The sequence below is a fragment of the Stenotrophomonas sp. Steno-Z4 genome (genome assembly GCF_056393145.1).
The window spans coordinates 1-56706 of sequence record NZ_JBWJPC010000005.1 but is presented as its reverse complement, the minus strand read 5'-3'; the positions used below and the strand labels follow the sequence as shown (position 1 = coordinate 56706).

Here is a 56706-nt window from a genome sequence, read left to right as displayed (position 1 = left end):
GGCATAAGGCGATTATGCATGGGGCCGCACGCGGCACCCGAATGGCACGGTGCGTGTGGGGGTCCGTGTATGCGGCGCGTTGCGCGTGGGTGGCGGCTGCGGCGCGGGCGTAGGGTCGGTTCCCAAACGACCGCCGATAACGGGTCTACGCCCGGTGACGCATTACCGTTGGACAACGTCAACGCCTTCCCCGACCGAGGTCATGCCCCATCGAACGCGGGCGGTGCCACGGCAGTCGATTGGGATGCGACCCTACCGCAAGGCGCCACACCGTGGTGTCCCCGTGAGTGAACAGGGCACCTGCCAAATTCTGGACATAAAAAAGCCCGCTTGCAGCGAACTGCCAGCGGGCTCTGCTCCCTCCCCCACGTCGGGATGCAGGGCGATCTTCTAGGCTCCGCGAACAAGTTGCACGCTGCACTGCAAAACAATACTGGCGGGTACAGATGCCCTCATTTAACTGAATAGGACCTCATATACCGGGAGAACACCATTCCACCTTGGTCGCACCCGGGACGGTGGTGCGATGGCGGATAATGAATATCCCCCACAAAACGTAGTCGTCATGTCCGTTGATCGCATTGCCGACGCGCGCCTGCGCGCTCGCGTTGTATCTGCCGAAGCCGCCGCCGCGCTGATCCAGCCGGGCGAAACGGTGGCCATGAGTGGTTTCACCGGCTCGGGCTACCCCAAGGCGGTGCCGGTGGCGCTGGCCCAGCGCATCGAGGCCTTCCACGCCGACAACCTGCCCTTCCAGATCAGCCTGATGACCGGCGCCTCCACCGCGCCGGAACTGGACGGCGCGCTGGCCAAGGCCGATGGCATCGCCATGCGGATGCCGTTCCAGAGCGACCCGGACGCGCGCAACCGCATCAACGCCGGCCTGCTGGACTACATCGACATCCACCTCAGCCACGTGGCCCAGCATGTGTGGTTCGGGTTCTATGGCGAGATCGATACGGCGGTGATCGAGGTCTCGGCGATCCGCGAAGACGGTTCGCTGGTGCCTTCCACTTCGGTGGGCAACAACAAGACCTGGCTGGACCTGGCCAGGAAGGTGATCGTCGAGGTCAACGAATGGCAGCCGGCCGGCGTGGACGGCATGCACGACATCTACTACGGCACGGCGCTGCCGCCCCACCGCAAGCCGATTCCGCTGGTGCACGGCAACGACCGCATCGGTGAAACGGCGCTGCGCTGCGACCCGGACAAGATCGTGGCGGTGGTGCGCACCAACGGCCCGGACCGCAACAGCCCGTTCAGCCCGATCGATGCGACCAGCGAGCAGATTGCGGCGTACCTGATCGAGTTCCTGCAGCACGAAGTGGCGCGCGGGCGCCTGCCAGCCAACCTGCTGCCGCTGCAGAGCGGCGTGGGCAATATTCCCAATGCAGTGCTGGCAGGGCTGGGCAAGAGCGGCTTCCGCGACCTCAGCGCGTTCACCGAGGTGATCCAGGACGGCATGCTGGACCTGCTGCGCGACGGGGTGCTGAGCTATGCCTCGTGCACCGGGTTCGCGCTGAGCCCGCAGGCCAATGAGACGTTCAAGGAGAACATCGATTTCTACCGCGAGCGCATCATCATGCGCACGCAGGAGATTTCGAACCATCCGGAGCTGGTGCGCCGCCTGGGCTGCATCGGCATGAACGGGATGATCGAGGTGGATCTGTACGGCAACGTCAATTCCACGCATGTGATGGGCACGCGGATCATGAACGGCATTGGCGGTTCGGGTGATTTCGCGCGCAACGGGTTCCTGTCGGCGTTCCTGAGCCCGTCGACGGCCAAGAACGGCACCATTTCGGCGATCGTGCCGATGGTGAGCCATGTGGACCACACCGAGCACGATGTGTCGGTGATCGTGACCGAGCAGGGGTTGGCGGATCTGCGTGGGTTGCCGCCGCGCAAGCGTGCGCGGGTGGTGATCGATAATTGCGCGCATCCGGATTTCCGCGACCAGCTCAATGATTATTTCGAGCGGGCCAGCCGCGATAGTTACGGCAAGCACACTCCGCACCTGTTGCCGGAAGCGTTGTCGTGGCACCAGCGGTGGTTGGATACGGGGACGATGAAGGCCTGAGTGGTTGCAACAAAAAACGCCGGGATTTCCCGGCGTTTTTTTATTTTCTTTGCACGTTTTTGATGCTGTCGAACGTGTGAGGCATGTACCGACCAACGGTCGGTACCTACCGGGATTGGTCATGTACCGACCAACGGTCGGTACCCACCGGGATTGGTCATGTACCGACCAACGGTCGGTACCCACCGGGATTGGTCATGTACCGAACAACGGTCGGTACCTACCGGGGTTGGTGCGGTAGGCCACGACCGTTGGTCGTGGCGCAGGTACGCGATCAACTGCGCAGGCTGTCCAGCGATTCCTGCTGCAGGCGTTCGTAAATCACGAACTCGTCCTCGACCTTCACGCCCAATGCCTGCTCGAACGCATCGCGGTTGGCATGGGCGGCATAGGCGCGCTGTTCTTCGCCCCCGAGGTTGGACTGGAAGATGCCCGCGGCACTGACCGGCAGGAAATCTTCGTAGACGATGGGGTCGGCACTGGCCAGCCCTGCCGCTACCAGCGCTTCGGCCGGCAGGTCGCCCACGGCGGCCGGGTTGGCGCGGCCGGCATCGGTGAGGGCGTAGCGGTAGTAGCCCAGCCCTTCGCGGCGCAGGGTGTCGTGGTCGTCCGGGAAGGCGGTGAAGGCTGCGGCCAGGCGCGTGGGGTAATCCTGCCCGGTGCTGCCGGCGCCGCCGGCATCGCGGGCCTGGGCCAGCAGCTGGTCGTACAGCGCGCGGCCCTTGGGCGTGAGGGCCAGGCCGCGCTGTTCGATCTCGCCGAAGCGCGCGGTGTGGGTGCCGGCATCGGCGCCTTCGCCATCGGGGAAGTTCACCGTTTCCTCCAGCGCCTTGAAGCTGGTCTGGCGCAGCAGGATCGGGCAGCGGCGCGGCGGCGGGCCTTCGACCACGGCCTTGGCATCGATGCCACGGGCGAGCATGCCGGCCTGCGCGGCGTCGATGTCCAGCGTGCGCGGGGTGAGGTGGTTGATGTGCGGGCCACGGAAGCTGACCACGTCGGCCACCAGGCGGTGGGCGTTGCTCAATGCCTCGTAGGTGGCCAGCGAGACGGTGGCATCGCTGTGCCAGCGGAAGGTTTCCAGTGCGGCCAGCACGAAACGGCGGGCATCGTTCTGGTCCAGGCCGCCTTCGCGTTCGGCCTGCTCGATCAGCGCCAGCGCGTCATCGGTGAAGATGCGGCGGCGCGCGAGGATTCGCGCGGATTCGTCGCGCAGGGCGTCGTCTTCGATCAGTTCCAGGCGCAGCAGCGAGGTGAACACGCGGAACGGGTTGGCGGCCAGCGCCGATGCGGCGCGCGGGCGGAAGGCGGTGGAATGCACCGGCACGCCGGCCACGGAGAGGTCGTAGTAGCCGATGGGGTACATGCCCATGACGGCGAACAGACGGCCCAGGGTGGCCAGCTCCGCGGCAGTGCCGACGCGGATGGCGCCGTGGCGCTCCTGCGCCAGGCGGCCGCGTTCGTCATTGCGTTCGAGCTGCTCGGCCAGTGCCGGGTTGTCGGTGAGCACGGCATCGTTGATCTCGGCCACCAGGTCGACCAGGGTGCCGTACAGCGGCACTTCGGTGCGGTACATGGTGGACATGGCCTGGGCGAACAGGCTGCGGATATCGTCGGGTGAAACGAAACGGTCGGCGCTCATTACGTACTCGGCAACGGATCACGGGGAACAGCAGGTGCCCATTGTCGCCGAGGTGGGCCGTACCGGGCGAGGTGCACAGCAGCATTGGGGGAGTGCCCCACGCGATGCATGGATGGGTAGGGTTGGTTCCCAAACGACCGCCGATAACGGGTCAACACCCGGTAACGCATGACCGACGAGCGGAGCAGGAGCCGTCCCCGCCGAAGTTCATGTAGTCCGGCGCAGATGGGGCCTGGAGGGTCAGCGGGTGCGTTTGGTTTCGGCGTCTGCAGCGGCTTTGTCGCGCTGGGCGCGGTCGCCGAGCTGGCGTTTGAGGGTGGCGTCGAGGGTGACCGGGCGGTCCCAGTGGTCGTGGCTGGCCACGATGGCGTGGCGCAGGGTGCGCCAATGCGTGTTGCTGGGGGTGACCGGCATCCTGGTCACCACGTCGGCCCAGCGCTTGTCTTCGCCTTCGTCGGGCACGAAGCGCGACCAGGCCTGCACGGCGTCGCGGCAGGAGCGCTCGGTGGCCTTGGCCCAGAAGCAGGCGAAGTAGATGTCGCCGGCCTGCCAGCCATGGGTGTAGAACAGCGCGGCGATGTAATCGCGCGGGACACTGGCGTAGCGCGCGACCTCGTCGAGGAAGCTCTCCGGGTAGCGCTCGGCGTAGTGGTTGATGTCCTGCAGCTGGTCATCAACCCAGGCGTCACCGGTGTGGACTTGGTAAGCCTGGGATTTTTCCGGGGTCTGCTGCGCGGCCGCCAGCAACGGCAGCCACAGCAGCAGGGCAACCAGCAGCAGGCGTATGCGCTTCACCGGTTCAGCCGCCCGCCGCCTTGGCTTCAATGGCGCGCAGGGCCTGCGGCCAGTCGAACGCGGTGGCCGCTTCGACCATGCGCGGCTCATCGGCGGCCACGCCATGCTGGGTTTCATGCGCCCAGGTCACTGCATACGGGGTGTGGATGCCCCAACCGCCCAGGGTGACCACCGGTTCGATATCCGAGCGCAGCGAATTGCCGACCATGACGAAACGCTCCATCGGCAGGTCGAACTCTTCGAGCACGCGCGCGTAGGTTTCCGGATCCTTCTCGGACACGATCTCGATGCGCGGGAACAGGTCACGCAGGTTGGCGACCTTGATCTTGGCTTCCTGGTGGAACAGGTCGCCCTTGGTGATCAGCACCACTGGATAGTTGCGGGCGATTTCGGCGACGGATTCGCGCACGCCATCGATCAGCTCCACCGGGTGGCGCAGGGTGTCATGGCCGATGTCGAGGATCAGCTGCAGGTCGCGGGCGGCAATGGTTTTTTCGGTAATCTCGATGGCCGCTTCCAGCATCGACAGGGTCATGCCCTTGACGCCGTAGCCGAACACGCCGAGGTTGCGCTGCTGCACTTCGAGCAGGTGGCGCGCGGTGGCGGTGTCGTGCACGTCGATGTAGCGCGACAGGATGTCGAGGTAATCCTGCTCGGCCTTGCGGTAATAGTCCTCGCTCTTCCACAGCGTGTCGTCACCGTCAAAACCGACCAGACCGATGGCGCCGGTGGGCGCGGGCATGGAGGTCATCATCGGGCAAGGATACCAAGCGCAAAAGAAGGAAGGGCGGCCCAAGCCGCCCTTCCAGGCCATTCACCGTTGTCCAGCGGTTTCAGGCAGTTGCGTGATTACCGGCCCGGGGCGGCGTTGCCGCCGGCTGCGGCGCCCTGCTGGGCGGCGACGTAGGCTTTGTACTCGTCCGGGGTGAGCTTGCCGTCTTTGTTGGTGTCGGCCTGGTCGAACACCTGGGCAAGGCCTGCGTTCACCTGGGCCTCGGTCTTGCTGATGGCGCCGTCACCGTCGGTATCGACGCTGGCCCAGGTCTGGCCGCCACCGCCGCCGGCCTGCGCCGAGGCCTGGGCGGCCGCGCCGGTGGCCGCATCTGCCGCCTGGTCTGCCTGGGCCGCCGACTGCTGGGCCTGCGCGGCCTGGGTCTGGGCCTGCGCGGCACTCTGCTGTGCGGTCTGTGCCATCGCCGGAATGGCCAGAACACTGCCGGCGGCGACGATCAGGGCGATCAGGGGCTTGCGGTTGCGAATAGTCATTGGGTGGTCTCCTTGTGGGATGTTGCGCGGCTCGTTGTTTTCCGCACGGCCCCACACTGACACCCCGTTTGTGAATCGACCTTGCCCTGCAACCGGCCTGCGCACGCGGTCTTAACCACACGCGCGCAGCGCTCCGTTACCCCTGCGGTTACGCGCAGGTGAGCGGTTGGTAAGACGATCATTCAATGGGCCCGAATTTAACCGGATGCGAACGAAAACTCAGGGGTTGCTGGCGTTTTTTTCGCCTGAGCGGGAACTGAATATCAGCCAGCCCAGCGCAACACCGCCCAGCGCACCAGCCACTTCAATCACCACGCGCGAGCCCAGTTCGTTCGGATCGTGGATGGTGGCCAGGAACAGGCGTGCATACAGCGGCGACTCCAGCCGCATCATGCCCATGTAGAACAGGTTCCAGGCATCGATGCCGGCGGATGCGACCACGGACATCACGCAGGCCCAGCCAATGGCATGCCCGTCGGACCACCCCGCCCAACGGCACACCCGGTGCCACAGTGCGTACACCAGCAGGCCGACCAGCAGGGCGATGAGCCCGGCTTCCAGCGTGCCCAGCAATCCAAAGTGCAGCGGCAGGTTCATCGTGGTCCGGGCGTTGGGGGAGCGCGCATTGTAGCGGCGCGCCGCCCGGACGCAGGGGCTCAGCGCACCGGCACGTCGAAGGCGGTGGTCGGGCTGGGCTCGGGGGTGAGGGTGAAGTGCCACCATTCCTGCGGATAGTTGGCAAAGCCCTGGCGCTGCATGGCCTGCAGCAGGGTCTGGCGGTTGCGGTACTGGGTGGGGGTGATATCGGGCGCGTTGGTATGCGCGCGCGGGCCGAAGAAGTCAAAGTCGGTGCCCATGTCGACCACGCTGCAGGGGTCGCTGCGGCAGTCGAGCAGGCCCAGGTCGACGGTGGCGCCACGGCTGTGGCCGGAGGTTTCCGCGATATAGCCGCCCAGCAGGGCGGGTTTGTCGAGGCTGGGGTACTGCTGCGCCTTGCGCGACTGCTCCAGCGGGTCGTTGGCCCAGGCCACGAACGCCCGCACCGATTGTGCGGGGCGGTAGCAGTCGAACAGCTGCAGGCCATAGCCGTTGGCGCGCAGGTCGGCTTCCACCTCGGCCAGCGCCTTGGCGGCCGGTCGCAGCAGGAAGCATTTGGGCGCTTCGTAGCCCGGCACCGGGCGGCCGGTGAAGTTGTTGGCGCCGGCGTAACGCATGTCGAGTTTGATATCCGGCGCCAGCGTGGTGATGTCGACCAGGCCGGCCTGCTCGGCGGTGCGCACCAGGGCGATGTGGACCGGCTGGGCCGACACCACCGCAGGCGCGGCCAGGGCGAGCAGCAGGCTAAGGGCAATCGCCGATGCGGGTGAAGTGCAGGTCCTGGTAGTCATAGCTGAAGTCGATATCCGGATCGATCGCGCTCAGGCGGAGCGTGGGCGGGGTACCCGGCTCCACCTGCAGCCAGGGTTCTGCATCCGCCCCGAGGGTATCCCACTGCACCATCCAGCGGGAATCGAGCTGCATCACGGATCCGCGCAGTGTGGGCGATTTGTCCACGCTGAAGCGCAGGATGTTGTTTTCAGGGCACAGGCGGGCCTGGCCCAGCCAAGGGTCGCGATAGAGGCCTTTCACGGCTGCGGGATGGTCGCCACCGCGTAGAGCCACGCCCTGCGTGGCTGCGGGATGGTCGGCGCTGCTCAGCCACGCATGGCGTGGCTCTACGGGTTTGCGCGCGCTCGTATCGGGGCGCACATGGCCCGCCGCATGGCGGCTGGCTGTTTCGGCCTGCAACTGCGCGGCGTAGCTGGCTACGGTCTGCTTCTGCGCCGGGGCGGTGTAGTGCTTCAGCGCGGCCTGCATCAGCACGGTGCGCGCATCCTCGCCTTCGCCGTTGATCAGGATCACCACGCCCACCTTGCGGTCCGGCAGCAGCGCGAGCGAGGAATACATGCCCGACAGCGTGCCGGTGTGGGCGACCTTCCACTGCCCGTCCATGTCCGACAGGCGCCAGCCGTAGCCATAGGCAGAGAAGTGCGCGTTGTCCCAGCGGCGCTGGCGTTCGCCGAGCGGCATGGGCATGTGCGCGGTCCACAGCGCGCGGCGCTGGGGTTCACTGAGCCAGCCGGGCACCCGCGTGGGATCCAGCAGCACCTGCATCCAGCGCGTCATGTCGCGCAGGCTGCAGCGGATGCCGCCGGCCGCCATCGAGGTCAGGTCCGGGGCGATGTCGGTGTCGGCGTTGACGACCACGTTGCCACTCCCGCGCCGGGCATGCGGTTGCGCCACGTTGCCCACCTTCGCCACCGACCACGTGCCCGCCTGGCAGCGGGTCATGCCGAGCGGGATGAACACTTCCTCGCGCAGCAGCTGGTCATAGGGTTTGCCACCGGCGGCGGCGGCTACTTCACCAGCCACCACGTACATCAGGTTGTCGTAGGCGTAGCCGCTGCGGAAGCTGGTGACCGGCTTGAGATGCTCCAGGCCGGCGATGATGTCGGTGCGGGTGAACGCATTGGGTTCGGGCCACAGCATCAGGTCGCCCGCGCCCAGGCCGAGCCCGCTGTTGTGGATGAGCAGGTCGCGGACCTGCATGTGTTGGGTGACCCACGGGTCGTGCATGCGGAACTGCGGCAGGAACTTCGTCACCGGGTCGTCCCAGGCGAGCAGGCCACGGTCGACCAGCCGCGCCAGGACCGCGGCGGTCATCGCCTTGCTGTTGGAGGCGATCTTGAACAGGGTGTCGGCGTCGATGGGCTCGCCGCTGCCGGCGCGGCGTTCGCCGGCCGTGTGGATGTAGACCACGCGGCCGTCGTCCACTACGGCCATGGCCAGGCCCGGCAGCGCGTAGTGCTGCCGGGCCTGGTCGAACATCGCCTGGAAGCCTGGCTCGGCGGTTGCGGCGCTGGCTGAAAAGACCAGCCCCGCCGTCGCACACACCATCCACCGTCTCAAGGCGTTCATGCCCTCAATAGTTCCACGTCACCGTGAGCTGGGCATAGCGCGGCGACTGGAACCCGGTGCCGTAGCCGTACAGCGGGTTCGGCGTGCCGATGCTGTCCTGCGGCTCGTAGTCCTGGTCCACCGACACGATGCGCTGCTGGTTGAGCACGTTGTACACGGCCAGCTTCAGGCTGATGTCCAGAGGCACCGGCACCTTGTAGGCGATGCTCATGTCCAGGTCGTAGGTCCACGGCGTACGGCCATCGCCGGCACGCGGCGAATGCACGAACACACGTTCGGACGGTACGCTGGACTGGCAGTTGGACACGCACACGAAGTAGCTGTGGAAGTCGGTGGCGTCATACGGGTTGCCGGCGCCAAAGCGGGTGATCGGGCTGCCGGACTGGATGCCCAGCGTGGCGGCCACGGTCAGGTTTTCGGTCACCGCGTAGCTGCCACGGAACTTGAACTGGTGGCGGCGATCGTTGGCGAGGTAGCCGTAGCCACGGTAGTTCACCCACGGATTGTCGAAGTTTTCGGTACGGCCCGAATCGGCGAAGTCGGTATCGGAATTGACCGGGCCTTCGGCGTTGCCCTTGCCGTAGGCCAGGGTGTAGGACGCGTTGAAGCCCCACTTGCCATCCCACGCGCGGTCGACCTGCAGTTCCAGCGCCTTGTAATCGCGCTTCGGCTTGACCCAGCCGCGCTGGCCAACATAGTTGCCATCATCGTCATACAGCGCCCAGCCCTCACGGGAAGTGTCGATGTTGATCCAGCCGTCATTGCTGCCATCGCAATCGGTGTCGCCCCACACGGTGTTGGTGCGGCCCGGGTTGCCCATGATCCACACGCTGTCGACCGCACCGCACTGGCCGGTGGCGGTGATGTTCATGTCGTCAATCGCGTTGTTCAGGCGGCGATAGGTGACGCTGGCGCCGACCGACCACGATTCGCTGAGCATGTGCTGGAAGCCCAGGATCGCTTCATCCTGGTACACCGGGTCCATGTCGCGGTTCACCTCGGCGCGCAGGTCCGGCACGCTGCCGTCGCCCTGCGAGTTGTCCACCGGGCCGATCTGGCCGCCCAGCACCGGGATGTTGTTTTCGCCACCGGAGTAGCCGAGGAACTCGTACCAGGTACGCTCGTCCAGGAAGCCGCCCGCCTGCTTGATGTTGATGACGTTGGCCACCGGCAGGAAGTAGCGGCCCAGGTTGCCGAACACCTTGGTGGTGCCATCGCCCTTGACGTCCCAGGAGAAGCCGAGGCGCGGGGCGAACATGTTGTCGATCTTGATGTAGCTGTCGCCGTCGCCGCCCTTGTTGTCGAAACCTTCCACGCGCGCGCCGATGTTCAGCAGCAGGTTGGGCGTGACCTGCCAGTTGTCTTCGAGGTAGTACGCCGAGTTGATGGTTTCGAACGAGCCGGCCACTTCATAGCGGCGGGTGCGCGCGACCAGGCCGCTGGCCGGCACGGTACCGCCATTGAGCGAGCTGCCGGGAGTACGGTAGTAGATGTCGTAGCGCAACCCACCCGGACCCGGGTACGAGCGCTCGTAATCGGAGGTGTTCTCTTCGCGATCAAGGCCGAAGCGCAGCAGGTGGTCACCCAGGGCCCACTCGAAGTCGGCGCGGGCCGCCTTGCGGGTATCCAGTGCCGCTTCCACCTGCGAGCTGCTGGTGCAGCTGCGGTCGCCTTGAAGGTCGGTGGGAACGCCCTGGCTGGCGGTGCGATTATCGAACACGCGGTTGCAGTTCTGGTCCATCAGGCTGCTCTGCGAGCGGTTGCGCTTGTTCTCGCCATACATGAGCTTCATGGTCAGGTCGTTGTTGACCTGCCAGCTGTAGGTGCCGGACCAGTTCTTGCCGCCTACGGTGTTGTAGATCTGGTTGGTGCGGTCGCCGACGATGTCGCCAGTGGCATAGTCGTACTTGTAGACGTCGGTGATGGTGTCGCTCTTGTCGGAGAAGCCGAACAGCGACAGCATCTGGTTGTCGGTGATCTGCCAGTCCAGCTTGCCGCCCCAGAACGGGTCGTCAGCCTTTCCGCGGTTGAATACGGTGCCGGCGTCGTTGGTGGAGTTGGGCTCGTAGTCGCGCGCCTCGTACATGCCGAAGAAGAACAGCTTGTCCTGCACCAGCGCGCCGGAGGCGAACACGTTCAGGGCGCTGCGCGAGTAGTCATCCTGGCTGGCGGTGATGTAGCGGCTGCCGTTGCTGTCGTAGCGGTCGCGTGCCTGCGACTGCCAGGCACGTGGTTCCACCACCAGCTGGGCGCCGGTCTGGAACTCATTGGTGCCCGAGCGGGTCACGGCGTTGATGACGCCGCCGGTGCTGCGCCCGAACTCCACCGAGTAGCCGCCGGTCTTGACCTGGAATTCCTGGTAGAAGCCGAACGGCACCGATGAGAAACCGACCCGGTTGTAGAAGTCGGTGACGTTCAGGCCGTTGACGTAGACGGTGTTTTCCGCGACCGACGAGCCGCCGAAGGAAATGCCCTGCCCGCCCAGCGAGCCCTTGCCTTTCACCGCGCCCGGGGCAAGCAGCGCCACGGCGGTGATGTCACGGTCCACCGGCAGCCGCAGCAGTTCTTCGCGGGTGATGTTCGTGGCCGATTCGGTGGAGCGCACGTCCACCATGTTCACCACCTGCGGGGCACGCACCTGCACCGCGCCCAGGGTACTCACGCCGCTGACCGGCACGTTCACCGTGGTGGCGTTGCCCAGGGTCACATTGACCTGGCCCACGCGAGCCGGGGCGCCGCCGGCCACAGCCACTTCCAGGTCATAGGTGCCCACCGGCAGCAGGGGAATGCGGTAGCTGCCGTTGGCATCGGCGCGCACCGAGCGCACGAAGCCGGTGGCAGGATTGCGCACCGTGACGGTGGCACCTTCCAGTTGCTGGCCCGGTTCGCTCAACAGCCTGCCGGCCACCGAACCGTCCTGCGCCATCGCTGCCGGTGCAACGACACCCAGGCACGCGCCCAACGCGACGCATAGCGCCGCCCGCTTCAAACCGTTCGCTTTCATTCCCTGCTCTCTCCTTCAAGGGTGAAAAATTAATGTTGATCACCCCACCAGCGGTGGGGTGCTACCGCGGTGTGGCAGGCACCACGTGCGACTGGAAGTCGTAATTCCATTGATCGAAGTACAGGTTGCCGCCGGACCATTCGACTTCGCCGCGCTGCGAATCCACGGTGTCCGAGCGCGGGTGCTGCTTGGCCGGCTGGAACGGCTGCTGGAAATCGTCGTTGAAGGCGATGCGGTAGGCATCGAGCCCGCCGAAGTAGAAGTCGCGCAGCGCCGGGTCCGCGCTTTGCAGGCGGCCGGTAGTGACATCCATCGGCACCCAGCCATACGGGGCCAGGTACAGCGCGCCCCAGTCGTGCAGGTTGTTGTAGCCCACGGCGTCGTCCGAATAGACCATGCCGGACTGCCAGCGCGCGGGAATGCCGTTGAGGCGCAGCAGCGCGATCAGCAGCAGCGTCTGCTGGCCGCAGTCGGCATGGCCGGCGTGCAGGGCGTAATCGCTGATGTTGGAGATGGTGGAGTATTCGCGGGCGCCGGCCCACGGGATCTGGTCCACCGCGTCGAACAGCTTCTGGGCGATGCGGTATGGGTTGGTTTCATTGCCGACCACGCGCTGCGAGAACGCGCGCAACGCCGGGGTGAACACCACGTGCGGTGGCTGTTCGGCCAGGTAGGGCTGCAATGCGGGATCGGCCGGCGTGGGCAGCACCTTGGCCGGATCGATCTCGATGTGGCGGGCGTAGACGGTGACGGCGTAGCGGATCTCGAAGCGGGTCGGCTTGCCGGCCACGGCCTTCTGCTGCAGGTGGACGGTGCGCTGCTGGGCTGCTTCGGGCGCGATCACTGCGCCACTTTTGGGGCCGATCCAGCTGATGTCTTCCTGCTGGCCGGGAATGGCGCGCGGGTATGGAATCCATGCCTGCAGCAGTTCGCCGGCGGGCACGGCATCGGGTTTGACGGTGATCGACTGGGTGACTTCCACACGGCGCGGCACCACGCTGCGGGTGCCGCTGGCCTTGGCCGCCGCGATTACTTCTTCATGGTGCGGGGCGAGATTCTCGTACGGGCCATCCACCGGCAGTGGGACGTTGGGCGCGCGGCGTGCCTTGGCTTCGGCGCTGACCCGGAACAGGTTGGCCGGCGCGCGCTTGAAGTAGCGGCGTTCACCGTCGATATCCAGGTGTTCGATCAGGCCGGCGGCATCCCAGCGCGCGAATTCGTCATCGCGCAGGTCGGGGATCTGCTTGCGCACCAGGGCCTTCGCGGCGGCCTCGTCCAGAGTGAAGTCCAGCCGCATGCGGCGCATCCGCTCACGCTGGAACGCATAGGCGGCACGTGCCTCTGCGCTGAGCGCGGGGTCGTTGATGGCCGCGGCGATGCGGGCATCGGCAGCGGCAAAGTCGCCGTGGTCGATCTGCGCCACCACCGCATCCAGCGCCGGCCCCTGTGCCCCGGCCGAGGCAATGCCCAGCAGCAGGCACGCCGTTGCGGCGCGCCGGGCGAAGGTCGAGGCAGGAGAACGCGGTTTGCGTACGGGCAGATCCACGGCGACACTTCCCAAGGTGCAGGTGGTAATCGCTGTGTAACACGGGCCTGACAGGTGGTCAATAATTTATTCTTGCTTTCGCTGGAAAAAGGAATAAATATTCCTGACGCTTTCGAGGAGGGTGACCGCTCCATGATCCAGGCTTCCCCCCGCCGCCCCGTGCGGCCTGCGTGGCTGGCGCGCGCCCTGCTGGTGGCGCTGACGCTGCTGCCCGCCGGCGCGAGCTGGGCCGACGCGCCGTTTGCGCCGCCGGCGGCATTCGGCGGCGTGACCGGGTTGCGCGAGGCCTACCTCGACCCGGCGTTCTGGGCGTCCCGGTTGCCCGATGCAGACCGGGTGATCCTGGATCGCGCCGGCATTGCCGCGCAGAACACGCGGATGCGCGCTGAAGACGACTCCATCCATGACCTGCGCGCGCTCCCGGCCCAGCTGACGCGTGCGCGGGTGCTGGCCGACATCGAGGCGCTGTCGCGCTGGCCGACGAAGCCGTTGTTCGGCGAAGACGAGCAGCCGATTCCCGCCACTGCACGTACCGCCATCGAGGCGAACCTTGCCCTGGCGGCCATTCCCGCCGAGCGCCCGCTGCAGTACGGGCTGGTGACCCACCGCGCGGCGCTGCGTGCGTTCCCGACCGCGCTGCGGGTGTTCACCGCGCAGGGCGACACCGACATCGATCGCTTCCAGGAATCGGCGCTGTTCCCCGGCGACGCGGTGGCGGTGCTGCATGAAAGCGCCGACGGCCAGTGGTTGTTCGTCACCAGCGAGCGCTATTCGGCGTGGATTGAGAAGCGCTTCGTTGGCATTGGCAGCGCGGACACCGTGTTCGGCTACGGCCAGCACGGTCCTTACCGGGTGGTGACCGGCGCCACCGCCTTCACGGCGTTCACCCCGGAAGAGCCGCGCGTGTCGCGGCTGCAGCTGGAGATGGGCGTGCGCGTGCCGGTGCTGGCCGACTGGCCGCTCAACCAGACCGTGAACGGCCAGCAGGCGCACGCCGCGCACGTGGTGCAGCTGCCGGTGCGCAATGCCGATGGCACGCTGGCGCTGGTGCCGGCGCTGCTGCCGCGTTCGCAGGACACCGCCAGCGATTACCTGCCGTTGACGCCGCGCAACGTGCTCACCCAGGCGTTCAAGTTCCTGGGCGAGCGCTACGGCTGGGGCCATTCGTACGACACGCGTGACTGCAGCGGCTTCGTGTCCGAGATCTACCGCAGCTTCGGCGTGCTGGTGCCGCGCAATACCAGCGCGCAGGCAGTCAGCCCGGCGCTGGACCGCATCGCCTTCAGCGACAAGGACGGCAAGGCCAGGCGCAACGCGGCCGTGCAGCAGCTGCAGGTGGGCGACCTGGTCTACATTCCCGGCCACGTGATGGTCACCATCGGCCAGCTCGACGGGCAGACGTGGATGATCCACGACACCGCCGGCGGCAGCTGGTTCGCCCCCGACGGCAATCGCGTGCAGGCCCACCTCAACGGCGTTTCGGTGACTCCGCTGCAGCCGATGATGGCCAGCGACACCGTGAGCTACATCGATCGCATCACCAACATCCAGCGCATCCGGCCCCAGACTCCTTGATGAAAATCACCGACATTGAACTTGGCATGCTGCGCGTGCCGCTGAAAACCCCGTTCAAGACCGCACTGCGCACCGTGGATACGGTGGAAGACGTGGTGGTGCTGGTGCGCACCGACACCGGCCACACTGGGTATGGCGAAGCGCCGGCCACGGCGGTGATCACCGGCGATACCCACGGTTCGATCATCGAGGCGATCAACACCTTCATCAAGCCGCGCCTGGTCGGCCAGGACGTGGCCGAACTCAACCGCAACTGCGCGCTGATCCAGTCGTCGATGGAGCGCAACACCAGCGCCAAGGCGGCGGTGGAAATCGCGGTGTACGACCTGTGGGCGCAGCTGCACAAGGCGCCGCTGTACCAGATGCTGGGTGGTGGCGACCCGGTGATCACCACCGACATCACCATCAGCGTGGATTACATCGACAAGATGGTGGCCGATTCGCTGTCGGCGATCGACCGCGGCTTCGAGTCGCTGAAGATCAAGGTCGGCAAGGACATCGGACTGGATATCGAGCGGGTGAAGGCGATCCACGCCGCCGTGCAGGGCCGCGCCCTGCTGCGGCTGGATGCCAACCAGGGCTGGACCGCCAAGCAGGCGGTGCACGCCATGCGCACGCTGGAAGAGGCCGGAGTGGTGCTCGAACTGCTGGAGCAGCCGGTGAAGGCGGCGGACATCAGCGGGCTGAAGTACGTGACCGACCGGGTCAACACGCCGGTGATGGCCGATGAGAGCGTGTTCAACCCGGGCCAGGTGTTCGACCTGATCCAGCAGCGCGCGGCCGACATCATCAACATCAAGCTGATGAAGACCGGCGGGCTGTCCAACGCGATCCGGATTGCCGACATCGCCGCCATCTACGGGGTGCCGTGCATGATCGGCTGCATGATCGAATCGAGCATCAGCGTGGCGGCGGCCGTGCACCTGGCGGTGGCCAAGAGCGAGATCATCACCAAGGTGGACCTGGACGGCCCGTCGCTGGGGCAGTTCAATCCGGTCACCGGCGGGGTACATTTCAACGAGTCGGAGATCACCATCAGCGATGCGCCCGGCCTGGGCATCACCGAGGTGCGCGGGTTGGAGATGATCAAGCCGCCGCGCTGGTAACGTCCCCCCGTCCCCTTTTTGATGACCCCATGCCGCCTCTGGTGAAAATCCGCTCCGAGCGTGACCACATGTCGGCGATCGAACGCCGCATCGCCGATTTCATCCTCGACAATGCCCACCTGCTGCGCGATTACTCGTCGCAGCAGCTGGCCAGCGCGCTGGGCATCAGCCAGTCCAGCGTGGTCAAGTTCAGCCAGAAGCTGGGCTTCAAGGGCTACCCGGACCTGAAGTATTCCATCGGCCAGGCCGTGGCCCGCGCCGGCAACGATCCGGCCGCCGGCCCGCCGGCCGCCGCGCCGGGCAACGATTACGACCAGCTGGCCGAGCGCCTGCGCCTGAGCCGCACCGCGGCCGACGAGGAAACCCGGCTGGCCAACCCGCAGGCGGACGTGGAAGCGATCGTGCAGCTGATCGACGGCGCGCCCAAGCTGTTCGTGTACGGGCTGGGCGACGATGGCCTGTATGCGCGCGAGTTCGCGATGCGGCTGTCGCTGCTGGGCATGCTCACGGTGCACCACGCCGACCCGATCCTGATGATGGCCAACCTCTCGGCGGCGCGGCCGGGCGATGTGCTGCTGGTGTTTTCCGAATTCGGCAAGCTGCCGCAGCTGTTCCAGCTCTCGCGCCAGTTCCAGGACGTGGGTGGCAAGGTGGTGTCGATCACCCGGCACAGCGCCAACCCGCTGCGCGCGCACGCCGACGGCGCACTGGTGGTGTGCGCGCACGATCCGGCGCCGCACGTGGCGCAACTGTTGTACCGTTCTGCCTTGCAGTCGCTGCTGGACTTCGTGTTCGTGCTGCTCTGCCACGCCAACCCGGACCGCCACCGCCAGCTCGGGGTGAACCTGGAACGGATCGAACACCTGATCGACACCTGATTCCCGGAGTGCACCCGATGCTGTCGCTGCTGCGTACCGCCTTTGCCACCGTGCTGGTTGCCAGCGCCCTGCCCGCGTCGGCACTCACCCCCGTGGCCACGCCGCTGCTGGACAACGGCCAGATGATCGTGGTCACCACCGACGGCTGGGATGCCACCCAGGGCCGCCTGCAGGCCTATGCCCGCACCGCGCAGGGCTGGCAGCCGCACGGCGCCGCCTTCGATGTGGCGGTGGGCCGCAACGGCAGCGCCTGGGGCGTGGGCGTAGCGCCCGCGCCGGACGGCAGTGGGCCGCAGCAGCCGGGCGAGCCGGTGAAGCAGGAAGGCGACGGCCGCAGCCCGGCCGGGATGTTCAGGATCGGCCCGGCGTTCGGCTATGCGCCGAAGCTGGCCAGCGCGATGCCCTACCAGCCGATGCTGGAGAGCAGCTACTGCATGGATGTACCGGATTCGAAGTACTACAACCGCATTGTGGATGCCGACGTCGTGGGTGCCGATGCGGTGGAAGGCTCCACCGAACCGATGCGGCTGGACCTGCACAACAAGGGCGACGTGCGCTACCGCGAGGGCTTCGTGATCGAGCACAACCCGAACGCGGAACCGCGCCGGGGCAGCTGCATCTTCGCGCACCTGTGGCGCACGCCGGGTGAGGCCACCGCCGGTTGCACGGCGATGCAGCCCGAACACATGCGCGGCCTGCTGGCCTGGCTGGACCCGGCCCAGCGCCCGGTGTTCGTGCTGCTGCCGCGCGCGCAGTACCAGCGGCTGCAGCAGGACTGGCAGCTGCCGCCGCTGCCGAAGGCTGCACGATGAGCGCCGCGCCCGAACCGCAACTGGAACGCGCGGTCAGCCGCTGGCAGATCGTGGGGTTGTCGATCAACGATGTGATCGGCAGCGGGATCTACCTGCTGCCGGCCGCGACGGTGTTGTTGCTGGGGCCGTTCAGCCTGTGGGGCGTGGTGGCAGCGGGCATCGTGGTGGCACTGCTGGTGCTGTGCTACGCGCAGGCGGCCAGTTACTTCGATGAACCCGGCGGCAGCTATCTGTATGCGCGCGAGGCGTTCGGGCGCTTTGCCGGGTTCGAGATCGGCTGGATGATCTGGCTGACCCGGATCAGTTCGGCGGCCGCGTTGAGCAACGCGCTGGCCGATGCGGTGGCACGGTTCTGGCCCTGGGCCGGGCACGATGTGGGCCGGGTGCTGGTGATCGTGGCCTCGCTGGGGTTCCTGACTGCGGTGAACGTCGCCGGTGTGCGCTCGGCGGCGCGGACAGGGATCGTGCTGGTGATCGGCAAGATCCTGCCGCTGCTGCTGTTCGTGGCGATCGGCGCGTTCTACGTGGATACCGACCTGGCCTTCTCCGGCACCCGCCCGGACCCGCACGACCTGCAGCGCATGGGCGAGGCGGCGTTGCTGCTGCTGTATGCGTATGCGGGCTTCGAGAACATCCCGGCCGCGGCCGGTGAGTACCGCAATCCGCGCCGCGATATTCCGTTCGCGCTGATCACCATGATCATCACGGTGACGGTGATCTACGGCGCGGTGCAGTTCATCGCGCAGGGCACGCTGCCGGGCCTGGCCGATTCGGCCACGCCGCTGGCCGATGCTGCCGCCGGCTTTGGCGGCGAGGCGCTGGCCCTGATCCTCACGGTGGGCGCGACGATCTCCATCCTGGGCACCAACAGCAACACGATGATGATGGGCCCGCGCTTCCTGTTCGCCCTGGCGCGCGATGGCTACGGGCCCAAGCTGCTGGCGCAGGTGCACCCGCGCTTCCGCACGCCGGCGGCGGCGATCATCACCCAGGGGCTGATCGCGCTGGTGCTGGCGTTGTCCGGCTCGTTCGTGCAGCTGGCGCTGCTGTCGATGACCACGCGCCTGTTTGCGTACATCGGCACGGCGGCAGCCGTCATCGTGCTGGCCCGCCGCTTCCGCGACCGCCCCGGCGCATTGAAGCTGCCCGGCGGCCCGCTGATTCCGATCCTGGCGCTGGTGCTGTGCCTGGCGCTGTTTGCCAGCGCAAGTTGGCAGAACATCGCCGCCGCACTGATCGCGTTCGCGGTGGGCGGGGTGATCTACCTGTTGCCGCGCAAACAGGAAGGGTGACGGGCGGCCGGGCACCGCGCTCAGACACGCATGGCGTGTCTCTACGGCTGCCCGCGTGCGCGTAGTGACACGCCATGCGTGTCAACGCCATCCGTGCCAGCTGACCCTGATAAACGCCAGCACGAAACCTTGATGCAGCATTCACCCCACGCGCCCGCCGCGTTAACCGGCCCTTGGGTAGGTTGAAGCCTCACCCAACCGGAGCCCCACATGAGCCCTGACTACCAGATTCCCGGCCGGGTGCCGGAAGACGGCGTGCCGCGCGAAGCGGTCTCGGATTACTGGCGCGAGCGCTTCAGCGCCGAGCCGTACTACGACAGTGACCTGGCGTTCGAGGATTACGAGCCGGCCTACTACCTCGGCTACAGCTCCCGCCACGCCCGCACCCGCGCCGATGAAATGATCGACGCCTACGAGCAGGTGGAAGCCGAACTCGAATCGCGCTGGGCACGGGAACAGGCCACCAGCAAGTTGACCTGGGCGCAGGCGCGCAACGCGGTCCGTCGCGGCTGGGACGAGTCCACCGCCCTGCACCAGTCCCACTTGGACAAAGGCGTCCCGCGAGGTACCTGAAGCGAAGCGCGCCCAGAACGGGATGCGCCCTGCCAGGGTTGCATCCCGATCAAACCGCTCGCGCCTGGCTTATTCAGCGCGCGGAATCGGCGGAATCTCGCGATCACCCGCGGCCATCAGGTCGCGGGTGTTCTTCTGTACGGCCACGGCGCCAAACAGGCTCAGCGCGAAGGCCATGCCGTAGAAGCCCTTTTCGCTGAGCAGCAGGGTGGCGTTCCAAAGCCCCACCAGCAGCAGCAACAGCGACACCAGCAGCGCGAACCAGCACAGCGAGTAATAGAGGCTGCTCACCGGAATGCCTTCCACCCGGTCGCGCACGCTCTTCTGCAGTGACACGGCGGCGAACAGGCCGAACAGCAGCAGGGTGAGGTAGTAGCCCTTTTCGTTCAGCGCCATTTCGGCGTTGAAAAGGCCGACCAGGTACGCCACGGCGCCCAGCAGCAGTGCGGTCCACGAGGCGGCGATGAACGCCGGAGACGGTTTGGTGACCTGAGGCTTCATTGTTCAAACTCCCTTTTGATGGCGCCTACGGTAGCCGATTCCCCCGCACCCGCCTACGGGGGTGACGTATGGTCCACGCCCCCTTGATGGCCATGGTGTACAACAACGGCTGGCCATTCGCGTCCCCTTCCGGAGATTTCCCATGACCCGCCACCTGCTGCTCAGCCTTGCCCTCGCCGCCACCCCCGCCCTGTTCACCACCGCCTGCGTGGCCGCCGATACGCCCGGGGCGACCTCCGCCCCCGCCCCCGCGCTGGAAAAGGCGCAGTGGCCGTTCACCGCCACCGAATTTGCCACCTTCGACCAGCCCTGGGCGATGAGCTTCCTGCCCGATGGCAGCCTGCTGGTGACCGAGAAGGAAGGCAGGTTGAAGCACTTCAACCTGACCACCCGAAAGAGCGCGGAGATCACCGGCGTGCCGAAGGTGGCCTATGGCGGCCAGGGCGGCTTCGGGGATGTGCTGCCGCACCCGGACTTCGCGAAGAACGGCTTTGTGTACCTGAGCTACGCCGAGGAAGGCGACAAGGACACGCGCGGTGCCGCCGTGGGCCGCGCCAAGCTGGTGCTGGCCGCCGATGGCAGCGGCACGCTGGAAGACTTCAAGGTGATCTGGCGCCAGACCCCGAAGGTGGAAGGCAAGGGCCATTACGGCCACCGCCTGGCCTTCGGTCCGGACGGCAAGCTGTGGATCACCTCCAGCGAGCGGCAGAAGTTCGATCCGGCGCAGGACATGTCCGGCAACCTGGGCAAGATCATCCGCCTCAATGACGACGGCAGCGTGCCGGCCGACAATCCGTTCGCCTCCCAGGGGGGCGTGGCCACGCAGGTGTGGTCATTGGGCCATCGCAATGCGCTGGGGATCGCCTTCGATGCGCGCGGGAAGCTGTGGGTGCACGAGATGGGTCCGGCCGGTGGCGATGAGTTGAACCTGATCACGCGCGGGGCCAATTATGGTTACCCGATCGTGTCCAACGGCAACCATTACGACGGCCGCGACATTCCCGACCACAGCACGCGCCCGGAATTCGCCGCGCCGAAGGTGACCTGGACCCCGGTGATTTCGCCGGCCGGTTTCATCATCTACAGCGGCACGCTGTTCCCGCAGTGGACCGGCAGCGGCTTCATCGGCGGGCTGTCGTCCACCTCGCTGGTGCGGGTGGCCTTCGACGGCGACAACGCGCGCGAAGCCGAGCGCTTCCTGATGGGCGAACGCATCCGCGAAGTGGAACAGGGCCCGGATGGCGCGATCTGGCTGCTGGAAGATGGCAGCAAGGGCAAGCTGTTGAAGCTCACCCCGAAGGGGTGATGGGGGGTGCCGACCAACGGTCGGCACCTACCGGTTGCGGTTGCATCGCGTGCCGACCAACGGTCGGCACCTACCGGCTGCGGTTGCATCGCGTGCCGACCAACGGTCGGCACCTACCGGTTGTGGTTGCATCGCGTGCCGACCAACGGTCGGCACCTACCGGCTGCGGTTGCATCGCGTGTGCCTACCAACGGTCGGCACCTACCGGCTGCGGTTGCATCGCGTGCCGATCAACGGTCGGCACCTACCGGCTGCGGTTGCATCGCGTGCCGACCAACGGTCGGCGCTACCGGTTGCGGTCACCTTGCGGTCACCTGGTAGTGCCGACCGTTGGTCGGTACGCTCTTGGCATCAGGCCCCGATATTGTTGACCTTGACGTCGCTCTTCGTGCATTCCTTGTCCAGGCAGGTGCCGTTGATCCACACCTCGCCCTGACCCAGCATCACGCCCTGCCAGTTGACGAACAAGGTGTCGAACTTCTGCTCGGCAATCAGCTTGGCCAACGCCGGGGTCACGATCCTGTCGTAGTCGCGCTGGAAAGCTGCAGCATCAGCCACCTTCTGGTTCTTGCCGGCGATGGTGACCCGCACCGGGTACCGCATCAGCCCGGCCACCGCGGCACGGTCGCCTGCGGCAACACCACGCTGCAGTTCGTTGAACACACTTTCGTACGGGGCGGCATCCCCCAGCAGCTTGGTGATGCGCTCGCGTGCGCCACCCTCGGCTTCGGCAGATGCATCCGCAGGCGTCGCCGCCGAATCGGTCCCCGCTACCGGAGGAGCCGTATCCGGCGTGGCCGCCGTGCTCGGTTCCACCGCATCGGGTGACAACCCGGCCTGCGGCGCATCCTCGGCGGCCGTGGGCGCAGTGGCCGGCGGCGATGTCGAGGGCGCCGCCGCTTCGTTGGCCGGCGGCGTGGGCTGGCTGCACGCAGCCAGCATCAACGTGGGTAGCAGGATCTTGATCAGGCGCATGCACGGCTCCGTCGATATCTCGAAGATGCCAGCGTAGCCCGTATGGCGTGCAGCACCCATGACGGTAGTGCCAGGCCCTGCCTGGCAAGCGCGCGGTGATGGATCGCCGGGCAGGGCCCGGCGCCACGTCACTTGGCCAGCAGCTCGAAGATCACCGGCTCACCGGCGGCAGACGACGCGCACACCCACACATCGAACTGGCCCGGCTCCGCACGGAACACGCCATCACGGCCGGTGAAGCCCAGCGCATGACGATCCAGCGTGAAGCGCACGTCCGTGCTCTCGCCCGGCTGCAATGCCACCTTGCGGAAATCCTTCAGCTCGCGCACCGGCCGCACGCGGCTGGCCACGCGGTCGTGGATGTACAGCTGCACCACTTCCTCACCCGCCACCGCACCGGTGTTGGTGAGGGTGGTGGTGATCTCCAGGGTGTCATCCCAGCCCAGCTGGGCGCTGTTCAACTGCGGCACGCCGTAACCGAAGGTGGTGTAGCCGATGCCGTGCCCGAACGGATACAGCGCCGCGTTCGGGATCTCGCGCCAGCGGGCCTTGAACTCCGACATGGTCGGCAGTTCCGGGCGGCCGGTGCGCGGGTGGTTGTAGAAGAACGGCTGCTGCCCCGATACCTGCGGGAAGCTCACCGGCAGGCGGCCGGACGGGTTGTAATCGCCGAACAGCACATCGGCCACGGCCGGGCCGGTCTGCGTGCCCAGGTACCAGGTGATGGCCACGGCCTGCGCATTGCGCACCGCACCCTGCAGGGCCAGCGCGCGACCATTGCGCAGCAGCACCACCAGCGGCTTGCCGGTCATCGCCACGGCCTCGGCCAGCGCCTGCTGCGCTGCCGGCAGGGTGATTTCCACGCGCGACTGCGCTTCGCCGCTGTAGCGCTGCGGTTCGCCCAGCGCCAGCACCACCACGTCTGCACGCAGTGCGGCGGCGACGGCCTGTTCGATGCCGTCCTGCACGGCCGCTTCCAGGTCGCAGCCGGGCACGATCTCCAGCAGGCTTTCATCGCGGATCGCCGCGCGCACGCCGGCTTCCAGGGTGACGTAGCGCGACTTGTCGCCGAACAGCGTCCAGCAGCCTTCGATGTTGTCGCGGTCCTGCACGAACGGGCCGATCAGGGCGATCTTCTGACCCTCCTTGCGCAGCGGCAGCACGTTGCCTTCGTTCTTGAGCAGCACGATGGAACGGCGCGCGGCATCGCGCGACAGTTCGTCATGTGCGGCGATGTAGGAGGTATCGGCTTCGCGCACCGGATCCAGCGAACGGTAGGGATCGTCGAACAGGCCGATCGCTTCCTTCAGGTTGAGGATGCGGCGCACGGATTCGTCCAGCGTGGCCATCGGCACCTCGCCGCTGTCGATCAGGCCCGGCAGGTGTTCGGCGTAGAAGCCGCTCTGCATGCTCAGGTCCAGGCCGGCGGTGAAGGCCTTGGCGGTGGCGTCGCGGTCGTCGGCGGCATAACCGTGCGCGACCAGTTCCATGTCGGCGGTGTAATCGGAGATCACCACGCCCGGGAACTGCCACTCACCGCGCAGGATGTCGGTGAGCAGTTCGGCGTTGGCGCTGGCGGGCACGCCGTTGATGTCGTTGAAGGAGGACATCACCGTGATCGCACCGGCCTCGAACGCGGCCTTGAACGGCGGCAGGTGCACGTCGCGCAGGGTCTGCGGCGAGATGTCCACCATGTTGTATTCCATGCCGGCCATCACCGCGCCGTAGGCGGCGAAGTGCTTCGGGGTGGACAGCAGCGCGTCGGCGGCGCGCAGGTCCGGCCCTTGGAAGCCGCGCACGCGGGCGGCGGCGAACGCGCAGCCCAGCACCACGTCTTCACCGGCGCCTTCGGCACCGCGGCCCCAGCGCTGGTCGCGGGCGATGTCCACCGCCGGTGCGTAGGTCCAGTGCAGGCCGGCCGCGGTGGCCTCGACGGCGGTGGCGCGCGCGGTGCGCTGGGCCAGGTCCGGTTCGAAGCTGGCCGCTTCGCCCAGCGGGATCGGGAACACGGTGCGCATGCCGTGGATGACATCGGCGGCCAGGATCACCGGAATGCCCAGGCGGCTTTCTTCCAGGGCGACCTTCTGGATGCGGCGGCCGGCCTCGACGCCCACGCCGTTGAACAGCGAGCCCACCTTGCCTTCGCGCACCTGCTGCAGCACCTGGTCGGCGTTGCTGACATTGGCTTCGGGGTTCACGTCCGGCGCGAACGGCCGGACCATGTCCGCGAACACACCCAGCTGGCCGACTTTTTCTTCGACGGTCATCTGGGCAATGAGGGTTTCGATGCGATCGGAGGCCACCGGCTATCCTTATGAAAACGTTTACAAGGCCGAGATTCTAGCGTTCCCGCCGCCAGCAAAGCAAAGCGCGGGGCACAGGAGCTTACTCTGCGGCGGCCCGCTGCTGCTGTGCGGTCATCAACATGGCATCGCTGGAGGCCTGGAACACGCGCAGCCCGAACGCCGGCAGGATCGCCAGCAGGTGGTCAAACACGTCTGATTGAATGCCTTCGTAGCCAGCCCAAGCGGTAGTGCGGGTGAAACAGTACACCTCCAGCGGCAGGCCTTCGGTGGTGGGCTGCAGTTGCCGTACCAGCAGCGTCATATCCGTATGGATGCCGGGGTGCTGGCGCAGGTAGCGCTCCACGTAGGCACGGAAGGTTCCCAGGTTGGTAACCCGGCGCGCGTTCACTGCCGCCACGCCCTGGGCCTGCAGCTGGGTGTTCCACTGGGTGAGCTCGGCCTGCTTCTCACGCAGGTAGTCGCCCAGCACCGCGAACTGCTCCAGCCGCTGCAATGCCGCCGCGTCCAGGAAGCCCACGCTGTGCTGGTCCAGGTACAGCGCGCGCTTGATCCGGCGGCCGCCGGCTTCCTGCATGCCGCGCCAGTTCTTGAACGACTCGGTGACCAGCTTCTTGGTCGGGATGGTGGTGATGGTCTTGTCGAAGTTCTGCACGGTGATGGTGTGCAGGGCGATATCGATCACATCGCCATCGGCGTTCTGGCTGGGCATTTCGATCCAGTCGCCGAGCCGCACGCGACCATCGCCGCTGATCTGCACGCTGGCCACCAGTGACAGGATGGTGTCCTGGAAGACCAGCATCAGCACGGCGGTGGCGGCGCCCAGGCCGGCCACCATCGGGCCCAGCTTCAGGCCCAGCAGTTCAGCAACAATGACCAGGCCTGCGGCCACGAAGACGACGATCTTCACGACCTGCAGATAGCCCTTGATGGGCTTGTTGCGGGCATCGGGGCGCCGCTCGTAGAGCTCGTTGGCCGCATCCAGCGCGTGCGAGACCGCCAGCGCGACGGTCAGGACCGCCCAGGCCCGGCAGGCGCCGATGATGAATTCCACCAGCTGTGGCGGCAGATCCGGCACGATGCGGATGCCGGCGGCGATGACCATGCTGGGCACCACGTTGGACAGCCGCGAGATCACCCGCAGGTTGCTGCCGCCTTCCGTGCCGGGCAGGCGCCGCACCAGCCGGCGCAGGCCGCGCAGCAGGATGCGCTTGGTGACGAAGTTGGCCAGCCAGGCGGCCAGCGCCAATGCGCACAGCACGATGGTGGTATAGGCCCAGGGCCAGGGTTCAAGGGTGTCCTGCAGGTTTTCCAGGAGTTGTACTGCGATTACGGCGTCTACCATCGTTTACGGATTCTCTTGGTATTGCGAGGGCCGACTGACAGTCGGCGCTACCGGGGCGCGGCCCCTGCGACAGCTGCGCGACCGGGGCGCGCCCCGTGCGACAGCTGCGCGGTCAGTGCCGGGCAGCGGTGCCTCAGGCGGCGCTGCGCTCGATGATCACGCCCACGGCCTTGGCGCCACGCACCGCGCCGGGCTTGCTCAGCTTCAGGCGCAGCCACTGCACGTTGAACTCGCGCAGCACGATCTCGGCGATGCGCTCGGCCAGGGTTTCAACCAGGCCGAAGTCGGATTCGCGCACGAACTGCTCGATGCGCTTGCTCACGGCCTTATAGTTCAGGGTGTCGGCGATATCGTCGCTGGCCGCCGGCCTGCGGTTGTCAAAGCCCATTTCCAGATCGAAGCGCAGGGTCTGGCGGATCCGCCGTTCCCAGTCGTAGATCCCGATCAGGGCATCGATCTCAAGCCCTTCGATGAATACCTTGTCCATAGGAGTGCCACGTAGAAGATGGCGACCATGGTAACGGGACGGCCCCGAACGTGCCTCGAACCGGTGCCTGGCGGCGCCCCGTGTGAAATGCGGGCCGAAAAAGACAAAGGGCCCCGCGCGGAGCCCTTTGCTTTACCTCTTGTCCCCGGGTGGAGATGGGATACCCATCCGCGAGTCCCGGTGGCGCGTGAGGCAGAAATTACGTGGGCGGCGCTACGCCGTCAACCATTCTTGACTGGAATTGGGACGAGTTTCGCTCTTGCGGTCGATTCAATAGAGACAGTCAATCAGGCTCCGCAGATCGATTGAGACAACCTCGCAACAGCCTCCTGATCCCTGATGTTCACAGCACCGCCTGCCACTCCATCCTCCACCCATCGGACATGAGGGGCCAGCAGTGTGCATATGGAAGACGCTGTAAGACGTGCTTTGTCGGAAGAACGGCTGCGCACATTCGATTGTGCAGTCACCTGCAGCACACAGTGCACACCACTCGAACTGTACCTCTGGAATGCACGCATCTCCGCCGCGTTTCTGGTGCCGCTGCACATTGGAGAGGTGGTGACCCGCAACGCCGTATCCGATGCGCTTACCCGAATCCATGGGCCGCGGTGGCCATCTGCTACACCGCCGGCAGCGTCGCCATGTCCCAGCGCGGGGTGACCTGCACCTGCGGCGGGTTGTGCTGGCCGGCCTCCAGGCGCAGCGCGCCGGCGAAGGCGATCATGGCGCCGTTGTCGGTGCACAGCGAAGGGCGCGGGAAGCACGCCCGGCCACCGCGGCGTTCGGCCATCTGCTGCAGCTTGGCCCGCAGGCGCTTGTTGGCGCCCACGCCACCGGCCACCACGATCACGTCGGTACCGGCCGCATCCAGCGCGCGCTCGCATTTGATGGCCAGCGTTTCAACCACGGCATCTTCAAAGCCGCGCGCGATGTCGGCGCGGGTCTGCTCGCTCTGGTCGCTGTCGCGCCAGGCCAGCAGCACCTGGGTTTTCAGGCCGGAGAAGCTGAAATCCAGCCCGGGCCGGTCGGTCATCGGGCGGGTGAACTTGAACCTGCCCGGGGTGCCATGTTCGGCCAGGGCCGCCAGCTGCGGGCCGCCCGGGTACGGCAGGCCCATCAGCTTGGCGGTCTTGTCGAAGGCTTCGCCGGCGGCATCGTCCAGGGTCTCGCCGAGCAGGCGGTACTGACCGATCCGGTCCACCGCCACCAGCTGGGTATGCCCGCCGGACACCAGCAGGGCCACGAACGGCGGCTCCGGCGGGTCGTCTTCCATCAGGGGGGCCAGCAGATGGCCTTCCATATGGTGGACGCCCACCGCAGGCACCTCCAGCGCCCAGGCGAGCGAACGGGCCACGCCCGCGCCCACCAGCAGGGCGCCGACCAGCCCCGGGCCGGCCGTGTAGGCCACCCCGTCGATGTCGCCCACGCCCAGCCCCGCCTCGGCCAGGGTCTGGCGGATCAGGGGGAGCAGCTTGCGCACGTGGTCACGGCTGGCCAGTTCAGGCACCACCCCGCCGTATTCGGCGTGAAGGGCGATCTGGCTGTACACGGCATGGGCGCGCAGGGCGTCCGGGCCGGCCACGGCGGTGTCATACACCGCTACGCCGGTCTCATCGCAGGAAGATTCGATACCAAGGACTCGCATAACGGGTATTATGGACCTCTTGAGGCCTTGGCAGACGTACCGCCGACGTGCCCTTCACTACCCCAGGCCAGGATCTTTGCCGGGGTGGGTTGCAACTTCTTTTCTCGCCGCTATAATGTGCGGCTCTCACCGGGCGTGACCCGGTTCTACTGTGTCCCGGAGATTCCATGCCCAGCGTTAAAGTCCGCGAGAACGAGCCCTTCGAGTTTGCGCTCCGTCGCTTCAAGCGCACCTGCGAAAAGGCCGGCGTGCTGGCCGAAACCCGCAAGCGCGAGTTCTACGAAAAGCCGACCCAGGAGCGCAAGCGTAAGGCTGCCGCTGCTGTGAAGCGTCAGCTGCGCCGCTCGTCGCGCGACGTCACCAAGCGTCAGCGCCTGTACTGATCGGACGCAACTTCGATGCGGCAGGCTTGTCCTGTCGCGGCGGAGCCGAAGCCGGAACGCGCGAGCGTTACCGGCTTTTTGCGTTTCCACCCTTTTCATCGATACGAGGTGTTCCATGAGCCTGAAGCTGCAGCTCACCGAAGACATGAAGGCCGCCATGAAGGCGGGCGACAAGCACAAGCTGTCCGTGATCCGCCTGATCAAGGCGGAAATCCAGCGCCGCGAAGTGGATGAGCGCGTCGAGCTGGACGACACCGCTGTGATCGCCGTGCTCGACAAGATGGTCAAGCAGCGCAAGGACTCGATCAGCCAGTACGAAGCAGCCCAGCGTGAAGACCTGGCGCAGATCGAGCGCGACGAACTGGTGGTGATCGACACCTACCTGCCGGCCAAGATGGGCGAAGCCGAGATCGTGGCTGCGATCCAGGCCGCCGTTGCCGAAACGGGCGCCGCCAGCGCCGCCGACATGGGCAAGCTGATGGGCGCACTGAAGCCGAAGCTGGCCGGCCAGGCCGACATGGGCCTGGTCTCCAAGCTGGTGAAGGCGCACTTCGCCGGTTGAGTGAGCGGGGGGGACACGACCAACGGTATGCCCACGCTGCGCGCGGGCACCCTTCGGGCCGTCGTAAACGACGTTAGGTGCGGCTTTCGCCGCACCTTGCGTGTCCTACCAGTGGGCGCCCACCGTTGATGGGCCCGCGTTTCACCCGGTCTTCGAACCGGGCCTGCTAGAAATCCAGGCATGTCTTCGCTGCCACCCTCTCCCGCGCCCGAGCCCGCGCACGACCCTTCCCGCGTTCCGCCCCGCCTGCGCAAGTACGTGGACCGGCTTGAACGCAGTTTCCCGGTTGCCGTGGGCAAACGCTTCGTCGATGTGGACGTGCTGACCCAAGCCGCGTCGGTGTCCTTCTATGCCCTGCTGTCGATGGCGCCGTTGCTGGTGCTGCTGCTGTGGCTTACCGCTTCGCTGTACCCGCCCGCACAGCAGGCGCTGATCGGCCAGATCAACGATGTGGCCGGCAGCAGCGCGGCCACCGTGGCCGATACCGTGCTCAAGAACGCCGACAACCAGCCCTCGATGGGCTCGCTGGCCGGGATGTGGAGCACGTTATTGCTGTTCATCGGCGCCACGGCGGTGTTCGCCCAGCTGCAGAACGCGCTCAACCTGATCTTCAACACCAGCGGCGAACGCCTGGACGGCATCGTGGCGTGGCTGCGCAAGCGCGTGTTTTCCTTCGGCGTGGTGCTGGCGCTGGGCTTCCTGCTGATCCTGTCGATGACCGCCACCACCATGCTGCAGGTGGCGTTCGCGCAACTGCCCTCGGTGCTGCCGGCGGTGGGTTACCTGACCAGCCTGTTGCTGTACACGGTGGGCTTCGCGTTCCTCTACCACTACCTGCCCGACCGGCGCGTGGCCTGGCGGCAGGCGTTCATCGGCGGGGTGATCACCTCGGCGCTGTTCGCGCTGGGCCGCTATGCCATCGGGCTGTACATCGCCACGGTGGCGCCGGGCAGCGCCTACGGCTCGATGGGCGCGCTGGTGATCTCGCTGGTGTGGATCTACTACGCCACGGTGGTGTTCTTCGTGGGCGCGCTGATGACGGCGGTGATCGACGAGCGCCTGCGTGCCCGCGTGCACCTGGCCGAGGCCGGCATCGTGCCGCCGAAACCGGGCGAAGGCACCGCCAGCTAGTAGACTAGCGGGGTCCCCCGCTTCCGTGCGTGGCCGTTGCCGGCCGTGCCCCCTGCTGCTGCCCATGGCCCGTATCCCCGACGCATTCATCGACGACCTGCTGGCCCGCTCCGACATCGTCGAAGTGGTGGGCAGCCGCGTGCCGCTGAAGCGCCAGGGCAAGGAATATTCGGCGCGCTGCCCGTTCCATGACGAGCGCTCGGCCTCGTTCACGGTCTCGCCCACCAAGCAGTTCTACCACTGCTTCGGCTGCGGCGCGCACGGCACCGCGATCAGCTTCCTGATGAACTATGACCGCCTGGAGTTCCTAGACGCGGTCGATGAGCTGGCCAAGCGCGTGGGCATGGAAGTACCACGCGATACCCAGCCGCGCACCGCCCAGCAGCAGGACGACAGCCGCGAGCTGTACGCCGCGCTGGATGCGGCCACGCGCTTCTTCCAGAAGTCGCTGGAGGGCAGCGACACCGCCCGTGCCTACCTGGACCAGCGCGGCGTGGACGAGGAGAACCGCACGCGCTTTGCAATCGGCTACGCACCCGATGGCTACAGCGCGCTGAAGGATGCATTGGGCAAGGACGAGCGGCGCATGAAGCTGCTTGACCGCGCCGGGCTGTTTTCCAAGAACGACCGCGGCCATGTCTACGACAAGTTCCGCGACCGGGTGATGTTCCCGATCTTCGACCGGCGCGGGCGCGTGATCGCCTATGGCGGCCGGGTGCTCGAGAAGGACGACGGCCCCAAGTACCTCAACTCGCCCGAGACCGCGCTGTTCCACAAGGGGCGCGAACTGTACGGCCTGTGGCAGGTGCGCCAGGCCAACCAGAAGATCGAACGGCTGATCGTGGTGGAAGGCTACATGGACGTGGTCTCGCTGTTCCAGTTCGGGGTCACCCAGGCGGTGGCGACGCTGGGCACGGCCACCACGCCGGACCATGCCGAGCTGCTGTTCCGCAACGCGCCGGATGTGTTCTTCTGCTTCGACGGCGACGCCGCCGGCCGCCGCGCCGGCTGGCGCGCGCTGGAATCGGTGCTCCCGCGCATGAAGGATGGCCGCCAGGCATTCTTCCTGTTCCTGCCCGATGGCGAAGACCCCGACACCATCGTGCGCAAGGAAGGGAAGGACGGCTTTGACGAGCGCCTGAAGCAGGCCACGCCGTTGTCGCAGTTCTTCTTCGATGAGCTCACCCGCGAAGTGAACATGGCCACGCTGGATGGCAAGGCACGCCTGGCCGAACGCGCGCGGCCGATGCTGGCGCAGATTCCCGATGGCGCCTTCGGCGACCTGATGAAGCAGCAGCTGGCCACGTTGACCGGGCTGGGCGCCAAACCGGCGGCCGCGCCGGCATCGCGCCCGCCGGGACGCGCCGTGGCACCCGCGCAGCGGCGCAGCCTGGTACGCGCGGCCATTGCCATCCTGCTGCAGCAGCCGTCGCTGGCGATGACGCTGGAAGGCCACCACTTCAGCGGCCTGCGCCTGCCCGGGGTGGAGCTGCTGATCGAGCTGCTCACGTTGGTGGAACAACGCCCGGACATCAGCACCGGCGCACTGCTGGAGCACTTCGAAGGCCGCGAAGAGCAGGAATCGCTGCACAAGCTGGCCGCGCAGACGCTGCCCGGCGATGAGGCGATGTGGAACCAGGAACTGCACGATGCGGTGGCGCAGCTGGAAAAACAGCTGTTGCTGCAACGTCTGGAGGAGCTTCAGGCAAAGCAGCGGCAGCAGGGTCTGGACGATACTGACAAGTACGAACTGCGCGAGCTGTTGAAGGCGCGCGCCACGCTGCGTTGACCGATGAGGGAGGAAGGTGAAGTGATGCGACGTTGGAACCGCCCCGCCTTCTTCAGTGCCTGCGTGATGTGCCTGGTGTTGCTTGCTCCGGCCAGCAGCGAGGCAGGGCCCCGCTCTACGCAGGATGGGTTGGATGCTCGGCTGGTAGAGCGAGGCCCTGCCTCGCTGGCCGAAGCCGACCTCGCCCGAACCTTCAGGAATCCGGCCAAAGACCTCTACACCGGCGGACAACCGACGGCAGCACAACTGCAGCAGGCCGCCACGGCAGGCATCACCACCGTGATCGACCTGCGCCAACCCACCGAAGACCGCGGCTTCGACGAAACCGCCACGGCGGCGTCGCTCGGCCTGCACTACGTGCGCATCCCGGTCGCCGGTGCTGCCGGCCTGACCCCCGCCAAGGTGCAGGCCCTGCAGGCCGCACTGGCCCAGGCCAACGGCCCGGTACTGCTGCACTGTGCCTCCGGCAACCGCGTCGGCGCGCTGCTGGCGCTGATGAAAGCGCAACAGGGCGCATCCACCGAACAGGCCCTGCAGTTCGGCCGCGAGGCCGGCATGACCTCGCTGGAGGCCCAGACCCGCACCCTGCTCGAGCAGGACACCGCGCGTTGAAGCTGCTGCCGCTTCACCCCCTTTCCCCCTGCTCTACAGGAGCCTGCCCACCATGACCCGCTGGTGGTCGCGCCTGCGACCGGACAACTTCACCCTCGCCCTGCTCGGCACCGTGCTGCTGGCGTCGTTCCTGCCGATGCACGGTCCTGCGGCCATGGTGCTGGACGATGTCACCGACGTGGCCATCGCTGCGCTGTTCTTCCTGCACGGCGCGCGCCTGCCGCGCGAATCGATCATGGCCGGGCTGCTGCACTGGCGCCTGCACCTGACCATCCTGGCCTGCACGTTCGTGCTGTTCCCGCTGTTCGGGCTGGCGTTCAAGCCGCTGGATGGCTGGCTGCTCACCCCCGAGCTGTACATCGGCGTGCTGTTCCTGTGCGCGTTGCCGTCCACGGTGCAGTCATCGATCGCGTTCACCTCGCTGGCGCGCGGCAACGTGCCGGCGGCGGTGGTCAGCGCTTCGCTGTCCAGCATCCTCGGCGTGTTCCTCACCCCGCTGCTGCTGGCCCTGCTGGCCGGCACCGCAGGCGGCATGCACAACCCCGGCCAGGCCATCCTGAGCATCATGCTGCAGCTGCTGGTGCCGTTCGTGGTCGGCCACCTGCTGCGCCCATGGATCGCCCGCTGGGTGGAACGGCAGCGTGCGCTGCTGCGCTACACCGACCAGGGCACGATCCTGCTGGTGGTGTATTCGGCCTTCGGTGAAGCGGTCAACGAAGGGCTGTGGAGCAAGACCCCGCTGTTGTCGCTGCTCACCGTGGCGGTGGTGGCGGCGGTGCTGCTGGGTATCGCCATGCCGACGATTGCCTTCCTGTCACGGCGGCTGGGCTTCAACCGCGAAGACCGCATCACCATCCTGTTCTGCGGCTCGAAGAAGAGCCTGGCCACCGGCGTGCCGATGGCCAAGATCCTGTTCGCCGGCGGCAGCCTGGGCGCCATCGTGCTGCCGATCATGATCTACCACCAGATCCAGCTGATCGTCTGCGCGGTGATCGCACAGCGCTACGCACGCGACCCCGTGGTGAACCCCGCGCCATTGGACTGACGGCGCAGCACGCGGTACGCGGCGATGTTGGTAGGGTCGCTTCCCAAACGACCGCCGATAACGGTGATCAGCCGATGGTGGGCATGACAATCATCGGAACTGCGCTTTGCGACGTGGCGTCGGCCAGGGTCATGCCGCCATCGCGCTGATCATTGCTACCGGCGGTCGTTTGGGAAGCGACCCTACCAAAGCCGTTCCCAGCCCGCCGGGTTCCGCGCCGACCGGCGTCAGCGGTCGGTCAACGTTCCTACGCTCAGCTCCGGCAGGTACACCCATACGTCATACGAGCGATCCGGGTCCGTTTCGGCAACCGGATCGCGTGCCGGCCGCTCGAGCAGCGGCATCGCGCGGCAGGGGCTCATGCAATGCCAGGTGTGGCCACGCAGTGCCTCCACGCGCACGCTGTACAGCGGCAGGTCCAGAAGGAACGCCGCCATGGTGCGATGCTGCATTTCCGGGGGCGCATCTTCCAACGGGTGGCGCATTGCATGCACGTTGCCTGTCAGTACCAGCATCCGCGCCGCGCTGGGCAGCGCGTTGAACTGTTGGCGCACATGGGTGGCCATCTCCGCGTCGCGATCCACGTCGCTGTCGTACGCGCTGATCTCAATGTCGTAGCCCGCTACAGCGATATCGCGACCCTGCGCCCGCAGCACGCGCAACGTTTCGATCAGCGCCAGCATGTCGCGACTACGTCGCCCGTCATGCTGGCCATCTTTCACCCGCCAGAACGGCGAGGTACGCAGTGCTTCGCGCGCATCCGCATCGCCGTTGGAGCGCAGGTACCGTGCCAGCGCGGCGTTCTCGCTCATCGGCAGCTCCAACCCCAGCCGCACGGACGCGTTGTCGCGGCTGTAGCGTTCCATCAGGTCGGCCACCAGCAGCGGCGTTTCGGCGGTGCCGTGGTATTCGCCGAGCACCACCAGCCGGTGGTCGCCCGCCAAGGTCACGATCTGTGTTGCGGTGTCACCGACACCGCCTGCCGGCACGGCGGCGGCTGTGCCGCACACCATCGAAGCCACCATCACAGCCATCCAGAGCCATCGCTTCATGCCGTCACGTCCTGTTGGGGTCATGAAAGCAATGGCGACGCGATGTCCGGTTTCAAGGCCGGCGCAGGAAGCTCACAGGAACGGCAGCATCCAGTGGTCCACCATCAGGAACGCGAACAGCGCCATGAGGTAGACGATGGAGTAGCCGAACATCTTCATCGAGAACAGCTCGTCCGGCGGGTTGAGCATGCGCCAGGCGTACCAGAGGAATACGGCGTTGAGCACCACCGCGCCGCCCAGGTAGAACAGCCCGCTCATGCCCACCACGGTGGGCAGGATGCTGACGATGGCCAGCACGATGGAGTACGCCATGATCGACTTGCGGGTGTAGGCCACGCCATGGGTGACCGGCAGCATCGGGATCTTGGCCTTGGCGTAGTCTTCGCGGCGGAAGATTGCCAGCGCCCAGAAATGCGGCGGGGTCCAGATGAAGATGATCAGCACCAGCAGCGAGGCATACGCCCAGTCCCACGGACCCTGCATGCCGGTGATGGCCGCCCAGCCCAGCAGCGGCGGGGTGGCGCCGGCGAGACCGCCGATGACGATGTTCTGCGAGGTGGCGCGCTTGAGGTACACGGTGTAGATCACCGCGTAGCCGATCAGCGAGGCGAAGGTCAGCACGGCGGTGATGACGTTCACCCACAGCACCAGGATGGTCATCGACAGCACGATCAGCGCGCCGGCAAACACCAGCACCTGCCACGGTTTGACCTTGCCCACTACCAGCGGCCGCCACGAGGTGCGCGCCATCTGCGCGTCGATCTGCGCGTCCAGCAGCTGGTTGATGGCCGCTGCGGCCGAGGCCGCCAGCCAGATGCCGAGGAAGCCCAGCGCGCCGCGCACGGCCTGCTCGGCGGTGGGCAGCGCGGGGATGGCCAGGAACATGCCCACCAGCGCGGTGAACACGATCAACGCCACGACCTTCGGCTTGGTCAGGTCCCAATACTGCCTGACGCTCATGGTGTCGCCCCAACGGCTTCATCCACCACGTCGGAAGGCGCACGCAGGCGCGCCATCAGCGTGACCAGCACGAACAGCAGCGCGACCGCGCCGCCGCTGTGCGCCACTGCCACTTCCAGCGGCACCGCCAGCTTCACGTTGAGAATGCCCAGGCTGATCTGCGCCACCACCAGCAGCCCCAGCGCACTGGCCCAGCCGCGCATGCTCGGCAGCCGGTACAGGCGCACCGCCAGCCACAGCAGGTACACCGCCACCACGATCGCGAACATGCGGTGCGCCATCTGGATCGCGATGCGCGAAGCGCCATCGAGCACGCCCCCCTCGTAATCCACGCCGATGCCACGCCACAGCGTGAAGCCTTCCTTGAAGTCGTGCTGCGGCCACCACTGGCTGACGCAGCGCGGGAAATTATCCAGCGAGGCACTGCCGCCGCCGCAGGCCAGTGCTGCGTAGTTGGCGCTCACCCAGCCACCCAATGCGATCTGCATGACCAGCACGGCCACGCCGATGCGCAGCAGCCACTTCAGCTTCGGCGCCTGCACCAGGGTGATCGGCATGTGCGTGGCGCGCCAGGCCATCCACACCAGCAGCCCGAACATCAGCATGCCGCCGAGCAGGTGGCCCATGACCACGATGGGTTTGAGCAGCAGGGTCACCGTCCACATGCCCAGCAGCGCCTGGAAGATCACCACCGCCAGCGTCAGCAAGGCCGCGCGTGAGAGGTCGATGTTGTTCCAGCGCAACGCGGCGATCAGCAGGATCACTTCGCCGGTGATGGCCAGGATGCTGGCCAGGACATGCATGCCCATCATGTACAGCGGTATGCCGGTGGCCACCAGCACGCACGCGGTAACCACGGCGGTGGTGCCCCAGCGCCGGCGGCGCGTGGCCAGCAGGGCCAGGGTGAGGATTTCGATGCCCAGCGCGCCGGCCAGGAAACGGTGCACCTGCTCGCGCCACGCCTTGTGGGTTTCCAGCGGGCGGATCTTGGCCGCTTCGTGGCCGATCACTTCCTGCGCATGCTGCGGCCAGGTCACGCGGCCATAGCACGTGGGCCAGTCCGGGCAGCTCAGGCCGGCATCGGACAGGCGCACGAACGAACCAAACATGATCGTGCTGGCCGTCATGATCAGGGCGAACCACGCCAGACGGTGGAAATTGCGATGCAGCGCCGGGCGCGCGGTGGGGTTCATCAAACGGAACTCACTTCAGTTTCAACAGCGTGGCCATGTCCTTGCGCAGACCGGCCAATTCGAATCCCGGCGCATACCGCATGATCACGAACCCGTTCGGGTCGATGACATACACAGGCGTGCCGGCGGCGTCATCCACGGCGGGCAACACGGCACGCAGGTTCGGCTGGGGGGCCAGCACGCGCAGGGCGGGAAAGCCCTGGACCTCGGCCGGCGGCGTACCCAGCCACAGGATCTCCACATTATCGGCCCTATGGCCGAACAGCTGCCACACCTTGTCCAATCCCTGCGACAAAGTGACGCACTCGGCCGCGCAGCCCGGGGCCGGCGCCACCAGGATGCGCCAGACATGGGCATCGGGGTTCCACGGGTACGGTTGGCCGTTGGCCAGGGTGGGCGGCAGCGCGCGCGCGTCCACCGCCGGGGTGAACACTTCGCCGGTGTTGCGGTGGGCGGCCGGCTGCCAGCCGGCGAAGCGCAGCACGCCGGCCAGCGCCATGACCCCGAAGAACAGGCCGAACAGGGCTACCAGGGTCCAGCGGCCACGGTTGCGGGCCTTGAGCTGTTCCGGGGTGATGGCATTCATGCGTGGGATTTTCTCATGGAAGGAGGGGGCGTGCCGGGCGCCGCCGGCGCCATTCGAGGACGAGGGCGACGATCAGCACGGTCAGGGCCAGGCCGAACCACTGCACGGCGTAGCCGAGGTGGCGGCTGGGCGGCAGGGTGTTGGGCAGCAGCTCCAGGTCGCGGGCATAGCCGCCGGGCAGCGCGGGATCCAGGCGCAGTACCGGGCCGTGCAGGCTGCCCGCGGGCAGTGCCAGCGTGGAGGCGACTTCATCGGGCGGCATGCGGTTCGCCAGCCACACACCCGGTTGCGGGGTCGCGGTGAATGCCGGGCCCAGCACGAGCCCGCTGGCCGGCGGCGGCGCCAGCAGGCCGGCCACCTGGGCGGGACCCTCGCGCGGCACGATGGCCGGCAGGGTGCGGTCGCCCGGCATCGGCAGCCAACCCAGGTCCACCAGCACCACCGCGCCGCCATCGCTGCGGAACGGCTGGTACACCTTGATGCCGGCGCGGCCTTCGCGGGTCTGGTTGTCCAGCAGCAGGGTGCCGGGCAGGAAGTGGCCGTGGTCCTCCACCCAGCGCAGCTGCACGGGTGCGGCCTGCGCCTGGGCCAGGCTGAGGGTCTGCGCGCGGGCCGGCAGCTGCTGGTCCAGCAGCGCCTGTTTTTCATGCATCCGCTGCAGCTGCCAGCGGCCCAGCTGGCAGAACGCCAGGATTACCAGCACGGCGACGACCCAGCCGACCAGGCGCGTGTGCTGGCGCATCATGACAACGCCGGCAAAACGCGGTCAGATAGGCATACCCGCCCTGCCCTAGAGCTGCGCATGAATGATTCGTTGAAGACCCTGCTGGTAATCGCGTTTCTGATCGTCATCGTCTGGAATCTGGGCGCGGGGCTGTATTACCTGCTGGTCGACCGTGGCCAGACCAAGCGCACGGTCAATGCGCTCACCCGCCGCATCGCGGTATCGGTGGCGCTGATCGTGCTGGTGGCCATCGGCATCTACAGCGGCTGGATCAAACCCCACGGCGTGGGCGGCTGATACCGCCCGACGCTACAGCACGTAGACGAACAGGAACAGCATCAGCCACACCACGTCGACGAAGTGCCAGTACCACGCGGCGGCTTCGAAACCGAAATGGTTGTCGCGGGTGAAGTGGCCCTTGGCCGAGCGCAGCCACATCACGATCAGCATGATCGTGCCCAGCAGCACGTGCGCGCCGTGGAAGCCGGTGAGCATGAAGAACGTGGAACCGTAGATGCCCGAGCCCAGGGTGAGGTTGAGCTCCTTGTAGGCGTGGATGTATTCCTCGGCCTGCAGCGTGAGGAAGAACGCGCCCAGCAGCACGGTGATGCCCAGCCACACCAGCAGCTGGCGGCGGTGGCCGGCCTTGAGCGCATGGTGGGCGATGGTGAGGGTGACGCCGGAGGTAAGCAGGATCAGCGTGTTGATCAGCGGCAGGCCCCAGGCCGGAATGGTCTGGAAGTGGCCGCCGATGGCGCCCGGGCCGTTGGTCGGCCAGGCGGCCGAATAGCCATCCCAGAGCAGTTCATTGGTCATCACCCCGTCGCCCTCGCCGCCCAGCCACGGCAGGCCCAGGTTGCGGGTGTAGAACAGCGCGCCGAAGAAGGCACCGAAGAACATCACTTCGGAGAAGATGAACCACACCATGCCCATCCGGAACGAGCCGTCGACCTGGTGGTTGTAGTTGCCGGCCTGCGATTCGCGCACGACGTCGCTGAACCACCAGAACAGGGTCAGCACCAGCATGGCGATGCCGGCGTAGAAGGTCCACTTGCCCCAGCCGGCATCATTGAGCCAGCTGGCCACGCCCACCATGGTGACCATCATCGCGATGGAGCCGATGAAGGGCCACTTGCTGTGGGTGGGCACGAAGTACACGTTGGCGTCTGGGCTGTGCTGGGTGGCCATGATCGGTATCCGGGTACGTATCAGGGTGCCGAGCGCGCGGTGGCCGGCGGGGTCGCCGTGGCCAGCTGCGCCGACAGCGCGTCGTTCTTGTAGAACGTGTAGGACAGGGTGATGGTCTTGATGTTGGCGGGCAGGTCCGGGTCGACGATGAAACGCACCGGCATGTCGCGTTTCTCGCCGGCCACCAGGGTCTGCGCGGTGAAGCAGAAGCATTCGGTCTTGCTGAAGTAGCCCGAGGCCTTGGCCGGGGCCACCGACGGCACCGCGCTGCCCACCAGCGCGTGGTCGCTGTCATTGCGCGCGTAGTACAGCGCTTCGTTGAGCTCGCCGGGCACCACGTCCATGGTCAGCTGTTCGGGGTGGAAGGCCCACGGCAGCTTGGAGTTCACGCCGCCATCGAACTGCACCCGCACGGTGCGCTTGGCTGCGCCGGGCGCCCCCACCGCCGCCGCACCGGGGCCACGCTCCAGCCGCACCCCGAACACCTTTTCGCAGGCGATGCGATACAGCGGCACCAGCGAAAAAGTGAGCACGAACACCGCCACCGCCACCGCGATCAGGCGCGGCAGCCCGGCATGCGGTGCGGGGCGGGTCTCGCTCATCGGCCCAGCACCCCGCTCAGGATGAAGCCGACATAGACCAGGATCGCTACCGCACCGACCCAGAGCGCGGTGCGCCGTGCGCGTTGGCGGCGGGCAGCCAGATCCTGTTGATGGACATCATGCATGGCGGACCTCAATGGGTGATGTCGTCATGGGCCAGATCGCCCGGGCGGATGGTCGGCGGTACGGTGAAGGTATGCGCCGGTGCCGGTGACGGAACCGTCCATTCCAGCCCGCGTGCACCTTCCCAGGCGCGGTCAGCGGCCTTTTCGCCGTTGCGCAGCGAGGCGATCAGGATCGCGGCCATCATGAACGGGGTCACGAACATGCCGAACGCGCCAATGGAGCTGATCAGGTTCCAGTCGGCGAACGCCACGCTGTAATCGGGAATGCGGCGCGGCATGCCGGCCAGGCCCAGGAAGTGCTGCGGGAAGAACAGCAGGTTCACGAAAATGATGGACCACCAGAAGTGCACCTTGGCCCAGAACTCGCTGTACATGCGCCCGGTCCACTTCGGCCACCAGTAGTACACGGCGCCGATCAGCGCGAACACCGCGCCGGTGACCAGCACGTAGTGGAAGTGCGCCACGACGAAGTAGGTGTCGTGGTACTGGAAGTCGGCCACCACGATGGCCAGCATCAGGCCGGAGAAGCCGCCGATGGTGAACAGGATCACGAAGGCGACCGCCCACAGCATGGGCGCTTCGAAGGTGAGCGAACCGCGCCACATGGTGCTCACCCAGTTGAAGACCTTCACCCCGGTGGGGATGGAGATCAGCATGGTGGCGAACATGAAGTAGATTTCGCCGCCCAGCGGCATGCCCACGGTGAACATGTGGTGGGCCCAGACGATGAAGGACAGGAAGGCGATCGCGGCGATCGCGTAGACCATGGCCTGGTAACCGAACAGCGGCTTGCGGCTGAAGGTGGGGATGATTTCACTGACCACGCCGAACGCCGGCAGGATCATGATGTACACCTCCGGGTGGCCGAAGAACCAGAAGATGTGCTGGAACATCACCGGGTCGCCGCCGCCGGCCGCGTTGAAGAAGCTGGTACCGAAGAACTTGTCGGTGAGCAGCATGGTCACCGCACCGGCCAGCACCGGCATCACCGCGATCAGCAGGAAGGCGGTGATCAGCCAGGACCAGCAGAAGATCGGCATCTTCAGCAGGTCGATGCCGGGCGCGCGCATGTTGAGCACGGTGGCGATGATGTTGATCGCGCCCATGATCGAACTGATGCCGGCCACGTGGATGGCGAACACGGTGAACGCCACGTTGTAGCCGCCCTGCAGCGACAGCGGCGGGTACAGGGTCCAGCCGCCGGCCGGCGCGCCGCCGGGCAGCAGGAAGGTGAGCAGCAGCAGGCTGAAGGCCACCGGCAGCAGCCAGAACGACCAGTTGTTCATGCGCGGCAGCGCCATGTCCGGTGCGCCCACCTGCAGCGGGATCATCCAGTTGGCCAGGCCGACGAAGGCGGGCATGACGCCACCGAAGATCATCACCAGCGCATGCACGGTGGTGAGCTGGTTGAAGGTTTCCGGCTTCACGAACTGCAGGCCGGGCTGCATCAGCTCGGCGCGGATGATCACGCTCATCGCCGCGCCGATGATGAACATGATGAAGCTGAAAAGCAGGTAGAGCGTGCCGATGTCCTTGTGGTTGGTCGAGAAGAACCAACGTTCGAAGAACGACTGCTGATGCCCGTGATGCCCGTCGTGATCAACTGCGGAATGCGCCATCGCCACACCACCTCGTTGGTTCGGTATCAGCGCGCGCCGCACGGCGCGCGCGGTTCGTATCAGGCGTTTTCAGGCGCCGGTGCAGCTGCGGGTGCAGCCTCGGGTGCGGGCGCCGCCGGGTCTGCGGGCGCAGGGGCGGCTTCCGGTGCGGCCGGTGCCGGCGCCGGATCGGGCGCCTTGGGCCGCTTTCCGGCCAGCCACTTCTGGAAATCTTCCTTGGACACCGCTTCCACCACGATGGGCATGAAGCCATGGTCCTTGCCGCACAGTTCGGCACACTGGCCGCGGTACACGCCGACCTTCTCGATGTTGGTCCAGGCTTCGTTGACGAAACCGGGAATGGCGTCCTGCTTCCAGCCCAGCGCCGGCACCCACCACGCATGGATCACGTCATCGGAGGTGATGACGAAACGCACCTTGGTGTCGACCGGCAGCACCAGGCGGTTGTCCACGTCGAGCAGGTAATGCGGGTGGCTTTCGCGGTCCGGCACCTTGCCGCTCTGCCGGACCCGGTCGGATTCGCGGTCCAGGCGGCTGGTGAAGGTGACGTCTTCACCCAGGTATTCGTACTTCCACATCCACTGGTAGCCGGTGACCTTGACGGTCATTTCGGCATCGCGGGTGTCGTAGAACTTGATCAGATTGGCCGTGGCCGGCCACGCCATCACCACCAGGATGATCACTGGAATGACCGTCCAGACGATCTCGGCCCTGGTGTTGTGGCTGAAGGTGGCGGCGACCGCCCCCTTGGATTTGCGGAACTTGAAGATGGCATAGAACATCGCGCCGAACACCAGCACGCCGATGACCGTACACACCCACAGCGAGAACATGTTGGATTCCCAGGCCAGCCGCGAGCTCTGGGTGACCCCCTTGCCCATGTTCAGCTGCCACGGAACCGGGTCGGCCGATTGGGCCCACGCCAGTGCCGGCGCCATCAGCGCTGCCCCACACCCCACTGCCTTTGCGAACTGCGTGCCCCACTTTCTGCGTTGCTTCATTGCCTAGACCCTTAGCGTCGTCGGTTGCAGCCATCGCTGGCCACTAGCAAGCCTTCTGGTTCTCTTCCCGCCGACGATCAGCCCCCACCCCATGGGGGTATGCACTGAACACCGGCGATCGACCGGGTGCGGGTTCATCTCCGCACACACCGTTCATTCGAGCGCCCGTGGGGGACGCGTGTTCCTGCCGCAGGAAACGTCTCGATGGTAGCCCTGATCTCGCGCGACCGGCAAGGGTCCATTCACAGTTTTGACAATGGTGCAATACAGCATAAGCATCGGCAGCTGTTTTGACGAAATCGGCACAGTTTTTAACGACACCTCGGGATCCGCCGAATCCCCCTGTATGAAAGGCTATGACCGTAATCGGCGGCGCATCTCCGATTGCTTTCACGGATGAAAAAGCGATTAAAATGGTCAAGTTTTCCACGAGCCAACCGGCATGACCGCACCTTCCGCGCTTCCCCCTGCCCCGGCCCCGTCCGGCGCCTCCCGCCCGCCGCTGCTGTCCCCCGAGCTGCCGGCCGTTCCCAATGCGTTCCGCCAGGCGATCACCGATGCCTGGATGAAGGACGAGGCCAGCCACGTGCGCGAGCTGCTGGCGCAGGCACGCCTGCCCGCGGACGAGCAGGCGAAGGTGCAGGCCACCGCCGCCGACCTGGTCAAGCGCGTACGCGTGCGTGCCAAGGACCAGGGCGCGATCGAAGCCTTCATGCGCCAGTACGACCTGGGCAGCGAGGAAGGCGTGCTGCTCATGTGCGTGGCCGAAGCGCTGCTGCGCATTCCGGACCAGGACACCGCCGACAAGCTGATCCGCGACAAGCTCGGCGAAGCGGACTGGAAGAAGCACCTGGGCGGCAGCGACTCGGTGCTGGTCAACGCCTCCACCTGGGGCCTGATGCTTACCGGCCACATCGTGCAGATCAACGACTCCACCCGCGCCGACGTGCCGGGCGCGTTCGCGCGCCTGATGGGCCGCGTGGGTGAGCCGGTGATCCGCCTGGCCGTGCGCCAGGCGATGAAGATCATGGGCCACCAGTTCGTCATGGGCCGCACCATCGACGAAGCGCTGTCGCGCTCGCACAAGGGCGACAACGCCAGCTACCGCTATTCGTTCGACATGCTTGGCGAAGGCGCGCTGACCATGAAGGACGCCAAGCGTTACCTGGAAGACTACCGCCGCGCGATCCACTCCATCGGTGGCGACCACAAGGCCCGCGGTGGCCGCCCGGATGGCGACGTCAATTCGGCGCCGGGCATTTCCATCAAGCTGTCGGCGCTGTACCCGCGCTACGAGCACGCCAAGCGCGCGCGCGTGATGGCCGACCTGGTCCCGGGCGTGCTGGAACTGGCACAACTGGCCAAGTCGTACGGCATCGGCTGCACGGTGGATGCCGAGGAAACCGACCGCCTGGAACTGTCGCTGGACATCATCGAAGCGGTGGTGAGCGATGCCTCGCTGGCCGGGTGGGAAGGCTTCGGCGTGGTGGTGCAGGCGTACCAGAAGCGCACCCCGTACACGATCGATTACCTGGCCGACCTGGCCCGCCGCATCGGCCGTCGCCTGCAGGTGCGCCTGGTCAAGGGCGCGTACTGGGACGCGGAGATCAAGCGCGCCCAGATCGACGGCCTGCCGGCCTACCCGGTGTTCACCCGCAAGCAGAACACCGACGTGTCCTACCTGGCCTGTGCCAAGCGTCTGTTCACCCATGCCGATGCGATCTACCCGATGTTCGCCACGCACAACGCGCACACCATCGCGGCGGTGCAGGCGATCGCGCAGGGTGGCCAGTACGAACACCAGAAGCTGCACGGCATGGGTGATGACCTGTACGCCGAAGTGGTGCCGGCCCACCGCCTGAACGTGCCGTGCCGCGTGTACGCCCCGGTGGGTTCGCACGAAGACCTGCTGCCGTACCTGGTGCGCCGCCTGCTCGAGAACGGCGCCAACTCCAGCTTCGTCAACCGCATCACCGACGACGCGGTGGCCATCGATGACCTGATCCGCGATCCGGTCGAGGCCGTTGCTTCGTTCGATTCCATTCCGCACCCGAAAATCCCGCTGCCGGTTGACCTGCTGCGCAGCCAGAACCACGACAGGAAGAACTCCATGGGCGTCAATCTCGCCAACGACAACGATCTGCGCGCCCTGGCCGAGCAGCTCAACGCCGCCGTCAAGCCGTGGCAGGCCGCTCCGCTGGTGCCGGGTGCACAGCCCACCGGCGCGCTGTTGAACGTGGTCAACCCGGCCGACACGCGCCAGGTGGTGGGCCAGTGGCAGCCGGCCGACAGCGCCACCGTGGAAAAGGCCCTGGCCAACGCCGTGGCCGCCCAGCCGCAGTGGAACCGCACCCCGGCCGCCAGCCGCGCCGCGATCCTCGAGCACGCTGCCGACCAGCTGGAAGCCCGCCTGCCCGAGTTCATGGCGCTGTGCGTCAAGGAAGCCGGCAAGAGCCTGCCCGACGGCATCGCCGAAGTGCGCGAAGCGGTGGACTTCCTGCGTTACTACGCCAAGCAGGCGCGCGAGCAGTTCGGCCATGCCGAAAAGCTGCCCAGCCCGACCGGTGAATCCAACGAGCTGCAGCTGCATGGCCGCGGCGTGTTCGTGTGCATCAGCCCGTGGAACTTCCCGCTGGCGATCTTCCTGGGCCAGGTCAGCGCCGCGCTGGCCGCCGGCAACAGCGTGATCGCCAAGCCGGCCGAACAGACCAACCTGATCGGCTACTACGCGGTGAAGCTGCTGCTGGACGCCGGCGTGCCCGAAGGCGTGGTGCAGTTCCTGCCGGGCGACGGCGCCACCGTGGGTGCCGCGCTCACCGCCGACCCGCGCGTGGCCGGCGTGGCCTTCACCGGTTCGACCGATACCGCGCGCGCGATCAACCGTGCGATGGCTGCGCGCGATGCCGCCATTGGCGTGCTGATCGCCGAAACCGGCGGCCAGAACGCCTTCATCGCCGATTCCTCGGCGCTGCCGGAACAGCTGGTCAAGGATGCGATCGGTTCGGCGTTCACCTCGGCCGGCCAGCGCTGCTCGGCCGCGCGCGTGCTGTTCGTGCAGGACGACATCGCCGACAAGGTGATGACCATGCTGGCCGGTGCGATGGCCGAGCTGAAGATCGGCGACCCGGGCCTGCTGTCGACCGACGTCGGCCCGGTGATCGATGCCGATGCGCTGCAGATCCTGCAGGAACATGCGGTGCGCATGGAGAAGGAAGCGCGCCTGATCGCCGCTGCCGAGCTCAGCGAAGCGGCCGCGCACGGCACCTTCTTCGCGCCGCGCGCGTATGAGCTGAAGAACCTGGACCAGCTGCACAAGGAAATCTTCGGGCCGGTGCTGCACGTGATCCGCTGGAAGGGCGACCAGCTCGATGCGGTGATCGACCAGATCAACGCCACCGGCTACGGCCTCACCCTGGGCGTGCATTCGCGCATCGACGAAACCGTGGACCGCATTTCCTCGCGGGTGAACGTGGGCAACGTGTACGTCAACCGCAACCAGATCGGTGCGGTGGTGGGCGTGCAGCCGTTCGGCGGCCAGGGCCTGTCGGGCACCGGTCCGAAGGCCGGCGGCCCGCACTACCTGCTGCGATTTGCCACCGAGAAGACCGTCACCGTGAACACCACCGCGGCCGGTGGCAATGCGTCGCTGCTGACGTTGGGCGATTGATCGATGTTGTGATGGTTTGAACGAAAAACCCCGCGAAAGCGGGGTTTTTCGTGGGTGATGCCGACGCCGTCACTCGGCGTGGATGGCCTCGATCTCATCGCGCATGAGCAGTTCTTCGCCCATGTAGCGCTCGAATTTGATGCGGCCGAACCCCGGTGCGTACCAGGCTTCCATGCGGTTGTCTTCGAAGGTCGCGCTGACGTGGCAGGTGTCCTTGAAGGTGCGCGGCTGGTCGTCGACCGTGGCCTCCACGTCTTCGAAGCCGACGAAGGTGTAGTCGTTGAAGCCGTCGTAATCCACCGGCTCCACCGTTTCTTCCACGTGGTGGGTGCGTTCGCCGCTGCCGTTGACCACGAAGCGCTCGCCCGGCCTGGCGGTCTGCGGGAAGGTCGGCGCGGGCTTGAAGGTATCGGTCATCACCGGCCGGGAGGCGTCGCCACCCCACGCGGAGATGCCGTAGCGGTCCTGGCCCAGCAGCTGGCGGCCGCTGGCATCGTAGTAGGCGGCCGTACCGACGCCACCACCGGCGCTCTGCACGCGGATGGCCTGCTGGCCGGCGAACTCCGCCTTCTCGATGGTCAGGGTTTCATCGCCGGTGGAGAAGCGCAGGCCCGGGGTGAGGGTGAAGCAGGTGGCGAAATCGGCGGCGGCGAAAGCCGGCGCGGCCAGCGCGGAGAGGGCGAAGGCCAGGGTGGAACGAAGCAGAACGGGCGACATGTGGTTTCCTTGTCATGGATCGTGAAGCGGTTCCTGCGCCGCAGGCGGCATCCGGCCGGCTGCACGCGGACCGGGATTGTACGGGGCTGTGGCATGATCCGGCCATGCGCCCAAATGTCCTGCCGTTGCTGTTGGCGATGTTCCTGTCCACCGTTCCCGCGGCCATGGCGGCGGCCAACGAGCGCGTGCTGGTGTTCACCAGTACCGCCAAGTTCCGCCACGACTCGATTCCCACTGCCGTGAGCACGCTGCGCCTGCTGGCCGAGCGCGAGCGGATGGCAGTGGACCAGAGCGAGAACGCGGCCGATTTCAACGACGCCAACCTGGCCCGCTACCGGGTGGTGGTGTTCGCCAACACCACCGGCGATGTGCTCGATGCCACCCAACAGCAGGCGATGGAGACCTTCATCCGCGCGGGTGGCGGGTTCATGGGCGTGCATTCGGCCGCCGACACCGAGTACGACTGGCCCTGGTATGGGCAGCTGGTGGGCGCGTATTTCAAGAACCACCCCGAAGGCCTGCAGTTCAGCCGCGTGCAGCCTGAGCGCGAGGGCAAGCCGCAGGGCACCTCCTGGCCGGTCCGCGACGAGCTGTACAACTACCGCAGCAACCCGCGTGGGGTCGTGCAGGTCACTGCCACTGTGGACGAGCGCATGTACCAGGGCGGCACGATGGGTGCCGACCACCCCATTGCGTGGTGCCACCGGTTTGATGGCGGGCGCAGCTGGTACACCGGCCTGGGGCATGACGCAGCGCTGTACCGCAACCGCGATTTCCTGGCGCACCTGCGGCAGGGCCTGTTGTACGCCGCAGGACGTTCGCCCGCGTGCGGGTAGAGCCGACTGTCAGTCGGCTGCCGTTCGCATGAAGCCGTAGACCGCGCGTAGAGCAGCCGACTAACAGTCGGCTCTACCGGTGCGGTTTCGCATCCGCGTTCGCATCCGGTTTCGCATCCGGTTGCCGACCCACAACGCAGAAGGCCCCGCTTGCGCGGGGCCTTCCGTCTGTTACGCGGCGCGAACGCCGTGGATCAGAACTTGTAGTTGAACGATGCAGCCAGCACGTCGCCGCGGACCTTGTACTTGCCGGTCAGCGAGTTGCCCTGGTTGTTGGTGGTGGCGCCAATGTTCACGTTCGGGTCGCTGGTGAACAGGTGGGTATAACCGAAGTTGTATTCCATGTTCGCCGCCGGGGTCCAGCCCAGGCCGAAGGACAGCCACTTGCGGCTGGTGTCCGGCACACGCACGTCGCGGTGGGCGTCGGTGGTCGGGGTCTGGTCGTACGCGACGCCGCCACGCAGGGTCAGGGTGTCGCTCAGCTTGTAGTCCGCACCCAGCGAGACGAAGGTGGTGTCGCGGTAGGAGAAGTCCAGGACCGAATCCGGCTGGGCCGAACCGTAGTCGATGGTGACCGAGTCGAACGCGGTCGACCAGGCGGTACGGGTCACGTCACCCATCACGGTCCAACGGTCGTTGACATTGTGGGTGATGCTCATGGTGGCCGACGCCGGCAGGGTCACGGTGGCCTTGCCCGACGTGGTCACGAAGCGGCCCGGCTGGGCCACGGCCAGCACGGCAGCAGCGTTGGCCGGCACGTCGAAGGTGGCATCACCGCCGGTGATCTTGTGCTCGACCTTGGAGCGATAGCTGAAGCCGATGTGGGTGTTCTCATCCGGGCTGAACAGACCGCCGACGGTCCAGCCCACCGCATTGTTGTCACCTTCCATGGTCAGCTTGCCATCGGCGCTGCCCGGGGCGAAGCCCGGCACGCGGGACTGGGCCAGTGCGGTGCCGAAGTCGATGTTGTTGCTCAGTTCGATGGTCAGGTGCTCAACGAACACCGACGCGCCGAAGGACACGTACGGGTTGACGTCGTACGAGGCGGCAAAGCCCAGGTCGATCGCCTTCAGGTCGGTCTTCAGGCCGCTGTAGCGACCCACCCAGCCGTTGTCGTAGTCGGTCTTGAAGCCGAACGGAGCGGTCAGCGACACGCCGAAGTGGGCCTGTTCGCCGATCGGCATGTGGAAGTACGCGGCCGGAACCGGGGCGATCATGCCGGCGTCGCCGCCGTCACCGCCGGTCTGCGGCTGGCCGGTCGGCTTGCGGCCGGTGCCTTCGAATTCGGCCTTGAAGCTGATGGCGCTCAGGTCGCCCTGGATCTGGGTGCCTTCCAGCTGGCGCATGCCGGCCGGGTTGACCGCGATGATCGAGGCGTCGCCCTGGGCGCTGCCCGAACCGGCGAAGGCGCGGCCGAGGCCCTTGGCGCTGTTTTCCTTCAGCTGGAAGGCGGCGGCGTTGACGTGGCCAACGGCCAGGACACCGGCGATGCCGACAGCGAGGGCGGTGACGCGAGCGAGGGTGGAAGCGGTATGCATCGTTTGTTCTCTCCGGAAATGCGTGTGGTTTGGCAACGCGCGCCTGCGCTGTCCCAGGCCCCGAAGGACTTGACACAACGCGCCGGATTCCCCTCCCGACATACGACGCCGTATGCGAGTATACCCAGACCAGTTAATGAAACAATAACGCGATCACCCTTTCCGGCTATTCAGGCTGAACGCGTCTTCGCTCCTTCAGGCGCGTTGCCGCGCTAGGCTAGCGCCCACGCATGTTTGTCTCGCTCCCCTCCCGCAAGAAGTCCGCCGTCCGCTGGGCGACGCCCCTGCTGTTCGCGACGCTGTGGGCCGCGTTCCTGTGGTCGATCTCGCGCCCGGGCGATGCCCGGCGCAGCCTGTGGATGGACTGGGGCGCGCTGTCCACCGGGCTGACCCGGCCGCTGGACTGGTGGGCGACCTTCGAGGACGGCAGCGTGCTGCGGCTGTTCACCGCGCTGTTCCTGCACGCGGACTGGTCGCACCTGCTGGGCAACCTGGTGTTCCTGCTGATCTTCGGGCTGCCCGCCGAGCGGGTGCTGGGGCCGTGGCGGCTGATCCTGCTGTTCCTGGTGGGCGGGGCCATCTCCAACCTCACCGCGATCTACACGATGGGCAGCCCGGACCAGATCATCATCGGCGCCAGTGGCGCGGTGTCGGCGCTGATCGGGGCGTACCTGGCCCTGTTCCCGGGCGCACGGCTGGGGGTGGTGATCCCGCTGGGGCTGTTCCTGGAATTCGTGCGGGCGCCGGCCTACCTGCTGATCGGCGTGTGGGCGGGGCTGCAGGTGGTGTTCGCGTACATCGGCCCGACCTTCGGCATGGTGGCCTGGTGGGCACACATTGCCGGGTTCGTGTTCGGGCTGGTGTATGGGGTGTACGTGCGCGCGGCGATCGCGCGGCGGTTGCGGAAGCGGCACGGGTTTTAAGCGTGCGCCGCAGGCTGGTAGGGTCGCATCCCAATCGACCGCCGTGGTACCCGCCGCGTTCGATGTCGGCATGAACATCGGCGGATCCGGCTGTTACGCCGTTCAACGCAATGCGTTACCGGGCGTTGCACCGTTATCGGCAGTCGTTTGGGAACCGACTCTACCAGCGGGTGCACCCGTCACGGCGTGGGTGCAGGTTCCGGCTTCGGCTTGGCTTCCACCTTGGGCGCCGGCTTCCTCGTCGCTTCGGCCTTCTGCTTTGCGGCCACCGAACCGGGTTGCTTCAGCTCCGCCAGCGCGTCGTTGATCGGGCCGTCGCCGGGCAGTACATCGCCGGCCTGGTAGCCTTCGCCGCCTTCCTCGTCACCGCGCAGGTGGCCCGGCAACGTCGCTTCGCTGTAATCGGACAGGCTGGCCGGCAGGTCGTCGTCTTCGCCTGGCTTCTTCTCCGGCACCAGCACCACGTCGGGCACGATACCGGTGGCCTGGATCGATTTGCCGCTCGGGGTGTAATAGCGCGCGGTGGTCAGCTTGACCGAATCGCCGTTGTCCAGCGGCAGCACGGTCTGCACCGAGCCCTTGCCGAAGGTGCGGCTGCCGATCACGCGGGCACGGCCGTTGTCGCGCAGTGCGCCGGCCAGCACTTCCGAGGCGCTGGCCGAACCGGCATCGGCCAACACCACCACCGGCGCACCCTTGAGCAGGTCGCCGGGCGTGGCATCGAAGCGCGCGTCGCTGATCGCGATGCGGCCCCGGGTGCTGACGATGTTGCCCTTGTCCAGCAGGTCGTCGGCGACCTGCACTGCTGCGGTGAGCAGGCCACCGGGGTTGCTGCGCAGGTCCAGCACCAGGCCCTTGAGCTTGCCGCCGGCCTGCTGCTGCAGCTGGCCCACGTGCTTCTGGAAATCGGCACCGGTATCGGCCTGGAAGGTGCTCAGGCGCACGTAGCCATAGCCGGGTTCCAGCATGCGGCTGCGCACGCTGGTGACGCGGATGGTTTCGCGGGTGATCGGCACATCGAACGGCTTGGCTTTGCCCTCGCGCACGATGGTGAGGATCACCTTGCTGCCAGCCTTGCCACGCAGCGGCTCGGTGGCTTCGATCACGCTGATCGGCTTGCCGTCGATGGCGATGATCAGGTCGCCGGCCAGGATGCCGGCCTTGGCCGCCGGGGTGTCGTCGATCGGCGAGATGACTTTGAGGCTGCTGTTGTCGGGCTGCTGCTGCAGCTCCACGCCGATGCCTTCATAGGCACCTTCGGCCTGTTCGTCGAAGGCTTCGGCATCTTCCTTGTCGAAGTAGGTGCTGTGCGGGTCCAGGTCCAGCAGCAGGCCACGGATGGCCGACTGCATCAGCTTCTTGTCGTCCACCGGCTCGACATACGCGGCACGTACCGCGTTGTAGACGGCGACGTAACGGCGGATTTCATCCAGCGGCACGCGCGAGGTTACCGCCTCTTCGGTGGAGGCTGCATCGCCGCCGCGTTCCGGAACCTGGGCGGTCTGCTGCGCCCATGACAGCGCCGGCACCAGGGCCAGCAGCAGGGTGGCGGAACGGGCTACGCGCATGAAGCACTCCAGGTTGAGCGGGGGACGGGACCACACGCACCGATGATGCGTGGCCCGATTATGCGCGAAGGCACGGTAAATTCCCGTTGAACGGGGCTACCGGCGCTGCAGCCACGACGACGGATCCACCGGCTGCCCGTTACGCCGCAATTCAAAATACAGCGCGGTAACGCCCTGCCCGCCCGAGTTGCCGACCTTGGCCACGGCATCGCCCTTCTTCACCGTGCCGCCGGCATCGCGCAGCAGCGTGTCGTTGTGCGCGTAGAGGCTCATGTAGCCATTGCCGTGATCCACGATCAGGATCATGCCGTAGCCGGTCATCCAGTCGGAGAACACCACGGTGCCATCGGCGACGGCGGTAACGGTGCTGCCGGCAGGCGCGCTGATCAGCACACCACTGCTGGTGCGCCCGTCCGGCAGCTTGCCGCCGTAACGCGCCAGCAGGTTGCCCGACAGCGGCCAGCCCAGCCCGCCCACCTTGGGCGCCGGTGCCGAGGCGACCGCCGGCGGGGTCTTGCCCGGGCGCGGCGGCGGCTTGGTGCCACTGGCGGCGGCAGCGCGCTCGGCCTTCTCGGCGGCGGCTTTTTCCGCGGCGGCGCGGCGCGCGGCGGCACGGCGTTCGGCTTCGGCACGGGCGGCAGCAGCGCGCAGGTTGGCCAGCAGCGTTTCCAGCGCCTTGGCGTCCTGGCCCAGCGCCTTCTCGCGCTCACTGCGGTCTTTGTAGCGTTCGTCCAGGCTGGCCACCGTCTCGGCGCGCGTGCGGCGGTCCGCAGCCAGGCTGGCGGCCTGTTGTTTCTGCTGCTGGCGGGTGCCTTCCAGCGCCTGGCGGCGTTCGGCGATCTGCGCCTCCAGCGATTCCAGTTCGGTCAGGTCGGCGGTCAGCGCGCCGATGCGCCGCGCGCGTTCGCGCTGCAGGTAACGGTGGTAGGCCAGCGTGCGGTTGGCATCGGCCACCCGGTCCTGCGACAGCAGCAGCTTCAACGGTGCGTTGTTGCCAATGCGGTAGGCGGCGCGCAGCAGCGAGGCCAGCTCCTGGCGCTGCTGCTGCAGGCCCGCCTGCAGTTCGCTGCGGCGCTGCTGCGCCTCCTGCAGGGCGCGGGTTTCGCGCTGCAGCGCGGTTTCAGTCTCGGCCAGCACGCGGCCGGTGCGGGCGACCTTCTCGTCGGCCTCGCGCAGCTGGCGCGAGGCCTGCCCGCGCTGGCCTTCCAGCGTGCGTCGTTCCTGGGCGACGCCCTTCAGCTCGGTGCGCAGCTTCTGCAGCTTGCGCTCGGCGTCCTTCGGGTTCTGCGCGGCCAGCGGCGCAGCGCCGATCATCGCCAGAATCAGTGCCAGCGCCGACAGCGCCACCGGCCAGCGCGAGCTACGGCCGTGCCCAGCGGTCGGATTGTTATTCCCGCGTGAGGAAAAGACGTTGGGGCGCAAGGGCTTTCCAGTGACTTCAGGCAGATGCGGATTGCAGCGCTGCATGGTGACATTCCTGAAGGCGGCCTGCCAGCCGCATACCCGGACGAGGCACCCCATGAAACGTTTCCCGCTACCGCTGCTGATTGCCCTGGTGCTGCCCTGCGCGCCCGCCTTCGCCAGCGATGGCATCAGCAAGGTCAATGGCAGCATCACCGCCAGCGCCGGCCAGACCTACGGCGACCTGGACACCGTCAATGGTGGAATCACCGTCGAGGGCGGCGCCGAGGCCGGCGACATCCAGACCGTCAACGGCGGCATCCAGGTGGATGAGCGCGCCCGCACCCGTGGCATCTCGACCGTCAACGGCGGCATCAAGATCGGGCAGCGCGTCGTGGTCGATGGCGATGTCGAAACCGTCAACGGCAGCATCTTTGTCGACCGCGGCACCCGCATCGACGGTGGCGTGGAAACCGTCAACGGCGGCATCGGTCTGGTGGAGACGCGGCTGTCCCAGGGCATCGAGACGGTCAACGGCGACATCACCGTCGGCATCGGTTCGGTGGTCGAGGGCGGCATCCACGTCAACAAGCCCAGCTTCAGCCTGTCGCTGCGCGCCGGACGCAAGCCGCGCGTGATCATCGGCCCGAATGCGGCGGTCAACGGCCCGCTGCACTTCGAGCGCGAGGTCACCTTGTACGTGCACCGCAGCGCGCACATCGGTCCGGTCGAGGGCGCCCAACCCGTGCCGTTCGACACCGACGCCGCGCCGAACGATTGATACTCTTCCATCCGGTGCCCGCGCACCGGCCCTCTGTCTCCAGGAATCGATGATGTCCCGCAAACTTCTGTTGTGCCTGGCCGCCACCGCCGCGCTGACCGCGTGCAAGGGCGAGACCACTGCACCGGCGGCCGCGCCGGCTGCTGATACCGCCCCGGCCGCCGCCGGCCACGCCTTCTCGGCCGAAATCAACGCCGGCGACTTCGGCGAGCTGGTCAAGACCCTGTCGTCGGATGAGTTCGAAGGCCGCGCGCCGGGCAGCACCGGCGAAGACCGCACGGTGGAGTACATCCGCGACCAGATGCAGCGCATCGGCCTGCAGCCGGGCAACGGCGACAGCTGGTTCCAGGAGGTGGCGATGACCGAAACCACCGCCGATGAGAGCACCGTGCTGAAGCTGGACCAGGCCGGCAAGCAGCGCGACCTGAAGTTCGGCACCGACATGGTGATCGGCACCCGCAGTGGCCAGAAGGAAGTGAAGATCGACGGCAGCGACTTGGTCTTCGTCGGCTACGGCGTGGATGCGCCGGAGCAGAAGTGGAACGACTACGCTGGCCAGGACTGGAAGGGCAAGACGGTGGTCATGTTCGTCAACGACCCGGGTTTCCACGTCAACGACGAGAAGCTGTTCGACGGCAAGCGCATGACCTATTACGGCCGGTGGACCTACAAGTTCGAAGAGGCCGCCCGCAAGGGCGCTGCCGCGGCGCTGATCGTGCATGACACCGCCGGTGCTTCGTACGGTTGGGACGTGGTGAAGAACTCGTGGGCCGGCCCGCAGTACGACCTGCCGGCCAAGGACGATCCGGAACCCCGCCTGCCGGCGCAGGGCTGGCTGAGCGCCGATGCGGCGCGCCAGCTGTTCGCCGATGCCGGGCTGGACCTGGACCAGGCCTACAAGGATGCCAACAAGCGCGGCTTCAAGCCGGTGCCGCTGAAGGCGAAGATCTCGCTGGACCTGAAGAGCACCATCGCCGAAAAGAAGTCGCGCAACGTGGTCGGCGTGCTGCCGGGCACCAAGCATGCCGACGAGGCCGTGCTGTACATGGCGCACTGGGACCACCTGGGCAAGCATGAGGGCGAGCAGGGCGACAACGTCTACAACGGTGCCATCGACAACGCCACGGGCGTGGCCGGCATCCTGGAGATCGCCGATGCGATGGCGCATGAGCAGCCCGCGCCGGAGCGTTCGGTGGTATTCCTGGCGGTGACGCTGGAAGAATCGGGTCTGTTGGGGTCGAAGTACTACGTGAACCACCCGACCTTCCCGCTGGACAAGATTGCCGGCGTGATCAACATCGACGCAATGTCGGTGGCCGGCAAGGCCAAGGACCTGACCGTGACCGGCTTCGGCAGCTCGCAGCTGGAGGACATCCTCAAGCCGCTTGCGGCGGAGAAGGGTCGCACGCTGCACGGCGAAACCTCGGTGCAGAGCGGCTTCTACTTCCGTTCGGACCACTTCAACTTCGCCAAGGCCGGCGTGCCGGCGCTGTATGCCGACGGCGGCGAAGACCTGCTCGACGGCGGCGTTGACGCAGGCCGCAAGGCGGCTGAGGCGTATGGCCGCGACCGGTACCACGGCCCCAAGGACGAGTACGACGCCAGTACCTGGAAGCTGGACGGCACCGTGGAAGACCTGGAGCTGCTGCACGGCGTGGGCAAGGCCATCGCAGTGGGCGGCCAGTGGCCGAACTGGTACGAGGGCAACCCGTTCAAGGCAGCCCGCGACGAGATGATGAAGGGCAAGACCGAGGCGGCTGCGGCGGCTCCGGCTGCGAAGTAAGCCTGGCCTACATCGCTGGTTGAAAGGAAGCGGCGCCTTTGGTGCCGCTTCTTTTTTGGGGGTCACTCGGTAGCGGAGGGCCACCGCGTCCAGCAATACGGGTACTCGCCTGCCTTTGTAGCAAGTCCCGAACGAACCGGGTTCTCGATCAGATGGTTGGCCTGTGTGAGTAAAGATTCGTCTGAGCGGATGCAGTGGTCGTAGAAGCCCCGTTGCCACAACGGGCCCTCGCTGCCGCGATGCAGATTGACTGCACGAGAGGAGCGGGATTTGAAGGCTTGGACACAGCGACTGATGTTGCCGTTGCCCAGTTGCATCAGCCAATGGACGTGATCCGGCATCACCACCCATGCGAGCGTGCGTGAGCGATGTTCGCGATCTGAGCAGCGAAGTGCCTCGACCACGCATTCGACGGTGGCGTCATCGACAAAGATCGATTCGCGGCCGGCCACTACGGTGGTGAGCATGTAGTACGCGCCCTGAAGGGAGCGGCGGCCGATGAGGAGGCGTGGAGTGGGCATGACCACAGAGTGGCGCTCGCCTATGGCCGGTTGTATCCGGCAAGTATCAATCAGCCTGTCAGACGAAGCCGGTAGGGTCGCATCCCAATCGACCGCCGTGGTGGTGGTTACCCCGTTGGGACATGACCACGAACGCAGGCAACGCATTTCGATCGGAGTCCATTCGTCACCGTGCCGATCACCGTTATCGGCAGTCGTTTGGGAACCGACCCTACCGCCGCCCGGCCCGTCACGGCAGGTGCCGACCGTTGGTCGGCACGCGCCCATCGCGGAAAAGAAAAAACCCCGCTGCGTCAGCAGCGGGGTTTTT

The 56706-nt window shown here is 66.7% G+C and carries 51 protein-coding genes (1 of these 51 only partly in view); 20 read left to right on the top strand and 31 right to left on the bottom strand.

Going from position 1 to position 56706, the window contains the following annotated elements; genetic code table 11:
• Positions 1–5, bottom strand: the beginning of a protein-coding gene (glnE, locus tag AC06E7_RS12800; RefSeq protein WP_478064977.1) for a bifunctional [glutamate--ammonia ligase]-adenylyl-L-tyrosine phosphorylase/[glutamate--ammonia-ligase] adenylyltransferase. It extends 2854 nt beyond the left edge of the window; 5 of the gene's 2859 nt are visible here — the first part of the coding sequence; it begins with the start codon at positions 3–5; the stop codon falls past the left edge of the window.
• Between the two features lie 560 nt (positions 6–565).
• Between glnE and AC06E7_RS12795 the strand changes: the two genes are divergently transcribed.
• Positions 566–2080, top strand: coding sequence for an acetyl-CoA hydrolase/transferase family protein (locus AC06E7_RS12795; RefSeq protein ID WP_249833650.1), 1515 nt, complete (start codon positions 566–568; stop codon positions 2078–2080).
• Between the two features lie 274 nt (positions 2081–2354).
• Here the strand turns inward: AC06E7_RS12795 and hglS are convergent, their stop codons facing one another.
• From hglS to AC06E7_RS12750, 9 genes are all read right to left on the bottom strand, one after another.
• Complete coding sequence (hglS, locus tag AC06E7_RS12790; protein WP_478064976.1) at positions 2355–3719, bottom strand: 2-oxoadipate dioxygenase/decarboxylase HglS; 1365 nt, start codon at positions 3717–3719, stop codon at positions 2355–2357.
• Between the two features lie 240 nt (positions 3720–3959).
• Positions 3960–4514 (bottom strand): hypothetical protein, encoded by a 555-nt coding sequence (locus tag AC06E7_RS12785; protein WP_478064975.1) that lies wholly within the window; start codon positions 4512–4514, stop codon positions 3960–3962.
• Positions 4515–4518: 4 nt separating this feature from the next.
• Positions 4519–5268 (bottom strand): HAD family hydrolase, encoded by a 750-nt coding sequence (locus AC06E7_RS12780; RefSeq protein WP_478064974.1) that lies wholly within the window; start codon positions 5266–5268, stop codon positions 4519–4521.
• 95 nt (positions 5269–5363) lie between these two features.
• A complete protein-coding gene (locus tag AC06E7_RS12775; RefSeq protein WP_095364451.1) occupies positions 5364–5780 on the bottom strand; it encodes an EF-hand domain-containing protein in 417 nt (138 codons plus the stop codon).
• A 219-nt stretch (positions 5781–5999) separates the two neighbouring features.
• Positions 6000–6377 carry a hypothetical protein gene (locus AC06E7_RS12770; protein ID WP_068848803.1) on the bottom strand — a complete coding sequence of 126 codons (378 nt, stop codon included), beginning with the start codon at positions 6375–6377 and terminating at the stop codon, positions 6000–6002.
• Positions 6378–6436: 59 nt separating this feature from the next.
• Positions 6437–7168 (bottom strand): M15 family metallopeptidase, encoded by a 732-nt coding sequence (locus tag AC06E7_RS12765; RefSeq protein WP_478064973.1) that lies wholly within the window; start codon positions 7166–7168, stop codon positions 6437–6439.
• Entirely contained in the window at positions 7122–8738 is a 1617-nt protein-coding gene (locus tag AC06E7_RS12760) for a serine hydrolase domain-containing protein (protein ID WP_478064972.1), read from the bottom strand. The genes AC06E7_RS12765 and AC06E7_RS12760 overlap by 47 nt, the downstream gene beginning before the upstream one ends.
• Positions 8739–8742: 4 nt before the next feature.
• Complete coding sequence (locus AC06E7_RS12755) at positions 8743–11742, bottom strand: TonB-dependent receptor (protein WP_478064971.1); 3000 nt, start codon at positions 11740–11742, stop codon at positions 8743–8745.
• 61 nt (positions 11743–11803) lie between these two features.
• A complete protein-coding gene (locus AC06E7_RS12750) occupies positions 11804–13288 on the bottom strand; it encodes a transglutaminase-like domain-containing protein (protein WP_478064970.1) in 1485 nt (494 codons plus the stop codon).
• A 132-nt stretch (positions 13289–13420) separates the two neighbouring features.
• On the opposite strand from AC06E7_RS12750, the gene AC06E7_RS12745 reads away from it, so the two are divergent.
• The 6 genes from AC06E7_RS12745 to AC06E7_RS12720 all read left to right on the top strand — a co-directional run bounded on the left by AC06E7_RS12745 (position 13421) and on the right by AC06E7_RS12720 (position 19524).
• Positions 13421–14863, top strand: a complete 1443-nt coding sequence (locus AC06E7_RS12745) for a C40 family peptidase (RefSeq protein ID WP_478064969.1) — start codon at positions 13421–13423, stop codon at positions 14861–14863.
• A complete protein-coding gene (locus AC06E7_RS12740; RefSeq protein ID WP_068848791.1) occupies positions 14863–15969 on the top strand; it encodes a dipeptide epimerase in 1107 nt (368 codons plus the stop codon). Before AC06E7_RS12745 ends, AC06E7_RS12740 begins: the two co-directional genes overlap by 1 nt.
• A gap of 29 nt (positions 15970–15998) precedes the next feature.
• A complete protein-coding gene (locus AC06E7_RS12735; RefSeq protein ID WP_068848789.1) occupies positions 15999–16847 on the top strand; it encodes a MurR/RpiR family transcriptional regulator in 849 nt (282 codons plus the stop codon).
• 17 nt (positions 16848–16864) lie between these two features.
• Positions 16865–17659, top strand: coding sequence for a L,D-transpeptidase family protein (locus AC06E7_RS12730; RefSeq protein WP_478064968.1), 795 nt, complete (start codon positions 16865–16867; stop codon positions 17657–17659).
• Positions 17656–18951 carry an APC family permease gene (locus AC06E7_RS12725; RefSeq protein ID WP_478064967.1) on the top strand — a complete coding sequence of 432 codons (1296 nt, stop codon included), beginning with the start codon at positions 17656–17658 and terminating at the stop codon, positions 18949–18951. Before AC06E7_RS12730 ends, AC06E7_RS12725 begins: the two co-directional genes overlap by 4 nt.
• 210 nt (positions 18952–19161) lie before the next feature.
• Entirely contained in the window at positions 19162–19524 is a 363-nt protein-coding gene (locus tag AC06E7_RS12720; protein WP_068848783.1) for a hypothetical protein, read from the top strand.
• Between the two features lie 69 nt (positions 19525–19593).
• Here AC06E7_RS12720 and yiaA read toward each other — a convergent pair whose 3' ends face one another.
• A complete protein-coding gene (gene yiaA, locus AC06E7_RS12715; RefSeq protein ID WP_068848781.1) occupies positions 19594–20025 on the bottom strand; it encodes an inner membrane protein YiaA in 432 nt (143 codons plus the stop codon).
• Between the two features lie 142 nt (positions 20026–20167).
• Here yiaA and AC06E7_RS12710 point away from each other — a divergent pair, with 142 nt between their 5' ends.
• Positions 20168–21331 carry a PQQ-dependent sugar dehydrogenase gene (locus tag AC06E7_RS12710; RefSeq protein WP_478064966.1) on the top strand — a complete coding sequence of 388 codons (1164 nt, stop codon included), beginning with the start codon at positions 20168–20170 and terminating at the stop codon, positions 21329–21331.
• Positions 21332–21682: 351 nt separating this feature from the next.
• Here the strand turns inward: AC06E7_RS12710 and AC06E7_RS12705 are convergent, their stop codons facing one another.
• The 5 genes from AC06E7_RS12705 to tsaD all read right to left on the bottom strand — a co-directional run bounded on the left by AC06E7_RS12705 (position 21683) and on the right by tsaD (position 28089).
• Positions 21683–22306, bottom strand: coding sequence for a hypothetical protein (locus tag AC06E7_RS12705; protein WP_478064965.1), 624 nt, complete (start codon positions 22304–22306; stop codon positions 21683–21685).
• A 128-nt stretch (positions 22307–22434) separates the two neighbouring features.
• Positions 22435–24609 carry a beta-glucosidase BglX gene (bglX, locus tag AC06E7_RS12700; RefSeq protein WP_478064964.1) on the bottom strand — a complete coding sequence of 725 codons (2175 nt, stop codon included), beginning with the start codon at positions 24607–24609 and terminating at the stop codon, positions 22435–22437.
• A gap of 82 nt (positions 24610–24691) precedes the next feature.
• On the bottom strand, positions 24692–25954 hold the full coding sequence (locus AC06E7_RS12695; protein ID WP_478064963.1) for a mechanosensitive ion channel family protein: 1263 nt from the start codon (positions 25952–25954) through the stop codon (positions 24692–24694).
• A 133-nt stretch (positions 25955–26087) separates the two neighbouring features.
• A complete protein-coding gene (gene folB / locus AC06E7_RS12690) occupies positions 26088–26441 on the bottom strand; it encodes a dihydroneopterin aldolase (protein ID WP_093532979.1) in 354 nt (117 codons plus the stop codon).
• Between the two features lie 622 nt (positions 26442–27063).
• Positions 27064–28089: a tRNA (adenosine(37)-N6)-threonylcarbamoyltransferase complex transferase subunit TsaD gene (gene tsaD / locus AC06E7_RS12685; protein ID WP_478064962.1), complete on the bottom strand. Its 1026-nt coding sequence runs from the start codon at positions 28087–28089 to the stop codon at positions 27064–27066.
• A 167-nt stretch (positions 28090–28256) separates the two neighbouring features.
• Between tsaD and rpsU the strand changes: the two genes are divergently transcribed.
• From rpsU to AC06E7_RS12655, 6 genes are all read left to right on the top strand, one after another.
• Entirely contained in the window at positions 28257–28472 is a 216-nt protein-coding gene (rpsU, locus tag AC06E7_RS12680) for a 30S ribosomal protein S21 (RefSeq protein ID WP_002808376.1), read from the top strand.
• 115 nt (positions 28473–28587) lie between these two features.
• On the top strand, positions 28588–29034 hold the full coding sequence (locus AC06E7_RS12675; RefSeq protein ID WP_093532977.1) for a GatB/YqeY domain-containing protein: 447 nt from the start codon (positions 28588–28590) through the stop codon (positions 29032–29034).
• Positions 29035–29214: 180 nt separating this feature from the next.
• On the top strand, positions 29215–30165 hold the full coding sequence (locus AC06E7_RS12670) for a YihY/virulence factor BrkB family protein (protein WP_083214047.1): 951 nt from the start codon (positions 29215–29217) through the stop codon (positions 30163–30165).
• 64 nt (positions 30166–30229) lie between these two features.
• Positions 30230–31954, top strand: coding sequence for a DNA primase (dnaG, locus tag AC06E7_RS12665; RefSeq protein ID WP_478064961.1), 1725 nt, complete (start codon positions 30230–30232; stop codon positions 31952–31954).
• A gap of 24 nt (positions 31955–31978) precedes the next feature.
• Positions 31979–32566 (top strand): protein tyrosine phosphatase family protein, encoded by a 588-nt coding sequence (locus AC06E7_RS12660; protein WP_478064960.1) that lies wholly within the window; start codon positions 31979–31981, stop codon positions 32564–32566.
• Between the two features lie 52 nt (positions 32567–32618).
• Positions 32619–33611: a bile acid:sodium symporter family protein gene (locus tag AC06E7_RS12655; protein ID WP_478064959.1), complete on the top strand. Its 993-nt coding sequence runs from the start codon at positions 32619–32621 to the stop codon at positions 33609–33611.
• 227 nt (positions 33612–33838) lie between these two features.
• Here AC06E7_RS12655 and AC06E7_RS12650 read toward each other — a convergent pair whose 3' ends face one another.
• The 5 genes from AC06E7_RS12650 to AC06E7_RS12630 form a co-directional block, all read right to left on the bottom strand.
• Complete coding sequence (locus AC06E7_RS12650; protein WP_478064958.1) at positions 33839–34663, bottom strand: calcium-binding protein; 825 nt, start codon at positions 34661–34663, stop codon at positions 33839–33841.
• A 72-nt stretch (positions 34664–34735) separates the two neighbouring features.
• On the bottom strand, positions 34736–35623 hold the full coding sequence (gene cyoE, locus AC06E7_RS12645; protein ID WP_068848761.1) for a heme o synthase: 888 nt from the start codon (positions 35621–35623) through the stop codon (positions 34736–34738).
• On the bottom strand, positions 35620–36816 hold the full coding sequence (locus AC06E7_RS12640) for a COX15/CtaA family protein (RefSeq protein ID WP_478064957.1): 1197 nt from the start codon (positions 36814–36816) through the stop codon (positions 35620–35622). Before AC06E7_RS12640 ends, cyoE begins: the two co-directional genes overlap by 4 nt.
• 10 nt (positions 36817–36826) lie before the next feature.
• A complete protein-coding gene (locus tag AC06E7_RS12635) occupies positions 36827–37402 on the bottom strand; it encodes a hypothetical protein (RefSeq protein ID WP_184124378.1) in 576 nt (191 codons plus the stop codon).
• A 13-nt stretch (positions 37403–37415) separates the two neighbouring features.
• Positions 37416–38147 (bottom strand): SURF1 family protein, encoded by a 732-nt coding sequence (locus AC06E7_RS12630; protein WP_478064956.1) that lies wholly within the window; start codon positions 38145–38147, stop codon positions 37416–37418.
• A 57-nt stretch (positions 38148–38204) separates the two neighbouring features.
• Between AC06E7_RS12630 and AC06E7_RS12625 the strand changes: the two genes are divergently transcribed.
• Positions 38205–38423 carry a twin transmembrane helix small protein gene (locus AC06E7_RS12625; protein ID WP_068848753.1) on the top strand — a complete coding sequence of 73 codons (219 nt, stop codon included), beginning with the start codon at positions 38205–38207 and terminating at the stop codon, positions 38421–38423.
• Positions 38424–38435: 12 nt separating this feature from the next.
• On the opposite strand, the gene AC06E7_RS12620 is transcribed toward AC06E7_RS12625, so the two are convergent.
• The 5 genes from AC06E7_RS12620 to coxB are packed head-to-tail and all read right to left on the bottom strand — an operon-like array spanning position 38436 to position 42661.
• Positions 38436–39314: a cytochrome c oxidase subunit 3 gene (locus AC06E7_RS12620; RefSeq protein WP_068848751.1), complete on the bottom strand. Its 879-nt coding sequence runs from the start codon at positions 39312–39314 to the stop codon at positions 38436–38438.
• Positions 39315–39334: 20 nt separating this feature from the next.
• Entirely contained in the window at positions 39335–39916 is a 582-nt protein-coding gene (locus AC06E7_RS12615) for a cytochrome c oxidase assembly protein (protein WP_068848749.1), read from the bottom strand.
• Positions 39913–40041, bottom strand: coding sequence for a hypothetical protein (locus AC06E7_RS12610; RefSeq protein ID WP_256947664.1), 129 nt, complete (start codon positions 40039–40041; stop codon positions 39913–39915). The genes AC06E7_RS12615 and AC06E7_RS12610 overlap by 4 nt, the downstream gene beginning before the upstream one ends.
• 8 nt (positions 40042–40049) lie before the next feature.
• Positions 40050–41660, bottom strand: a complete 1611-nt coding sequence (gene ctaD / locus AC06E7_RS12605) for a cytochrome c oxidase subunit I (protein ID WP_068848748.1) — start codon at positions 41658–41660, stop codon at positions 40050–40052.
• Positions 41661–41719: 59 nt separating this feature from the next.
• Positions 41720–42661: a cytochrome c oxidase subunit II gene (coxB, locus tag AC06E7_RS12600; RefSeq protein ID WP_217538214.1), complete on the bottom strand. Its 942-nt coding sequence runs from the start codon at positions 42659–42661 to the stop codon at positions 41720–41722.
• A gap of 442 nt (positions 42662–43103) precedes the next feature.
• Here coxB and putA point away from each other — a divergent pair, with 442 nt between their 5' ends.
• Complete coding sequence (gene putA, locus AC06E7_RS12595; protein WP_184124372.1) at positions 43104–46328, top strand: bifunctional proline dehydrogenase/L-glutamate gamma-semialdehyde dehydrogenase PutA; 3225 nt, start codon at positions 43104–43106, stop codon at positions 46326–46328.
• 69 nt (positions 46329–46397) lie between these two features.
• On the opposite strand, the gene AC06E7_RS12590 is transcribed toward putA, so the two are convergent.
• Entirely contained in the window at positions 46398–47045 is a 648-nt protein-coding gene (locus tag AC06E7_RS12590; RefSeq protein ID WP_478064955.1) for a hypothetical protein, read from the bottom strand.
• Positions 47046–47149: 104 nt separating this feature from the next.
• On the opposite strand from AC06E7_RS12590, the gene AC06E7_RS12585 reads away from it, so the two are divergent.
• Positions 47150–47881, top strand: coding sequence for a ThuA domain-containing protein (locus tag AC06E7_RS12585; RefSeq protein WP_478064954.1), 732 nt, complete (start codon positions 47150–47152; stop codon positions 47879–47881).
• A gap of 194 nt (positions 47882–48075) precedes the next feature.
• On the opposite strand, the gene AC06E7_RS12580 is transcribed toward AC06E7_RS12585, so the two are convergent.
• Positions 48076–49419 carry an outer membrane protein transport protein gene (locus tag AC06E7_RS12580; RefSeq protein WP_093532966.1) on the bottom strand — a complete coding sequence of 448 codons (1344 nt, stop codon included), beginning with the start codon at positions 49417–49419 and terminating at the stop codon, positions 48076–48078.
• 230 nt (positions 49420–49649) lie between these two features.
• Here AC06E7_RS12580 and AC06E7_RS12575 point away from each other — a divergent pair, with 230 nt between their 5' ends.
• Positions 49650–50342 carry a rhomboid family intramembrane serine protease gene (locus AC06E7_RS12575; protein ID WP_068848738.1) on the top strand — a complete coding sequence of 231 codons (693 nt, stop codon included), beginning with the start codon at positions 49650–49652 and terminating at the stop codon, positions 50340–50342.
• 179 nt (positions 50343–50521) lie between these two features.
• Here the strand turns inward: AC06E7_RS12575 and AC06E7_RS12570 are convergent, their stop codons facing one another.
• Positions 50522–51910: a S41 family peptidase gene (locus AC06E7_RS12570; RefSeq protein WP_478064953.1), complete on the bottom strand. Its 1389-nt coding sequence runs from the start codon at positions 51908–51910 to the stop codon at positions 50522–50524.
• Between the two features lie 96 nt (positions 51911–52006).
• Positions 52007–53224 (bottom strand): murein hydrolase activator EnvC family protein, encoded by a 1218-nt coding sequence (locus tag AC06E7_RS12565; RefSeq protein WP_237334340.1) that lies wholly within the window; start codon positions 53222–53224, stop codon positions 52007–52009.
• A gap of 205 nt (positions 53225–53429) precedes the next feature.
• Here AC06E7_RS12565 and AC06E7_RS12560 point away from each other — a divergent pair, with 205 nt between their 5' ends.
• Both AC06E7_RS12560 and AC06E7_RS12555 read left to right on the top strand, forming a co-directional pair.
• Positions 53430–54092, top strand: coding sequence for a hypothetical protein (locus AC06E7_RS12560; protein ID WP_184124364.1), 663 nt, complete (start codon positions 53430–53432; stop codon positions 54090–54092).
• A gap of 52 nt (positions 54093–54144) precedes the next feature.
• The gene (locus tag AC06E7_RS12555) at positions 54145–55875 is read left to right on the top strand and encodes a M28 family metallopeptidase (protein ID WP_478064952.1); all 1731 of its coding nucleotides are present in this window, start codon (positions 54145–54147) and stop codon (positions 55873–55875) included.
• A gap of 62 nt (positions 55876–55937) precedes the next feature.
• Here AC06E7_RS12555 and AC06E7_RS12550 read toward each other — a convergent pair.
• A partial coding sequence (locus AC06E7_RS12550) for an REP-associated tyrosine transposase (protein ID WP_478064951.1) occupies positions 55938–56706 on the bottom strand: 769 nt, incomplete at its 5' end.

Bases quoted from the DNA above. Each gene is read 5' to 3' on its own strand.
- putA (WP_184124372.1), top strand. From the start codon at position 43,104: ATGACCGCACCTTCCGCGCTTCCCCCTGCCCCGGCCCCGTCCGGCGCC.
- AC06E7_RS12730 (WP_478064968.1), top strand. From the start codon at position 16,865: ATGCTGTCGCTGCTGCGTACCGCCTTTGCCACCGTGCTGGTTGCCAGC.
- AC06E7_RS12735 (WP_068848789.1), top strand. From the start codon at position 15,999: ATGCCGCCTCTGGTGAAAATCCGCTCCGAGCGTGACCACATGTCGGCG.
- AC06E7_RS12725 (WP_478064967.1), top strand. From the start codon at position 17,656: ATGAGCGCCGCGCCCGAACCGCAACTGGAACGCGCGGTCAGCCGCTGG.
- dnaG (WP_478064961.1), top strand. From the start codon at position 30,230: ATGGCCCGTATCCCCGACGCATTCATCGACGACCTGCTGGCCCGCTCC.
- AC06E7_RS12625 (WP_068848753.1), top strand. From the start codon at position 38,205: ATGAATGATTCGTTGAAGACCCTGCTGGTAATCGCGTTTCTGATCGTC.
- rpsU (WP_002808376.1), top strand. From the start codon at position 28,257: ATGCCCAGCGTTAAAGTCCGCGAGAACGAGCCCTTCGAGTTTGCGCTC.
- AC06E7_RS12650 (WP_478064958.1), bottom strand. From the start codon at position 34,663: ATGAAGCGATGGCTCTGGATGGCTGTGATGGTGGCTTCGATGGTGTGC.
- AC06E7_RS12655 (WP_478064959.1), top strand. From the start codon at position 32,619: ATGACCCGCTGGTGGTCGCGCCTGCGACCGGACAACTTCACCCTCGCC.
- AC06E7_RS12585 (WP_478064954.1), top strand. From the start codon at position 47,150: ATGCGCCCAAATGTCCTGCCGTTGCTGTTGGCGATGTTCCTGTCCACC.
- cyoE (WP_068848761.1), bottom strand. From the start codon at position 35,623: ATGAGCGTCAGGCAGTATTGGGACCTGACCAAGCCGAAGGTCGTGGCG.
- AC06E7_RS12775 (WP_095364451.1), bottom strand. From the start codon at position 5,780: ATGACTATTCGCAACCGCAAGCCCCTGATCGCCCTGATCGTCGCCGCC.
- AC06E7_RS12555 (WP_478064952.1), top strand. From the start codon at position 54,145: ATGTCCCGCAAACTTCTGTTGTGCCTGGCCGCCACCGCCGCGCTGACC.
- AC06E7_RS12590 (WP_478064955.1), bottom strand. From the start codon at position 47,045: ATGTCGCCCGTTCTGCTTCGTTCCACCCTGGCCTTCGCCCTCTCCGCG.
- AC06E7_RS12765 (WP_478064973.1), bottom strand. From the start codon at position 7,168: ATGACTACCAGGACCTGCACTTCACCCGCATCGGCGATTGCCCTTAGC.
- AC06E7_RS12740 (WP_068848791.1), top strand. From the start codon at position 14,863: ATGAAAATCACCGACATTGAACTTGGCATGCTGCGCGTGCCGCTGAAA.
- AC06E7_RS12570 (WP_478064953.1), bottom strand. From the start codon at position 51,910: ATGCGCGTAGCCCGTTCCGCCACCCTGCTGCTGGCCCTGGTGCCGGCG.
- AC06E7_RS12755 (WP_478064971.1), bottom strand. From the start codon at position 11,742: ATGAAAGCGAACGGTTTGAAGCGGGCGGCGCTATGCGTCGCGTTGGGC.
- AC06E7_RS12565 (WP_237334340.1), bottom strand. From the start codon at position 53,224: ATGATCGGCGCTGCGCCGCTGGCCGCGCAGAACCCGAAGGACGCCGAG.
- AC06E7_RS12660 (WP_478064960.1), top strand. From the start codon at position 31,979: ATGCGACGTTGGAACCGCCCCGCCTTCTTCAGTGCCTGCGTGATGTGC.
- AC06E7_RS12695 (WP_478064963.1), bottom strand. From the start codon at position 25,954: ATGGTAGACGCCGTAATCGCAGTACAACTCCTGGAAAACCTGCAGGAC.
- AC06E7_RS12795 (WP_249833650.1), top strand. From the start codon at position 566: ATGTCCGTTGATCGCATTGCCGACGCGCGCCTGCGCGCTCGCGTTGTA.
- AC06E7_RS12640 (WP_478064957.1), bottom strand. From the start codon at position 36,816: ATGAACCCCACCGCGCGCCCGGCGCTGCATCGCAATTTCCACCGTCTG.
- hglS (WP_478064976.1), bottom strand. From the start codon at position 3,719: ATGAGCGCCGACCGTTTCGTTTCACCCGACGATATCCGCAGCCTGTTC.
- coxB (WP_217538214.1), bottom strand. From the start codon at position 42,661: ATGAAGCAACGCAGAAAGTGGGGCACGCAGTTCGCAAAGGCAGTGGGG.
- AC06E7_RS12675 (WP_093532977.1), top strand. From the start codon at position 28,588: ATGAGCCTGAAGCTGCAGCTCACCGAAGACATGAAGGCCGCCATGAAG.
- AC06E7_RS12670 (WP_083214047.1), top strand. From the start codon at position 29,215: ATGTCTTCGCTGCCACCCTCTCCCGCGCCCGAGCCCGCGCACGACCCT.
- AC06E7_RS12705 (WP_478064965.1), bottom strand. From the start codon at position 22,306: ATGCGCCTGATCAAGATCCTGCTACCCACGTTGATGCTGGCTGCGTGC.
- AC06E7_RS12575 (WP_068848738.1), top strand. From the start codon at position 49,650: ATGTTTGTCTCGCTCCCCTCCCGCAAGAAGTCCGCCGTCCGCTGGGCG.
- AC06E7_RS12720 (WP_068848783.1), top strand. From the start codon at position 19,162: ATGAGCCCTGACTACCAGATTCCCGGCCGGGTGCCGGAAGACGGCGTG.
- AC06E7_RS12760 (WP_478064972.1), bottom strand. From the start codon at position 8,738: ATGAACGCCTTGAGACGGTGGATGGTGTGTGCGACGGCGGGGCTGGTC.
- AC06E7_RS12580 (WP_093532966.1), bottom strand. From the start codon at position 49,419: ATGCATACCGCTTCCACCCTCGCTCGCGTCACCGCCCTCGCTGTCGGC.
- tsaD (WP_478064962.1), bottom strand. From the start codon at position 28,089: ATGCGAGTCCTTGGTATCGAATCTTCCTGCGATGAGACCGGCGTAGCG.
- AC06E7_RS12630 (WP_478064956.1), bottom strand. From the start codon at position 38,147: ATGATGCGCCAGCACACGCGCCTGGTCGGCTGGGTCGTCGCCGTGCTG.
- AC06E7_RS12780 (WP_478064974.1), bottom strand. From the start codon at position 5,268: ATGATGACCTCCATGCCCGCGCCCACCGGCGCCATCGGTCTGGTCGGT.
- AC06E7_RS12610 (WP_256947664.1), bottom strand. From the start codon at position 40,041: ATGCATGATGTCCATCAACAGGATCTGGCTGCCCGCCGCCAACGCGCA.
- AC06E7_RS12710 (WP_478064966.1), top strand. From the start codon at position 20,168: ATGACCCGCCACCTGCTGCTCAGCCTTGCCCTCGCCGCCACCCCCGCC.
- folB (WP_093532979.1), bottom strand. From the start codon at position 26,441: ATGGACAAGGTATTCATCGAAGGGCTTGAGATCGATGCCCTGATCGGG.
- ctaD (WP_068848748.1), bottom strand. From the start codon at position 41,660: ATGGCGCATTCCGCAGTTGATCACGACGGGCATCACGGGCATCAGCAG.
- AC06E7_RS12560 (WP_184124364.1), top strand. From the start codon at position 53,430: ATGAAACGTTTCCCGCTACCGCTGCTGATTGCCCTGGTGCTGCCCTGC.
- yiaA (WP_068848781.1), bottom strand. From the start codon at position 20,025: ATGAAGCCTCAGGTCACCAAACCGTCTCCGGCGTTCATCGCCGCCTCG.
- AC06E7_RS12635 (WP_184124378.1), bottom strand. From the start codon at position 37,402: ATGAATGCCATCACCCCGGAACAGCTCAAGGCCCGCAACCGTGGCCGC.
- AC06E7_RS12620 (WP_068848751.1), bottom strand. From the start codon at position 39,314: ATGGCCACCCAGCACAGCCCAGACGCCAACGTGTACTTCGTGCCCACC.
- AC06E7_RS12615 (WP_068848749.1), bottom strand. From the start codon at position 39,916: ATGAGCGAGACCCGCCCCGCACCGCATGCCGGGCTGCCGCGCCTGATC.
- AC06E7_RS12745 (WP_478064969.1), top strand. From the start codon at position 13,421: ATGATCCAGGCTTCCCCCCGCCGCCCCGTGCGGCCTGCGTGGCTGGCG.
- AC06E7_RS12770 (WP_068848803.1), bottom strand. From the start codon at position 6,377: ATGAACCTGCCGCTGCACTTTGGATTGCTGGGCACGCTGGAAGCCGGG.